The 55725-nt window shown below is 67.5% G+C and carries 57 protein-coding genes (2 of these 57 running past the window's edge); 44 read left to right on the top strand and 13 right to left on the bottom strand.

The features are described from left to right. Both AC5Y3P_RS11410 and AC5Y3P_RS11405 read left to right on the top strand, forming a co-directional pair. Positions 1-718, top strand: the 3' portion of a protein-coding gene (locus tag AC5Y3P_RS11410; protein WP_500046007.1) for an FAD-dependent oxidoreductase. Its footprint begins 689 nt before the window's first position; the window shows 718 of its 1407 coding nt (coding positions 690-1407); its start codon lies beyond the left edge, outside the window; the stop codon is at positions 716-718. 606 nt (positions 719-1324) lie between these two features. Continuing rightward, positions 1325-1696 (top strand): group I truncated hemoglobin, encoded by a 372-nt coding sequence (locus AC5Y3P_RS11405; protein ID WP_500046006.1) that lies wholly within the window; start codon positions 1325-1327, stop codon positions 1694-1696. Positions 1697-1719: 23 nt separating this feature from the next. Here AC5Y3P_RS11405 and AC5Y3P_RS11400 read toward each other — a convergent pair whose 3' ends face one another. Further along, positions 1720-2670: an alpha/beta hydrolase gene (locus AC5Y3P_RS11400; protein ID WP_500046005.1), complete on the bottom strand. Its 951-nt coding sequence runs from the start codon at positions 2668-2670 to the stop codon at positions 1720-1722. Between the two features lie 67 nt (positions 2671-2737). Beyond that, complete coding sequence (locus tag AC5Y3P_RS11395) at positions 2738-3058, bottom strand: hypothetical protein (protein WP_500046004.1); 321 nt, start codon at positions 3056-3058, stop codon at positions 2738-2740. A gap of 22 nt (positions 3059-3080) precedes the next feature. Between AC5Y3P_RS11395 and hisN the strand changes: the two genes are divergently transcribed. The 3 genes from hisN (at position 3081) to AC5Y3P_RS11380 (ending at position 6532) form a co-directional block, all read left to right on the top strand. Further along, positions 3081-3851: a histidinol-phosphatase gene (gene hisN / locus AC5Y3P_RS11390; RefSeq protein WP_500046003.1), complete on the top strand. Its 771-nt coding sequence runs from the start codon at positions 3081-3083 to the stop codon at positions 3849-3851. 84 nt (positions 3852-3935) lie between these two features. Further along, positions 3936-5300, top strand: a complete 1365-nt coding sequence (locus AC5Y3P_RS11385) for an acyl-CoA dehydrogenase family protein (RefSeq protein WP_500046002.1) — start codon at positions 3936-3938, stop codon at positions 5298-5300. A gap of 14 nt (positions 5301-5314) precedes the next feature. Further along, positions 5315-6532, top strand: coding sequence for an acyl-CoA dehydrogenase family protein (locus tag AC5Y3P_RS11380; protein ID WP_500046001.1), 1218 nt, complete (start codon positions 5315-5317; stop codon positions 6530-6532). A gap of 54 nt (positions 6533-6586) precedes the next feature. On the opposite strand, the gene AC5Y3P_RS11375 is transcribed toward AC5Y3P_RS11380, so the two are convergent. Further along, positions 6587-7147: a TetR/AcrR family transcriptional regulator gene (locus AC5Y3P_RS11375; RefSeq protein WP_500046000.1), complete on the bottom strand. Its 561-nt coding sequence runs from the start codon at positions 7145-7147 to the stop codon at positions 6587-6589. Positions 7148-7188: 41 nt separating this feature from the next. After that, a complete protein-coding gene (locus AC5Y3P_RS11370) occupies positions 7189-7824 on the bottom strand; it encodes an NAD(P)H-dependent oxidoreductase (protein WP_500045999.1) in 636 nt (211 codons plus the stop codon). Between the two features lie 151 nt (positions 7825-7975). Here AC5Y3P_RS11370 and AC5Y3P_RS11365 point away from each other — a divergent pair, with 151 nt between their 5' ends. The 34 genes from AC5Y3P_RS11365 to AC5Y3P_RS11200 all read left to right on the top strand — a co-directional run bounded on the left by AC5Y3P_RS11365 (position 7976) and on the right by AC5Y3P_RS11200 (position 42467). After that, the gene (locus tag AC5Y3P_RS11365) at positions 7976-9079 is read left to right on the top strand and encodes a homogentisate 1,2-dioxygenase (RefSeq protein WP_500045998.1); all 1104 of its coding nucleotides are present in this window, start codon (positions 7976-7978) and stop codon (positions 9077-9079) included. Beyond that, positions 9079-10287: an alpha/beta hydrolase family protein gene (locus AC5Y3P_RS11360; RefSeq protein WP_500045997.1), complete on the top strand. Its 1209-nt coding sequence runs from the start codon at positions 9079-9081 to the stop codon at positions 10285-10287. The genes AC5Y3P_RS11365 and AC5Y3P_RS11360 overlap by 1 nt, the downstream gene beginning before the upstream one ends. Further along, entirely contained in the window at positions 10277-11494 is a 1218-nt protein-coding gene (locus AC5Y3P_RS11355; RefSeq protein WP_500045996.1) for a CaiB/BaiF CoA transferase family protein, read from the top strand. Before AC5Y3P_RS11360 ends, AC5Y3P_RS11355 begins: the two co-directional genes overlap by 11 nt. Continuing rightward, entirely contained in the window at positions 11494-12396 is a 903-nt protein-coding gene (locus AC5Y3P_RS11350) for a hydroxymethylglutaryl-CoA lyase (RefSeq protein WP_500045995.1), read from the top strand. The genes AC5Y3P_RS11355 and AC5Y3P_RS11350 overlap by 1 nt, the downstream gene beginning before the upstream one ends. 21 nt (positions 12397-12417) lie before the next feature. Then, complete coding sequence (locus AC5Y3P_RS11345; protein ID WP_500046077.1) at positions 12418-13026, top strand: TetR/AcrR family transcriptional regulator; 609 nt, start codon at positions 12418-12420, stop codon at positions 13024-13026. A 12-nt stretch (positions 13027-13038) separates the two neighbouring features. Further along, on the top strand, positions 13039-14277 hold the full coding sequence (locus AC5Y3P_RS11340; RefSeq protein ID WP_500045994.1) for an acyl-CoA dehydrogenase family protein: 1239 nt from the start codon (positions 13039-13041) through the stop codon (positions 14275-14277). Beyond that, complete coding sequence (locus AC5Y3P_RS11335; protein ID WP_500045993.1) at positions 14274-15620, top strand: phosphotransferase family protein; 1347 nt, start codon at positions 14274-14276, stop codon at positions 15618-15620. The genes AC5Y3P_RS11340 and AC5Y3P_RS11335 overlap by 4 nt, the downstream gene beginning before the upstream one ends. An 8-nt stretch (positions 15621-15628) precedes the next feature. After that, complete coding sequence (locus AC5Y3P_RS11330; protein WP_500045992.1) at positions 15629-16015, top strand: nuclear transport factor 2 family protein; 387 nt, start codon at positions 15629-15631, stop codon at positions 16013-16015. Between the two features lie 187 nt (positions 16016-16202). Further along, the gene (locus AC5Y3P_RS11325) at positions 16203-16325 is read left to right on the top strand and encodes a hypothetical protein (RefSeq protein ID WP_500045991.1); all 123 of its coding nucleotides are present in this window, start codon (positions 16203-16205) and stop codon (positions 16323-16325) included. Positions 16326-16376: 51 nt separating this feature from the next. Beyond that, on the top strand, positions 16377-16772 hold the full coding sequence (locus AC5Y3P_RS11320; protein WP_500045990.1) for an Rv3143 family two-component system response regulator: 396 nt from the start codon (positions 16377-16379) through the stop codon (positions 16770-16772). Positions 16773-16943: 171 nt separating this feature from the next. Beyond that, positions 16944-17303, top strand: a complete 360-nt coding sequence (locus tag AC5Y3P_RS11315) for an NADH-quinone oxidoreductase subunit A (protein WP_500045989.1) — start codon at positions 16944-16946, stop codon at positions 17301-17303. Next, positions 17294-17848, top strand: a complete 555-nt coding sequence (locus tag AC5Y3P_RS11310) for a NuoB/complex I 20 kDa subunit family protein (RefSeq protein WP_500045988.1) — start codon at positions 17294-17296, stop codon at positions 17846-17848. Before AC5Y3P_RS11315 ends, AC5Y3P_RS11310 begins: the two co-directional genes overlap by 10 nt. Continuing rightward, on the top strand, positions 17845-18513 hold the full coding sequence (locus AC5Y3P_RS11305; RefSeq protein WP_500045987.1) for an NADH-quinone oxidoreductase subunit C: 669 nt from the start codon (positions 17845-17847) through the stop codon (positions 18511-18513). Before AC5Y3P_RS11310 ends, AC5Y3P_RS11305 begins: the two co-directional genes overlap by 4 nt. Next, positions 18514-19812: an NADH dehydrogenase (quinone) subunit D gene (nuoD, locus tag AC5Y3P_RS11300; RefSeq protein ID WP_500045986.1), complete on the top strand. Its 1299-nt coding sequence runs from the start codon at positions 18514-18516 to the stop codon at positions 19810-19812. It abuts the gene before it with no gap. Between the two features lie 28 nt (positions 19813-19840). Further along, complete coding sequence (nuoE, locus tag AC5Y3P_RS11295) at positions 19841-20824, top strand: NADH-quinone oxidoreductase subunit NuoE (protein WP_500045985.1); 984 nt, start codon at positions 19841-19843, stop codon at positions 20822-20824. Next, positions 20821-22137 carry an NADH-quinone oxidoreductase subunit NuoF gene (gene nuoF / locus AC5Y3P_RS11290; RefSeq protein WP_500045984.1) on the top strand — a complete coding sequence of 439 codons (1317 nt, stop codon included), beginning with the start codon at positions 20821-20823 and terminating at the stop codon, positions 22135-22137. Before nuoE ends, nuoF begins: the two co-directional genes overlap by 4 nt. After that, a complete protein-coding gene (locus AC5Y3P_RS11285; protein ID WP_500045983.1) occupies positions 22134-24491 on the top strand; it encodes an NADH-quinone oxidoreductase subunit G in 2358 nt (785 codons plus the stop codon). The genes nuoF and AC5Y3P_RS11285 overlap by 4 nt, the downstream gene beginning before the upstream one ends. Further along, positions 24488-25720: an NADH-quinone oxidoreductase subunit NuoH gene (gene nuoH / locus AC5Y3P_RS11280; RefSeq protein WP_500045982.1), complete on the top strand. Its 1233-nt coding sequence runs from the start codon at positions 24488-24490 to the stop codon at positions 25718-25720. Before AC5Y3P_RS11285 ends, nuoH begins: the two co-directional genes overlap by 4 nt. Next, a complete protein-coding gene (gene nuoI, locus AC5Y3P_RS11275) occupies positions 25713-26237 on the top strand; it encodes an NADH-quinone oxidoreductase subunit NuoI (protein ID WP_500045981.1) in 525 nt (174 codons plus the stop codon). Before nuoH ends, nuoI begins: the two co-directional genes overlap by 8 nt. Continuing rightward, complete coding sequence (locus AC5Y3P_RS11270; RefSeq protein ID WP_500045980.1) at positions 26234-26950, top strand: NADH-quinone oxidoreductase subunit J; 717 nt, start codon at positions 26234-26236, stop codon at positions 26948-26950. The genes nuoI and AC5Y3P_RS11270 overlap by 4 nt, the downstream gene beginning before the upstream one ends. After that, on the top strand, positions 26947-27246 hold the full coding sequence (gene nuoK / locus AC5Y3P_RS11265; protein WP_500045979.1) for an NADH-quinone oxidoreductase subunit NuoK: 300 nt from the start codon (positions 26947-26949) through the stop codon (positions 27244-27246). The genes AC5Y3P_RS11270 and nuoK overlap by 4 nt, the downstream gene beginning before the upstream one ends. A gap of 42 nt (positions 27247-27288) precedes the next feature. Then, complete coding sequence (locus AC5Y3P_RS11260; protein WP_500045978.1) at positions 27289-29625, top strand: nitric-oxide reductase large subunit; 2337 nt, start codon at positions 27289-27291, stop codon at positions 29623-29625. Then, complete coding sequence (locus AC5Y3P_RS11255) at positions 29622-30245, top strand: hypothetical protein (RefSeq protein ID WP_500045977.1); 624 nt, start codon at positions 29622-29624, stop codon at positions 30243-30245. The genes AC5Y3P_RS11260 and AC5Y3P_RS11255 overlap by 4 nt, the downstream gene beginning before the upstream one ends. Next, entirely contained in the window at positions 30242-31006 is a 765-nt protein-coding gene (locus AC5Y3P_RS11250) for a slipin family protein (protein WP_500045976.1), read from the top strand. The genes AC5Y3P_RS11255 and AC5Y3P_RS11250 overlap by 4 nt, the downstream gene beginning before the upstream one ends. A gap of 2 nt (positions 31007-31008) precedes the next feature. Then, positions 31009-32907 (top strand): NADH-quinone oxidoreductase subunit L, encoded by a 1899-nt coding sequence (gene nuoL, locus AC5Y3P_RS11245; protein ID WP_500046076.1) that lies wholly within the window; start codon positions 31009-31011, stop codon positions 32905-32907. A gap of 5 nt (positions 32908-32912) precedes the next feature. Continuing rightward, entirely contained in the window at positions 32913-34475 is a 1563-nt protein-coding gene (locus tag AC5Y3P_RS11240) for an NADH-quinone oxidoreductase subunit M (protein ID WP_500046075.1), read from the top strand. Beyond that, complete coding sequence (gene nuoN / locus AC5Y3P_RS11235; protein ID WP_500045975.1) at positions 34472-36061, top strand: NADH-quinone oxidoreductase subunit NuoN; 1590 nt, start codon at positions 34472-34474, stop codon at positions 36059-36061. The genes AC5Y3P_RS11240 and nuoN overlap by 4 nt, the downstream gene beginning before the upstream one ends. Positions 36062-36198: 137 nt before the next feature. After that, complete coding sequence (locus AC5Y3P_RS11230) at positions 36199-37137, top strand: TauD/TfdA dioxygenase family protein (RefSeq protein ID WP_500045974.1); 939 nt, start codon at positions 36199-36201, stop codon at positions 37135-37137. Further along, complete coding sequence (locus AC5Y3P_RS11225; RefSeq protein WP_500045973.1) at positions 37137-37997, top strand: ABC transporter permease; 861 nt, start codon at positions 37137-37139, stop codon at positions 37995-37997. Before AC5Y3P_RS11230 ends, AC5Y3P_RS11225 begins: the two co-directional genes overlap by 1 nt. Further along, the gene (locus AC5Y3P_RS11220; RefSeq protein WP_500045972.1) at positions 37984-38718 is read left to right on the top strand and encodes an ABC transporter ATP-binding protein; all 735 of its coding nucleotides are present in this window, start codon (positions 37984-37986) and stop codon (positions 38716-38718) included. The genes AC5Y3P_RS11225 and AC5Y3P_RS11220 overlap by 14 nt, the downstream gene beginning before the upstream one ends. 184 nt (positions 38719-38902) lie before the next feature. Further along, positions 38903-39838 carry a PhnD/SsuA/transferrin family substrate-binding protein gene (locus tag AC5Y3P_RS11215; protein ID WP_500045971.1) on the top strand — a complete coding sequence of 312 codons (936 nt, stop codon included), beginning with the start codon at positions 38903-38905 and terminating at the stop codon, positions 39836-39838. A 30-nt stretch (positions 39839-39868) separates the two neighbouring features. Beyond that, the gene (locus AC5Y3P_RS11210; RefSeq protein WP_500045970.1) at positions 39869-40789 is read left to right on the top strand and encodes a TauD/TfdA dioxygenase family protein; all 921 of its coding nucleotides are present in this window, start codon (positions 39869-39871) and stop codon (positions 40787-40789) included. 42 nt (positions 40790-40831) lie between these two features. After that, positions 40832-41602 (top strand): enoyl-CoA hydratase, encoded by a 771-nt coding sequence (locus AC5Y3P_RS11205; RefSeq protein WP_500045969.1) that lies wholly within the window; start codon positions 40832-40834, stop codon positions 41600-41602. 55 nt (positions 41603-41657) lie between these two features. After that, positions 41658-42467, top strand: a complete 810-nt coding sequence (locus tag AC5Y3P_RS11200) for a thioesterase family protein (protein ID WP_500045968.1) — start codon at positions 41658-41660, stop codon at positions 42465-42467. A gap of 11 nt (positions 42468-42478) precedes the next feature. Here the strand turns inward: AC5Y3P_RS11200 and AC5Y3P_RS11195 are convergent, their stop codons facing one another. The 3 genes from AC5Y3P_RS11195 to AC5Y3P_RS11185 are packed head-to-tail and all read right to left on the bottom strand — an operon-like array spanning position 42479 to position 45131. Further along, positions 42479-43636 (bottom strand): zinc-binding dehydrogenase, encoded by a 1158-nt coding sequence (locus AC5Y3P_RS11195; RefSeq protein ID WP_500045967.1) that lies wholly within the window; start codon positions 43634-43636, stop codon positions 42479-42481. Further along, positions 43633-44526 carry an SDR family NAD(P)-dependent oxidoreductase gene (locus tag AC5Y3P_RS11190; RefSeq protein WP_500045966.1) on the bottom strand — a complete coding sequence of 298 codons (894 nt, stop codon included), beginning with the start codon at positions 44524-44526 and terminating at the stop codon, positions 43633-43635. Before AC5Y3P_RS11190 ends, AC5Y3P_RS11195 begins: the two co-directional genes overlap by 4 nt. After that, entirely contained in the window at positions 44523-45131 is a 609-nt protein-coding gene (locus AC5Y3P_RS11185) for a TetR/AcrR family transcriptional regulator (RefSeq protein ID WP_500045965.1), read from the bottom strand. Before AC5Y3P_RS11185 ends, AC5Y3P_RS11190 begins: the two co-directional genes overlap by 4 nt. A 47-nt stretch (positions 45132-45178) precedes the next feature. Between AC5Y3P_RS11185 and AC5Y3P_RS11180 the strand changes: the two genes are divergently transcribed. From AC5Y3P_RS11180 to AC5Y3P_RS11170, 3 genes are all read left to right on the top strand, one after another. After that, positions 45179-46336, top strand: coding sequence for a phosphotransferase family protein (locus AC5Y3P_RS11180; RefSeq protein WP_500045964.1), 1158 nt, complete (start codon positions 45179-45181; stop codon positions 46334-46336). Further along, positions 46336-47460 (top strand): Rv3169 family protein, encoded by a 1125-nt coding sequence (locus tag AC5Y3P_RS11175; RefSeq protein ID WP_500045963.1) that lies wholly within the window; start codon positions 46336-46338, stop codon positions 47458-47460. The genes AC5Y3P_RS11180 and AC5Y3P_RS11175 overlap by 1 nt, the downstream gene beginning before the upstream one ends. A gap of 72 nt (positions 47461-47532) precedes the next feature. Next, positions 47533-48501: an NADPH:quinone oxidoreductase family protein gene (locus AC5Y3P_RS11170; protein WP_500045962.1), complete on the top strand. Its 969-nt coding sequence runs from the start codon at positions 47533-47535 to the stop codon at positions 48499-48501. 241 nt (positions 48502-48742) lie between these two features. Here AC5Y3P_RS11170 and AC5Y3P_RS11165 read toward each other — a convergent pair whose 3' ends face one another. Next, positions 48743-49726 (bottom strand): TIGR03617 family F420-dependent LLM class oxidoreductase, encoded by a 984-nt coding sequence (locus AC5Y3P_RS11165; RefSeq protein ID WP_500045961.1) that lies wholly within the window; start codon positions 49724-49726, stop codon positions 48743-48745. Between the two features lie 32 nt (positions 49727-49758). On the opposite strand from AC5Y3P_RS11165, the gene AC5Y3P_RS11160 reads away from it, so the two are divergent. Continuing rightward, the gene (locus AC5Y3P_RS11160; RefSeq protein WP_500045960.1) at positions 49759-51108 is read left to right on the top strand and encodes a flavin monoamine oxidase family protein; all 1350 of its coding nucleotides are present in this window, start codon (positions 49759-49761) and stop codon (positions 51106-51108) included. Here AC5Y3P_RS11160 and AC5Y3P_RS11155 read toward each other — a convergent pair. Next, positions 51105-52064, bottom strand: a complete 960-nt coding sequence (locus AC5Y3P_RS11155) for an alpha/beta fold hydrolase (protein ID WP_500045959.1) — start codon at positions 52062-52064, stop codon at positions 51105-51107. The genes AC5Y3P_RS11160 and AC5Y3P_RS11155 overlap by 4 nt on opposite strands. An 82-nt stretch (positions 52065-52146) precedes the next feature. Further along, entirely contained in the window at positions 52147-52671 is a 525-nt protein-coding gene (locus AC5Y3P_RS11150) for a hypothetical protein (RefSeq protein ID WP_500045958.1), read from the bottom strand. A gap of 194 nt (positions 52672-52865) precedes the next feature. On the opposite strand from AC5Y3P_RS11150, the gene AC5Y3P_RS11145 reads away from it, so the two are divergent. Next, positions 52866-53465, top strand: coding sequence for a TetR/AcrR family transcriptional regulator (locus AC5Y3P_RS11145; RefSeq protein WP_500045957.1), 600 nt, complete (start codon positions 52866-52868; stop codon positions 53463-53465). Here AC5Y3P_RS11145 and AC5Y3P_RS11140 read toward each other — a convergent pair. The 3 genes in view from AC5Y3P_RS11140 to AC5Y3P_RS11130 are tightly spaced (each overlapping or abutting the next) and all read right to left on the bottom strand, a layout consistent with a single transcriptional unit that may run on beyond the window. After that, a complete protein-coding gene (locus tag AC5Y3P_RS11140; protein ID WP_500045956.1) occupies positions 53462-54775 on the bottom strand; it encodes a cytochrome P450 in 1314 nt (437 codons plus the stop codon). The two genes, AC5Y3P_RS11145 and AC5Y3P_RS11140, sit on opposite strands and share 4 nt — an antisense overlap. Next, positions 54756-55220: a hypothetical protein gene (locus AC5Y3P_RS11135; RefSeq protein ID WP_500045955.1), complete on the bottom strand. Its 465-nt coding sequence runs from the start codon at positions 55218-55220 to the stop codon at positions 54756-54758. The genes AC5Y3P_RS11140 and AC5Y3P_RS11135 overlap by 20 nt, the downstream gene beginning before the upstream one ends. Next, on the bottom strand, positions 55217-55725 hold the end of the coding sequence (locus AC5Y3P_RS11130) for an aromatic ring-hydroxylating oxygenase subunit alpha (protein ID WP_500045954.1). It continues 871 nt past the right edge of the window; 509 of the gene's 1380 nt are visible here — the last part of the coding sequence; its start codon lies beyond the right edge, outside the window; its stop codon occupies positions 55217-55219. Before AC5Y3P_RS11130 ends, AC5Y3P_RS11135 begins: the two co-directional genes overlap by 4 nt.

Below are 55725 nucleotides of genomic sequence, written 5' to 3'. Positions count from 1 at the left end.
CCTGGAGGGTCTGGCCGACGTCGACATCATCTTGGATCCGGCCGATTTCGCCGACATCACCGACGAGGAGTTGGCCGCCGCCGACAAGACCGTCCGGCAGAACATCAAGGTGCTGCGCAGCTACCTGGACCGCGAGCCGCGACCGGGACACCGGCGCATCGTCTTCCGGTTCCGCACCTCACCGATCGAGATCAAGGGCAGCGACCGGGTCGAGTCGGTGGTGCTCGGGCGCAACGAGCTGGTCGCCGACGACACCGGGCGGGTCGTAGCCAAGGACACCGGTGTGCGCGAGGACCTGCCCGCACAGTTGGTGGTGCGCGCGGTGGGCTACCGCGGCTTGCCCACCCCCGGGCTGCCGTTCGATGAGCGCAGCGGCACCATTCCGAACACCGACGGCCGCGTCGACGGCGGCAACCGCGAGTATGTGGTCGGTTGGATCAAGCGCGGCCCGTCCGGGGTGATCGGCAGCAACAAGAAGGACTCGGCCGACACCGTGGACACGCTGCTGAGCGATCTGGCCGAGACCACGTTGCCGGACGTCGACGCCGATCACGGGGAGCAGCTGGCGCAGTGGCTGGCCGAACGCCAACCGCAGCTGGTGACCAGTGAGCATTGGCAGCTGCTGGACACCCACGAACGTTCAGCCGGCGAACCCGCGGGCCGACCCCGGGTGAAGCTGAGCAAGGTCGAGGACATGCTGCGGGTGACGCACGGTTAGCTGGGTTCTGCTGCTTTCGGGTGAGGCCGTTGAGCCGCTCCGAAGCCGTAGCGCGCCGTCGAAGCCGTCGCGGCTGCCGTCGCGGGCCGTCGCGCTGCCGTTCGCGGGCCGTCGCGGGCCGTCGCGCTGCCGTTCGCGGGCCGTCGGGCTGCCGAGTGAGGAATGACGTAGACCCGCGGCTGCCGAGTGAGGAACCACGTACACCGAAGCCGTCGAGTGAGGAATGCTGTAGCCCACGGCTGCCGAGTGAGGAACCACGCACAGGTCTACTCGCACTTCTTGTACGTGGCTCCTCACTGGACGCTCATGGTGTACCTGAGTCCTCACTCGGCAGAAGAAGTGTGCAAGATTCCTCACTCGAGCCGACAGCACGTACAAGATTCCTCACTCGAGCCGACAGCACGTACAGGATTCCTCACTCGAGCCGACAGCACGTACAGGAAACCGGCAGGACCTGCGGGATTCCTCACTCGACGGCCTTCGGCACCAGATTCCGCACCGGATGACCCGCACCGGACCGGTCGCCGCCGCGAGCGTGAGCACCTGGTAACGCGCCGGGAAAGCGCAGGTCGCTGAACCGTAATTCCCGCCCACGATGCTCTGCGCATGAGCATCTACGACGAAATCGGTGGCGCAGCAGCCGTTTCGGCGGCCGTTGACGAGTTCTACCGGCGCGTGCTGGCCGACCCGGCGTTGTCCGGATACTTCCAGGGAACTGACCTCGGCCGGCTGCACCGCCATCAGCGCTCGTTCATCGCCGCCGCGCTGGGCGGGCCGGCGCCCTACCTCGGTCGCAACATGGCAGCAGCGCACGCCCGACTCGACATCGACCCGAGCGATTTCGACCGCGTCGTCGAGCACCTGGTCGCCACCTTGATCCAGCTCGGCGTGCCTGATCCGACGGTCGCGGCGATCGGGTCCACGCTGGCTCCGCTCAAGGAGCAAATCGCCCCTGGACCGGCGGCCCGCGCCGGCTGAGCAGCGACGAAGCCTGCCCGGGACTACAGCATCTTCAGCCGCTGCTGGCGCAGGGCCATCGCCAGCTTGGACACCTGGGCTTGCGGCGCCAGACCTTCGAAAGCGTGCGGGCAGCCTGGGTAGACGTGCAGTTCGGTAGGCACTCCGGCGTCCAGCAGTCGTCGCGCGAAGTCGATGTCCTCGTCGCGGAAGATGTCGAGCACGCCGACGTCGATGTAGGTCGGTGGCAGGTTGGACAGATCCTGCGCGCGGGCCGGCGCGGCATACGGTGACACCTCGGTGCGATCGGCGCCGAGCAGGGCGTCCCAACCGGTGATGTTGTCGTCGTAGGTCCAGGTGGCGAACTGTGCGATGACCGGGTCCGGGGTCGCCGTACGGTCATCGAGCATCGGGTAGACCAGGATCTGCCGTGCGACGGCGGGTCCGCCGCGGTCCCGGGCCAGCAGTGCCACCCCGGCGGCGAGCCCACCGCCGGCCGACTCCCCCATCACCGCAATGCGATTCTGCTCCACGCCCAATGCCCCGGCCTGTCGGCTCAGCCACCGCAAGGCGGCATAGCAGTCTTCCACCGGTGTCGGGTCGGGATGTTCGGGCGCCACCCGGTAATCCACCACCAGCATCGGCACTCGGCTACCCGACACGTAGGCGCGCACCGCACGCTCGGTGCCCGGGCCCATCTCGGCCAGGCTCAGGATCATTCCGCCGCCGTGCAGGAAAAGAACCCCCGCACCCGTCCCGCCGCCGCGGGGCGTATACCAACGCGCCGGCAGCATGGTGCCGTCGGCAGCGGGCACCTGGTAGTCGAACACGTCGACATCGGTTACCGGTTCGGGCTCGGGCACCGCCGCGAACATCCGGGCGATGTTGACCCGACGGGCCTCGACGTCGCCGACCGTCGGCGGTTCGGTGACATCTGCAGCCCGCAGCATCGGCATCAGCCCGGCAAGAACCTGTTCGTCCATCGAAAGCGCCATGCGCCGAGGGTATTCGAGAACGACGCCGGTGCGGCCCAATGTCCGAAACCCGGCCCGAAACCGGGCGCTACCCCTGCTGAGCGATGGCCCATTTGTCGGGATTCTTAGCCGAATACAGCACCGGATAGAGCTGTCCCATGGTAGGCCAATCGTCGACGTCGACCACCATCTGCTGGTACACCACATGCTCGTTGACGGTGGGCCCGTTGATCACTCCGGTGATGGTGACCCACTGCTCGCCGGTGACGTCGGTCGGACGCGGGCTGACACCGGTGACCAGCAGCGTGCCCTCAGCGGCGTCGTTGCCGGCCGGCTTACGCATCAACCGCGGCCCGATGAGTACCGCCAACGCACCCAGGATCAGCGCCAGTGCCAGAAATTCCCACATTCCGCCATGGTAGGACTCCCCTATGAACGATGACTTGGCTTTGGCTCTGGAGTTGGCCGATCAGGCCGATGCGATCACCATGGACCGGTTCGGTGCATTGGACCTGCGCATCGACACCAAACCCGATCTGACGCCGGTCACCGACGCCGACCAGTCCGCCGAATCCGAACTGCGCGCAGCCCTGGAACGTCGCCGCCCCGACGACGCGATCTTCGGTGAGGAATTCGGCGGCGGCAAGACCACCGAAGGCCGGCAGTGGGTGATCGACCCGATCGACGGCACCAAGAACTTCGTGCGCGGCGTGCCGGTGTGGTGCACATTGTTGGCTCTGCTCGACGACGGCGAACCGGTGGTCGGCGTGGTCAGTGCGCCCGCGCTGGGCCGCCGGTGGTGGGCCGCTCGCGGTGCGGGTGCCTACACCGCGTTCAACGGCGCGGCGCGGCCCATCTCGGTGTCGGCGGTCGCCGACCTGGAGGCCGCCAGCCTGTCCTACTCGGATCTGACCACCGGCTGGGAGCAGCGCCGCGACCGGTTCGTCGCGCTCACCGACCGGGTCTGGCGGGTACGCGCCTACGGCGACTTCTGGTCCTACTGCCTGGTCGCCGAAGGTGCCGTCGACATCGCGGTGGAACCCGAGGTCAAGCTGTGGGACCTGGCGCCGCTGGACATCCTGGTGCGCGAAGCCGGCGGTCGTTTCAGCAGCGTAGACGGGGTTTCAGGCCCACACGGCGGCAGCGCGTTGGCCACCAATGGCCGGTTGCACGAGCAGGTGGTTGCGGCACTGCGGGTGTGAATTGCCTTACAAAGCGGCCGTACCTTACTCTGGAGTAAGATACGGTTAGGCGATCCCACCCACAACCTGTTGAGGTGCTGACAAATGACCAACACCCTGCCGAGCCGCCATGAGAGTGCCGTTGGTTTGCAACGACACAAGCGCACGGCCACCGACATCGGCCTGGCCCTGATCACCCCGATCGTCGGCCAGGACTTCCTGGACAAGTACAACCTGCGCGACCCGCTCAACCGCGGACTGCGCTACGGCGTCAAGACCGCGTTCTCCGCGGCCGGCGCCACCACCCGCCAGTTCAAACGCATCCAAGGCCTGGGCAAGCCGGCCACCCGGCTAAAGCCCAGTGGCGCAGACCATTTCGACCTGACGCCGACCGAGGATCAGCAGCTGATCGTCGAGACGGTCGAGGAGTTCGCCGCCGAGATCCTGCGTCCGGCCGCCCATGACGCCGACGACGCCGCGAGCTATCCGCCGGATCTGATCGCCAAGGCCGCCGAGTTGGGCATCACCGCGGTCAACATCCCCGAGGATTTCGACGGCATCGCCGAACATCGCAGCACCGTCACCAACGCACTGGTCGCCGAGGCGCTGGCTTACGGCGACATGGGCCTGGCGCTGCCGATCCTGGCCCCGGGCGGCGTCGCGTCGGCGCTGACGCACTGGGGCAGCGCCGATCAGCAGGCCACCTACCTGCCCGAATTCGCCGGTGAGAACGTGCCGCAGGCCTGTCTGGCGATCGCCGAACCGCAGCCGCTGTTCGACCCGACCGCGCTGAAGACCACCGCGACCCGCACTCCCAGCGGCTACCGGCTGGACGGCTTCAAATCTCTGGTGCCGGCCGCGGCCGCCGCCGAATTGTTCATCATCGCGGCCCAACTCAACGGCAAGCCGGCGCTGTTCATTGTGGAGGCGTCCACCATGGGCGTCACGGTCAAGGCCGACCCGAGCATGGGCGTCCGCGCCGCAGCACTCGGCCGGGTCGAGTTGACCAACGTGACCGTTCCGCTCAACGCCCGACTCGGTGAGGACGAGGCTTCTGACGCCGACTACTCCGAGGCCATCGCGCTGTCCCGATTGGGTTGGGCCGCACTGGCCGTCGGCACTTCGCATGCGGTGCTGGACTACGTCATCCCCTACGTCAAGGAGCGTGAGGCGTTCGGCGAGCCGATCGCCCACCGCCAGTCGGTGGCGTTCATGTGCGCCAACATCGCCATCGAGCTCGACGGCCTGCGGCTGATCACCTGGCGGGGCGCGGCCCGCGCCGAGCAGGGCCTGCCGTTCGTCCGCGAGGCCGCTCTGGCCCGAAAGTTCGCCGCCGACAAGGGCATGCAGATCGGTCTGGACGGTGTGCAGTTGCTCGGGGGCCACGGCTACACCAAGGAACACCCGGTCGAACGCTGGTACCGCGATCTGCGGGCACTCGGTGTCGCCGAAGGCGTCGTGGTTCTGTAAAGGAAGGTCTTGACATGGCAATCAATCTGGAAATGCCGAAGAAGCTGCAGGCCGTCATGGAGAAGGGTCATCAGGGCGCAGCCGAGATGATCCGGCCGATCAGCCGAAAGTACGACCTGCTCGAGCACGCCTACCCGGTCGAGCTGGAGACCCTGGCCGACCTGTTCGAGGGCATCTCGGAGGCCAAGACGATCAGCTTCGCCGGTGCCGACGCGTTTGCGGATTCGGCCGACGACGGCAAGAAGGCAAACATCAACGGCGGCAACATGTCTGCGTTGCTGAATGCCTTGGAGATCTCCTGGGGTGACATCGCGATGCTGTTGTCGGTGCCGCGTCAGGGCCTGGGCAACGCCGCCATCTCGTCGGTGGCCACCCCCGAGCAGCTCGAGCGCCTCGGCAAGGACGTCTGGGCCGCGATGGCGATCACCGAACCGGGCTTCGGCTCGGACTCGGCCGCGGTCACCACGACCGCGAAGCTGGACGGCGACGAGTACGTGATCAACGGCGAGAAGATCTTCGTCACCGCCGGTTCGCGGGCCAGCCACATCGTGGTGTGGGCCACGCTGGACAAGACCAAGGGCCGCGCCGCGATCAAGTCGTTCATCGTGCCGCGCGAGCACCCCGGAGTGATCGTCGAACGGCTCGAGCACAAGCTGGGCATCAAGGCCTCCGACACCGCGGTGATCCGCTTCGACAACGCCCGGATCCCCAAGGAGAACCTGCTCGGCGACCCAGAGATCCACGTGGAGAAGGGTTTTGCCGGGGTCATGGAGACCTTCGACAACACCCGGCCGATCGTCGCCGCGATGGCCGTCGGCGTGGCCCGGGCCGCGCTCGAGGAGCTGCGCAAGATCCTCACCGACGCCGGGATCGAGATCTCCTACGACAAGCCACCGCACGCCCAGAGCGCGCCGGCCGCCGAGTTCCTGCGGATGGAAGCCGACTGGGAGGCCGGCTATCTGCTGACCGTGCGTTCGGCGTGGCAGGCCGACAACCGGATCCCGAACTCCAAGGAAGCCTCGATGGGCAAGGCCAAGGCCGCCCGGGTGGCCAGCGACATCACCCTCAAGGCCGTCGAGATGGCCGGCACCACCGGCTATTCCGAAGAGACCCTGCTGGAGAAGTGGGCCCGCGACTCGAAGATCCTGGACATCTTCGAGGGCACCCAGCAGATTCAGCAACTGGTGGTCGCCCGCCGCCTGCTGGGTCTGTCGTCCACCGAACTCAAGTAGCCGTTGCGATTTCGGTGCGTTTGGGTGCGATCAGCGCCCCCAAACGCACCGAAATCACCGGACCATGAACTCCAGGAAGTTGGTTCGCTGAGCCACAGTGAGCGGATGGGTCTTGGTGCCCGCGATCTGCAGGAAGCCGATCCCAGCCGCAAACGTGGTGTGCGCGCGCAGATCCGCTTCCTCCGGCGGGAAGCCGAGATCGAGGAAAGCCTGCCGCACGATCCGCACCACCCGACGATCAGCGGAGTCGACACTGGTCGCGACGTTCTGGTCGGTACGGGCCCATTCCCGCATGGCCCGTTCGAGTTTCCAGTGCCGCGGATCGAGCAGCGCGTCGATCATCATCTCCAGTCGTTGCACCGGCGGATGGTCCCGGATCTGCTGGTACACCTTGTGCTCGTCGCCGCGGTGCTCGGCCCACGATTCCACCAGGGCCGACCGGTAGCCGGCCATGTCGGTGAAATGCCAGTAGAAGCTGCCCTTGGTGACGCCCAACCGCGCACAGAGCCGATCGATCTTGAGCGCAGTGAGGCCGTCCTCGGCGAGGATGCCGTAGCCGGCCTGCAGCCAATCGTCCACCGAGAGCCGATTGCTCGCGGACTCGCGAGGTGCCATCTACCTCTCCTACATCGCCTAGGTCACCGGCGAACGCCAGCCTACGGCGCGGCCGTTGCCCGCCCGGCACGTCGGGCCTTCTCGAGTGCTTCATCGCGCATCTGCGCCCGCTCCTGCGGGGTCCAACGCGTGGTCGGTTCGATCACCAGGGTCTGCGTCCGGTAGCCCAGCATGCCGAAGACGTACTCAAGGTAGGGCTGTTGAAAGTCCTGCAATTCGGGATGTCGCCCGTCGTAGGCGCTGCTGCGGGTCAGGATCAGCTGCAACGGCTTGCCCTCCCCCAAGGTGCCGACGTGTACGCCGTCGGCGTTGACGGTGAAGCTGGCCAGCGGTTGCACGATGATGTCGATCCAGGCCTTCAGCGCATGCGGCACGTGCCAGTTCCACATCGGCGAGGACACCACCACCCGGTCGAAGCCGCGCACCCGCTCGATCTCGGCCAGCACCTGATCCCACACCTGCTGCTGGGCATCGGTGACCGGTTCACCGAACAGGGGCGCGAACTTCGCGATCGCGGCGTCGCGGCCGAACCGCAGCACGTCGTCGTCCCACACCGAGAACCGCTCGACGGCGCCGAAATGTTCCGGCGCTGCCATCAGGAATTCCTCGGCGGCAGCCGAAGACAACGAGAGCTCACCTTTCGGGCTGCCCTCGACCCACAGCGTCCGAAGCGTCATGTCCGCAAATTACCATACCTTCAGGTATGGATTTCGGTGCGTTTACGGGCGCTCACCGCACCCCAGCGCACCGAAATCGCGAGGTGCTTGACGCGCTCGCATAGATGAAAGTAAAGTCAGTTTTACTTCCGCTGACAGTAGGAGCAGCTCCATGGAATCCTTCGTCCACCTGCGTAAAGGTGTCACCCCCAAGCGCGTGCACGCCGACCTCGACGGCCTCAAAGACGACGAACTCGGCCGTGGCGGCTTCGTCGGGCGCACCGCCAACATGTACCGCCGCAACGACCCGACCGCCTACCGCACGGTCGGTCCGCTGCGGCCCACCGACGTGCTGAGCACCGAACTCAAACCCAGCGACGCCACCGACGCGCACGGCAGCCCCCTGCTGATGTTCTCCAACGAGGACTGCCTGGTGCTGCTGTCCCGGCGCAGCGAGGAGATGCCGTTCTTCGTCCGCTACGTCGACGGCGACCTGCTGTCCTTCGTGCACCGCGGCAGCGGGGTGCTCGAGACCGAGTTCGGCCCGCTGAACTACCGCGAAGGCGACTGGGTCTACCTGCCCAAGGCCTGCACCTGGCGCCAGGTCCCGGCTGAGGAGACCACGCTGCTGATGATCCAGGCCACCGACGACTTCCGGGTGCCGCCGGCCGGCACCCTGGGCCGGCACTTCCCGTTCGACCCCGCCCAGGTCACCATCCCCGACCCCGCTCCGATCGACGACGGCCAAGGGCCGGTGGTCGACGGCGAATACGAGGTTCGGTTGATGCACACCGGCGGTCCCACTTCGCTGTTCTACCAACATCATCCGCTCGACGTCGAAGGCTGGCGCGGGGACAACTTCCCGTTCACGTTCAACATCGAGGACTACACCGTCATCACCTCCGAGAGTGTGCACCTGCCGCCGACCGTGCATCTGTTCATGCAGGCCACCGGTGTGTACGTGATGAACTTCCTGCCCAAGCCGGCCGAGACGGTGCCCGGCACCGAGCGCACCCCGTGGTATCACCGCAACGTCGACTTCGACGAGATCGCGTTCTTCCACGGCGGTTCGCTCTACGGCATCCCGATGCCGCCCGGCCTGGTATCGCACGCACCGCAGGGCGTGCACCACGGCGCACCGGAGAAGGCCCGGGAACGCGCCCGCCGCAAGTTCGATGAGTACGACCGGGTCGACTGGTCGGTGATCGCGATCGACACCCGCCGCCGACTCATCCCGTCAGAAGAAATCCTCGCCAACGATTTGGGACAGCACTGATGACCGCAGCACCACAAGCACCCGTCAAGCACGACTACGAACGGATCCCCTATCTGGTTGCCTACCAGAACAATTCGGGAGTCCGCGACGTCTACGGCGGGGTCGCCGAGCTGGTGGTGTTGGAGAGCTACCTGCTCAAGCCCAAGGACAAGCCATCCGACACCGTGCTGGTGTTCATGCACCCGATCGGCGGCGGCGCCTACCTGCCGATGACCAACGCGCTGGCTCGCGCCGGCCACCACGTCATCTACTGCAACAGCCGATTCCGCGGCACCGATTCGGCGCTGCTGATGGAGAAGGTCGTCGAGGACCTCGGCGAATGCATCAAGGACGCCAAGAACCGGCTGGGTTACTCGAAGGTGGTGCTGGCCGGCTGGAGCGGCGGCGGCTCGCTGTCGGTGTTCTACCAGCAGCAGGCCCAGAACCCGACGGTGACCGCGAGCCCGTCCGGCGACGGGCCGGATCTGACCAAGCTGGGCCTGATCCCGGCCGACGGCATCATGCTGCTGGCCGCGCACATCAGCCGGCACGGCACCATGACCGAGTGGCTGGACGCGTCGATTCTCGATGAGACCGACCCCACCAAACGGGACCCCGAGCTGGATCTGTACAACCCGGACAACCCGAATCAGCCGCCATACACCCAGGAGTTCCTGGACCGTTACCGCGACGCCCAGATCGCCCGCAACCGTCGGATCACCAAGTGGGTCAAGGACAAACTGGCCGAACTCAAAGCTGCCGGTCGCCCCGACGACGAGTTCGCGTTCGTGGTGCACGGCACCATGGCCGACCCGCGCTGGCTGGATCCGGCCGTCGACCCCAACGAACGCAAGCCCGGCACCTGTTACCTGGGTGACCCGCAGGTGGTGAACATGAGCCCGGTCGGGCTGGCCCGGTTCTGCACGCTGCGCAGCTGGCTGTCGCAGTGGAGTTACGACGACGCCAACGGCGACGCGGTCAAGGCCGGCCCCGACATCGCGATCCCGGCCTTGGTGATCGGCAACATGGCCGACGACGCCTGCACCCCCAGCCACACCCGCCGACTGTTCGAGGCGATCGGGCACGCGGATAAGGAGATGCACGAGATCGCGGGCGCCAACCACTATTACGCCGGACCGGACCAGCGCGACACGCTGCGCGAGGCGGTCGCCATCTGCACCGACTGGTTGGCTCGGCACGGCTTCTACGGGAGTCAAGGTGAGCGCTGAGGAGGCGGTCACCGGACCGCTGCACGGGATCCGGGTCATCGAGGTCGGGACGCTGATCTCCGGGCCGTTCGCCGGGCGCTTGCTCGGCGACATGGGTGCCGAGGTGATCAAGATCGAGCCGCCGGGCGCGCCGGACCCGCTGCGCACCTGGGGGCAGGCCGAACTCGACGGCAAGCACTTCTTCTGGACCGTGCATGCCCGCAACAAGAAGGCCGTCACGCTCAATCTGCGCGAAGCGCAGGGTCGCGAGTTGTTCCTCGACCTGGTCGAGCACTCCGACATCATCGTGGAGAACTTCCGTCCGGGCACGCTGGAGAAGTGGAACCTCGGCTACGACGTGCTGCGCGAACGCAATCGCGGCATCATCTTGGTCCGGGTCTCCGGGTACGGGCAGACCGGCCCGGAGGCGCACAAGGCCGGCTACGCCTCGGTCGCCGAAGCCGCCAGCGGTTTGCGACACATGAACGGGTTCCCGGGCGGGCCGCCGCCCCGGCTGGCGCTGTCACTCGGTGACAGCCTGGCCGGCATGTTCGCCGCCCAGGGCGCACTGGCCGCGCTGTACCGGCGCACCGTCACCGGCGAAGGTCAAATCGTCGACGCGGCCTTGACCGAATCCTGTTTGGCCATCCAGGAATCCACCATCCCCGACTACGACATCGGTGGAGTGGTGCGCGGACCGTCGGGCACCCGGCTGGAAGGCATTGCGCCGTCGAACATCTACCGCAGCGCCGACGGCAGCTGGGTCGTGATCGCCGCCAACCAGGACACCGTGTTCCGCCGGCTGTGCGCAGCCATGGACCAACCCGAGCTGGCCACCGACGACCGGTTCGTCGACCACGTCGCGCGCGGCCGCAACCAGGACGAGCTGGACAAGATCATCGGCGACTGGGCCGCGCAGCGCGCACCCGACGAAATCATCAGCACGCTCAGCGAAGCCGGGGTGATCTCCGGGCCGATCAACACCGTCGCCGAGGTGGTCAAGGACCCGCAGCTGCAGGCGCGCGGCATGATCGCCGACCACTTCGATGAGCGGATCGGCCGAAACGTCAAGGGCCCGGGTGTGGTTCCGGTGCTTTCCGAATCCCCCGGCACCATCCGCTTCGCCGGCTCGGCACGCCCGGGCCAACACAACACCGAGGTGTACCAGGAGTTGCTCGGACGCAGCGCCGAGGAACTGGAAACCCTGCACGCCGAGGGGGTGCTGTGATGGAACTGCCCAACCACGTCACGATCCGCGAGGTCTGTCTGCGCGACGGCCTGCAACTCGAGGACCCACTGCCGCTGGCGGCCAAGGTGGAGTTGCTGGAAGCCATCGTGGCGACCGGCGTGCGGGAGGTGGAGGCCACTGCGTTCGTGTCACCGTCGAAGGTGCCCGCGCTGGCCGACGCCGCCGAGCTGGCCGCCGAACTCGCACGCTTCGACACCGTCGAGTTCTCCGCGCTGGTCGCCAGTCCCAACGGCGCCAAGCGGGCGCTGGCCGCCGGGCTGACCTCGATCGAATACGTGGTGTCGGCTTCGGATTCGCACAGCCGGGCCAACGTGGGCCGCGACACCGCCGAGGCCACCGCCGCGATCGCCGACGTCACCCGCATCGCCCATGACAGTGGCGCCAGTGTCGAGGTGATCGTCGCGATCGCCTGGGACTGCCCGTTCGAAGGGCCGACCCCGCAGGCGCGCACCCTCGAGGTGGTGACCGCCGCCGCCGAACTCGGCGTGGACCGGATCGCGTTGGCCGACACCATCGGCACCGCCACCCCGCGGCGAGTGAGTTCGCTGATCGCCGCGACCCGGCCGCTGATCGGTGACATTCCACTGGGTGCGCACTTCCACAACACCCGCGGCGCCGGATTGGCCTGCGCGTACGCCGCGGTGCAGTCCGGTGTGACCCGGCTGGATGCCTCGGTCGGCGGACTGGGCGGGTGCCCGTTCGCGCCGGGCGCCACCGGCAACATCGCCACCGAGGACCTGGCGTATCTGTTGCGCGACAGTGACATCGGCGTCGACGTCGACATCGCCAAGACCATCGAGGCCGCCGCCGTCGCCCAACGGCTGGTCGGCCACGAACTGCCCAGCGCGCTGCTGCGCGCCGGGGACCGGATCCTCGGCTAGGCGGCCGGAGCCGTGCCGGAGGTGAACGCGCCGCTGTCGGCCAAGGGCCGGCAGACCCGCGATGCGCTCGAGCAGGCCGCGCGCAAGCTCTTCGCGGAGAGAGGGTTTCACGGCACCACGCTGGCCGACATCACCTCGGCGGCCGGCAAGTCCGCGGCGGTGTTCTACCGCTACTTCGACGACAAGGAAGACCTGCTGGCCAACCTGGCCGAATCGTTCCTGCACGACGTGCTCGCCGGACTGCCGGTGCCACTGCCGGACTCACCGCAGGACAGCGACTTCTTCACCACCATGGTCACCGGCTACTGGAACATCTTCAAGCAGAACCTCGGGATCATGATCGCCGTCGCGCAGCTCGGTGCCACCCAACCCCGGTTCGCCGAGGTGCAGAACGAGTTTCGTCGGTTCGGCATGGACATCGTGCGGGCCTCGGCACTACGCGCCCAGGAACAGGGGTTCAGCCAGGACCTGGACCCGGACCACGTCGCACTGGCAATCGCGATGCTGTTCGAAAGCTTCACCACCGTCTATCTTCGCGCTGACGCCGCGAAACTGGGCGTGCACACCACCGACGAAGACGCGGTACGAACTTTGGCCACCATCTGGAAGACGACGCTGTACGGACATTAGGAGCTGATCATCGTGGATTTCGCGCTACCCGAACATCTTCCGGGCCTGCTGGCCGAGATGGACGCATTCATCGAGGCCGAGATCAAGCCGCTGGAACGCGAGAACATGCAGTACTTCGACCGGCGCCGGGAGTTCGCCCGCACCGACCTGGACAACGGCGGCATCCCCCGGCGCGAGTGGGAGGATCTGCTCGACGAGATGCGTCGGCGCGCCGATGCCGCGGGTTGGCTGCGCTACGGCCTGCCCAGTGAGTTCGGCGGCCGCGACGGCTCCAACCTGGACATGGCGGTGATCCGGGAACATTTGGCGCACAAGGGTCTTGGTCTGCACAATGACCTGCAGGACGAGTCCTCGATCGTCGGCAACTTCCCGCAGGTGATCATGATGAGCCGGTTCGGTACCGAGGCCCAGAAGGCCGAATGGATCGAGGCGATGCTCACCGGGCAGCGGTCGATGGCGTTCGGGCTGACCGAGCCCGACCACGGCAGCGACGCCACCTGGATGGAGACCCGCGCGGTGCTCGACGGCGACCACTGGGTGATCAACGGCACCAAACGCTGGAACACCGGTGTGCACCGCGCCACCCACGACCTGATCTTCGCGCGCACCTCCGGTGAAGACGGTCAGGCCGTCGGCATCACCGCCTTCCTGGTGCCTACCGACACCCCGGGTTTCGAGGTCCCCTACTACTGGTGGACCTTCAACATGCCCAGCGACCACGGCGAGGTGACCCTCACCGATGTGCGGGTGCCCGCCGACGCGGTACTCGGCGAGGTGGACCACGGACTCGAGGTCGGCCAGACATTCCTGCACGAGAACCGGATTCGGCAGGCCGCCTCCAGTTTGGGTGCCGCGCAGTATTGCATCGACCGCGCCGCCGACTACGCCGGGCAGCGGATCGTGTTCGGCAAGCCGCTGTCGGCGAACCAGGCAGTGCAGTGGCCATTGGCCGAACTGCAGACCGAAGCCCAGATGGTGCGGCTGCTCGTCTATTACGCGGCCTGGCATCTGGACCGCGACCACCACATGGAGGTCTCGGACAAGGTGTCGATGGCCAACTACCGGGCCAACCGACTGGTCTGTGAGGCCGCCGACCGGGCCATGCAGATCCACGGCGGCATCGGCTACAGCCGGCACGAGCCGTTCGAGCACATCTACCGGCACCACCGCCGCTACCGGATCACCGAGGGCGCCGAGGAAATCCAGATCCGCCGAGTGGCCCAGCGGATGCTCAAGTTCGGGCGCAAATGAGCGACGACACAACCGAACTCAGCGCGGCCCTGACCACGGTGCTGCGCCCGGTCCTGGGTGCGGACGTGCAGGTCAGTGACCTGACTCGGCTGACCGGCGGAGCCAGTCGGACCACGTGGGCATTCACCGCCGGCACCGCCGACGGTGCGCGCCGGCTGATTCTGCGCACCGGACCGCCCGACGAGGTGCACGCCGGCATGGAGTTGGAGGCCCGGGTGCAGACGCTGGCCGCCGCCCAGGGTGCCCCGGTCCCGCAGATCCTGACCGCCTCGAATACCACTGAGCCGCTGGGTAATCCGTATCTGATCTGTGCCGAGATCTCCGGTGAGACCATCGTCCGGCGGATCTACCGCGGCCTCGACGACGGCGGCCGCGCCGATCTGCTGCGGCAATGCGCGGCGGCGCTGGCGCTGATCCACCGCGCCGATCCCGCGCAAGCCGGCCTGCAACCCGTCGATCCGGTGGCGCAGTGGCGTGCCGAACTCGACGCCATGGGCGATACCACGGCCACCTTCGAGTGGGCGTTCCGCTGGCTCGACCGGCACCCGCCGCCCACCCGGCCCGCCACCTTGGTGCACGGTGACTTCCGGATGGGCAACCTGATCATCGACGGCGCCCGCCTGGCCGCGGTGCTGGACTGGGAGTTGGTGCACGCCGGGGACCCGCGCGAAGACCTGGCCTGGTTTTGCATCCGGGCCTGGCGCTTCGGTGCGCCCAAGACCCAAGACGCCGGCGGGCTGGGCAGCATCGCGGACTTCCTGGACGCCTATGCGCAGGCCGGTGGCGAGCACGTCGATGCCGACGAGTTCCGGTGGTGGCTGGTGCTGGCCACGCTGCGCTGGGGCGTGATCTGTCGCTTCCAAGCCGAGCGGCACCTGTCCGGGCAGAGCCCGTCGGTGGAACTGGCCACGATCGGGCGGCGGGTCTGCGAAACCGAGTGGGACCTGCTCAACCTGCTGGATGCCCCGCCGGTACCGGACCCCGGCGGATCGCCGGCCGCTCCGGCTCCGACGTGGCACGGTCGTCCGACGGCGGCCGAACTGGTCGACGCCGTCGCCGACTTCCTGGACGCCGACGTGCGGGGCGCGACCGAGGGTCAGGTCAACTTCCATGCGCGGGTCGCCGCCAACGCCCTGCGCATGGTGGTGCGCGAGCTGCAGGACGACGGCGGCGTGCAGGTCACCGCGGCCCTCGCCGAGCTGGGCTTTTCCGATGAGGCCGGGCTGGCCGGGGCGATCCGCGCCGGCGCGCTCGATGACCGGGCCCAGGACGCGCTCCGGTGTCTGCGCACGGTGGTAAGCCATAGGTTGAGCGCAGCCCATCCGGGCTACCACGACGAATAGGACCGGGTATGTCCGTCACCGACGAACCGGCCATCCGCGACGTCGCCGACACGCTGTTTCGCGCCATCGAGCACGGCGACGTCGCGATGGTCGAAGAGATCTGGGACGACGACATCGCGGTGTGGCACTCCGGCGATGCCGCCGACAATGACTATCAGCGGGCCTACCGGGTGATCTGCTGGTTCATCAACCGAACCGCCAAGCGCCGCTATCAGATTCTGGATCGGCAGGTGTTCGAGTCCGGATTCGTCCAGCAACACGTTCTGCATGCCACCGGAACCAACGGCAACACGATCGCGATGCGGGTGTGCATCGTGGTCAAGCTCGCGGAAAACGGATTGATCAGCCGCATCGACGAGTACTTCGACCCCAAGGACATGGCGCCGCTGCTCTGAGCAGACCCATCCCGGCCCGGGCCCCGATCCGCTGAACGGTCAAACGCGCACCCTGGTCGGCACCGGCTGACCGCCGTCCACCACTGCTAACCAGGACGAATGAAACGTCACCGTCGAACGGACTGGACCGCTGAGCCGACGCGATCGTGCAGGTCACGGGGCACTCCGGCACGCCATCCTGGCGGTCTTGGATCAGCCGCCCTACCGGCAGGCCAGCAGGCGGATCGCGGCCCAGATGGCCGCGGCCACCGGGTTTGCCGGGCTGGCTGACGTCGTCAACGGCCTGGTGCCGCACGGTGCGCCACGCTGACCGAGGCCGAAAACGCCCTGACACTAACGAGTTTGCACGTAGCCTGAAGCCGTGGCAGCCGGTCCTCTGCGGGTTCTGGTCTACAGCGACAACCACCGCACCCGCGAACAAGTGATGTTGGCACTGGGCAAACGCGTGCATCCCGACCTGCCCGAGCTGAGCTATCTGGAGGTCGCCACCGCCCCCGTCGTGATCGCAGAACTCGACCGCGGCGGCATCGACCTGGTGATCCTGGACGGCGAGGCCACCCCGGCCGGCGGCCTGGGCATCGCCAAGCAACTCAAGGACGAAATCGTCGACTGCCCGCCGGTGCTGGTGCTCACCGGCCGCGCCGACGACGCCTGGCTGGCCCACTGGTCGCGCGCCGAGGCCGCGGTGCCGCAGCCGATCGACCCGATCCGGCTCGGCGAAACGGTGGTCGGCCTGCTCCGCACGCCGACCCGCTAGAACCCTCCCGGACCGCGTCCAGCAACGCGAAAATTACTGCGGCACTTCGCTCTTCACACCGAAGAGGATTCGGCCGAACACGTGCCCAAATAGTAGCCAAAATGCTCGAAGGTTCCGGTCAAGATCGCTAGTGTGTGTGTTAGCTCACATCGACAGCCCGAGCGAGGGAGCATGGATCTCTACCTACCGATCTTGATCCTCGGAACGATCGCCGCCGCGTTCGCGGTGGGGTCGGTCGGGATCGCGCTGCTGATCGGCCCGCGCCGCTACAACCGGGCCAAGCTGGACGCCTACGAATGCGGTATCGAGCCTGCTCAGCAGCCGCTCGGGACGGGCCGTTTCCCGATCAAGTTCTATCTGACCGCGATGTTGTTCATCGTCTTCGACATCGAGATCGTGTTCCTCTACCCGTGGGCCGTCACATTCGGCCAGCTCGGCCTGTTCGCGCTGATCGAGATGCTGCTGTTCATGGGCGCGGTCTTCATCGCCTACGCCTATGTGTGGCGAAGGGGTGGGTTGGATTGGGACTAGAAGAACAACTCCCCGGCGGCATCCTGCTGACCACCGTCGAGAAGGTGGCCGGGTACGTCCGCAAGGGTTCGCTGTGGCCGGCGACCTTCGGGTTGGCCTGCTGCGCCATCGAGATGATGTCCACCGCCAGTCCCCGCTTCGACATCGCCCGGTTCGGCATGGAGCGCTTCTCGGCCACCCCGCGGCAGGCCGACCTGATGATCGTGGCGGGCCGGGTCAGCCAGAAGATGGCGCCGGTGCTGCGCCAGGTCTACGACCAGATGGTCGAACCCAAGTGGGTGCTGTCGATGGGCGTGTGCGCGTCCTCGGGTGGAATGTTCAACAACTACGCGATAGTCCAGGGCGTCGATCACGTGGTGCCGGTCGACATCTACCTGCCCGGCTGCCCGCCGCGGCCCGAGATGCTGCTCAACGCCATCTTGATGCTGCACGCCAAGATCGCCGAGATGCCGCTCGGGGTACACCGCGACGAGGTGATCGCCGCGACCGAACAGGCCGCGCTGGCCGCCCCCACCACACTGGAACTCAAGGGGTTGTTGCGATGACCGAGCAGCACTCCCCGGAGGTAATCGGACTGCGCCGCGGCATGTTCGGCGTCGAAGGCAGCGGCGACACGTCCGGATACGGCCGGCTGATCACCGAGGTCACCCTGCCGGGCAGCTCCCCGCGCCCCTACGGCGGCTATTTCGATGACGTCGTCGACCGGCTCGCCGAAGTGCTCGGTGCGGTCTTCGACACCGCGGTGCAGCGCATCGTCGTGCACGGCGGTCAACTCACGTTGGACATCGAACGCAGCCAACTGCTCACCGTCGCGCGCACCCTGCGCGACGACGCCGCACTGCGTTTCGAGTTGTGCAGCGGGGTATCCGGGGTGCACTACCCCGAACAGCACGGCCGCGAGCTGCAGGCGTTCTATCCGTTGATGTCGGTGACGCACAACCGGCGGATCAACCTCGAAGTGGCCTGCCCAGATGATGATCCGCACATCCCCTCGCTGTACGGCGTTTACCCCACCACCGACTGGCACGAACGCGAAACCTACGACTTCTTCGGCATCGTGTTCGACGGCCATCCCGGTTTGACCCGCATCGAGATGCCCGACGACTGGGTCGGACACCCGCAGCGCAAGGACTACCCGCTCGGCGGCGTCCCGGTCGAATACCACGGTGCGCGCATCCCACCGCCCGATGAGCGGAGGGCGTACAACTAAATGACCGACACCGAAAACGTCGTCACGCTCGGCGGACAGGACTGGGACGACATCGTCGCGTTGGCGCGCGAGTCGGCGGCCAGTGAACGCATCGTGGTGAACATGGGCCCGCAGCACCCTTCCACGCACGGCGTGCTGCGGTTGATCCTGGAGATCGAGGGCGAAACCGTCGTCGAAGCCCGCTGCGGCATCGGCTATCTGCACACCGGTATCGAGAAGAACCTGGAGTACCGCAACTGGACCCAGGGCGTCACCTTCGTCACCCGGATGGACTATCTGTCGCCGTTCTTCAACGAGACCGCCTACTGCCTGGGCGTGGAGAAGCTGCTCGGCATCACCGACGACATCCCGCAACGCGCCACCGTGGTGCGGGTGATGCTGATGGAGCTCAACCGGATCTCCAGCCATCTGGTGGCCTTGGCCACCGGCGGAATGGAGCTCGGCGCGATGAGCGCAATGTTCTACGGTTTCCGCGCCCGCGAAGAGATCCTGACCGTGTTCGAGGCGATCACCGGTCTGCGGATGAACCACGCCTACATCCGTCCCGGCGGGCTGGCCATGGATCTTCCCGACGACGGAATCGAACGGGTGCGTGCGCTCTGCGCGGCGCTGCCGCAGCAGCTCGCCGATCTGGACAACCTGTTGCGGGAGAACGCGATCTGGAAGGCCCGCACCCGTGACATCGGCTACCTGGACCTGGCCGGCTGCATGGCCCTGGGCATCACCGGGCCGGTGCTGCGCTCCACCGGCCTGCCGCTGGATCTGCGCAAGGCCCAACCCTATTGCGACTACCAGGATTACGAGTTCGACGTGATCACCGGCACGAACTCCGACTGCTATGACCGCTACGTCATCCGGGTGGAGGAGATGTACCAGTCATTGCGGATCGTGCAGCAATGTCTGGACCGGCTCGAGCCGGGGCCGGTGATGATCGACGACAAGAAGCTGGCCTGGCCGGCTGACCTCGAGCTCGGGTCCGACGGTTTGGGCAACAGCCCCAAGCACATCGCCAAGATCATGGGCAAGTCGATGGAAGGGCTGATCCACCACTTCAAGATCGTCACCGAGGGCTTCCGGGTGCCGGCCGGGCAGTGCTACATCGCCGTCGAGTCGCCGCGCGGCGAACTCGGTGTGCACATGGTTTCCGACGGCGGTACCCGGCCCTACCGGGTGCATTACCGCGACCCGTCGTTCACGAATCTGCAAGCGGTGGCGGCGATGTGCGAAGGCGGCATGGTCGCCGACGTGATCTCCGCGGTCGCTTCGATCGACCCAGTGATGGGCGGGGTGGATCGGTGATCGTGCGGACACAGAACGGAGCCCGGGGATGACCGATACGCATCACATCATCGATCTGACGCTGGGTCCCCGCCCGGATGAACCGGGGCCGCCGATCGGCGGGCCGCTGACCTACGAGTCGGAGATCGAACATCGGCTGGCCGCGGATGCCGCGGTCATCATCGCCCGCTATCCGCACCCGCGTTCTGCGCTGCTGCCGCTGCTGCACCTGGTGCAGGCCCAGGACGGTTACGTCAGTGCCGCCGGAATCTCGTTCTGCGCCAGGCAACTCGACCTCACCGATGCCGAGGTCACCGCGGTGGCGACGTTCTACTCGATGTACCGGCGCACCCCGACCGGGCAGTATCTGGTCGGGGTCTGCACCAACACGCTGTGCGCCATCATGGGTGGGGACGCGATTCTGGAATCCCTGGAGAACCATCTCGGCATCGCGGCCGGTCAGACCACCGATGACGACCAGATCACGCTGGAACACATCGAATGCAACGCGGCCTGCGACTACGCGCCGGTGGTGATGGTGAACTGGGAGTTCTTCGACAACCAAACCCCCTCCTCGGCAACAGGTCTGGTGGACGCGCTGCGCTCCGGTGAACAGGTTGTGGCCACCCGCGGTGGGACGGTGTGCCCGTTCGCCGAGACGGCCCGCACCCTGGCCGGGCTTGGCGATCCGGATCGGCCCGCCGACGGCCCGGGCACCACGACCGCGACGTTGGCCGGCTTGCGGGTGGCCCAGGCGTTGGGTTTCGACTCGGCCTTCCCCGCAAGTGCGGGATCCGGTACGACCAACGTCGCGAGTGCGGAACCAGGTAACGCCGGCGTCGCGAGTGCGGAATCCGGCACAGATTCGGCGTCGAGTGAGGAATCACGTAGCAGCTCAGGCCCGAGTGAGGAATCACGCACACAAAGTGCGAGTGCACCTGTGCCTGACTCCTCACTCGGCACGGGTGGTGTACCAGATTCCTCACTCGAGCCGGACAAGTCTCGGCGCAACGGCGACGGAGCACAACAATGACGCCGTTGACCCCGGTGCTGAGCCGGTTCTGGGACGCCGAACAGCCGTGGACCCTGGAAACCTATCTGCGCCACGACGGTTACCGCGCGCTACCCAAGGCGCTGGCGATGGCGCCGGACGACGTCATCGCGCTGGTCAAGGATTCCGGCCTGCGCGGTCGCGGCGGCGCGGGATTCCCCACCGGCACCAAATGGTCGTTCATCCCGCAGGACGACACCGGCGCGGGAGCCAAACCGCACTACCTGGTGGTCAACGCCGACGAGTCCGAACCCGGTACCTGCAAGGACATTCCGCTGATGCTGACCACGCCGCACTTCCTGATCGAAGGGGCGATCATCGCGGCGTATGCAATCCGGGCCCGGCACGCGTTCATCTATCTGCGCGGTGAGGTCGTTCCGGTGTTGCGCCGACTGCAAGCCGCCGTCGCCGAAGCGTATGCGGCCGGCTACCTGGGCACCGACATCTGCGGATCCGGTTTCGATCTCGACCTCATCGTGCACGCCGGTGCGGGTGCCTACATCTGCGGTGAGGAGACCGCGCTGCTGGATTCGCTGGAGGGCCGACGCGGCCAACCCCGACTACGGCCGCCGTTCCCCGCGGTCGCCGGTCTGTACGCCTGCCCCACCGTGGTGAACAACGTGGAATCGATCGCTTCGGTGCCGCCGGTGGTGCTCGGCGGTGTGGACTGGTTCAAGTCGATGGGCTCGGAACGCTCCCCCGGCTTCACGCTGTATTCGCTGTCCGGGCACGTCACCACGCCGGGTCAGTACGAGGCGCCGCTGGGCATCACGTTGCGCGAGTTGCTGTCGTACGCCGGCGGTGTCCGCAAGGGCCACGAATTGAAATTCTGGACCCCGGGTGGTTCGTCGACGCCGCTGCTGACCGCCGAACACCTGGACGTACCACTGGATTACGAGGGTATGGCCGGGGTGGGCTCGATGTTGGGCACCAAGGCGCTGCAGATCTTCGACGAGACCACCTGCGTGGTGCGCGCGGTGCGGCGCTGGTCGCAGTTCTACGCGCACGAATCCTGCGGCAAGTGCACACCGTGTCGCGAAGGCACCTACTGGCTACGCCAGATCTACGACCGGCTGGAGACCGGAGCCGGCACCCGCGAGGACATCGACAAGCTGCTCGACATCGCCGACACCGTCTTCGGCAAGTCGTTCTGCGCGCTCGGTGACGGTGCGGCCACCCCGGTGATGAGTTCGATCAAGTGGTTCCGCGCCGAATACGAAGCGCACCTGGACGGCGGCTGCCCGTTCGACCCGTACGCCTCGATGCTGGGCGCACCGGAAGGAGTCGGCGTATGACCACCACCGAGCCGAACCGGGACGCACCGCCGGTCGAGTTGGTGACCCTGACCATCGACGACCAGCAGGTCTCAGTTCCGGCCGGCACCTTGCTGATTCGCGCCGCCGAACTGATCGGCGTGCAGATCCCCCGGTTCTGCGATCATCCGCTGCTCGACCCGGTCGGGGCCTGCCGGCAATGCCTGGTGGAGATCGAAGGCCAGCGCAAGCCGATGGCGTCGTGCACCGTCACGGTGACACCGGACATGGTGGTGCGCACCCAGCACACCAGCGAAGCCGCCGACAAGGCCCAACACGGTGTGATGGAACTGCTGCTGATCAACCACCCGTTGGACTGTCCGGTGTGCGACAAGGGCGGTGAATGCCCACTGCAGAACCAGGCAATGTCCAACGGCCGCCCCGAAACCCGGTTCGACGACGTCAAACGCACGTTCCCGAAACCGATCAACCTGTCAGCGCAGATCCTGTTGGACCGCGAACGCTGCGTGCTGTGCGCACGGTGCACCCGGTTCTCCAATCAGATCGCCGGCGATCCGTTCATCGAGCTGCTGGAACGCGGCGCGCTGCAGCAGGTCGGCATCGCTCCCGGCGAGGCGCTGGACTCGTACTTCTCCGGCAACACCGTGCAGATCTGCCCGGTCGGTGCGCTGACCAGCGCCGCCTACCGGTTCCGGGCCCGGCCGTTCGATCTGGTGTCCACGCCCAGCGTGTGCGAGCACTGCGCCTCAGGGTGTGCGCAACGCACCGACCACCGGCGCGGCAAGGTGATGCGCCGATTGGCCGGTGACGACCCGGAAGTCAACGAGGAATGGAACTGCGACAAGGGCCGCTTCGCGTTCAAATACGCCACGGTCGGTGACCGCATCCAGACCCCGATGCTGCGCGACGACGACGGCTCGCTGCGCCCGGCGTCCTGGTCGGAGGCCATCGCGGTGGCCGGTGCCGGCTTGGCGGCCGCGGCCGGCAACACCGGGGTGCTGGTCGGCGGCCGGCTGACCGCCGAAGACGCCCGCGCCTACAGCCGGTTCGCGCGAATCGCGCTGAACACCAACGATATCGATTTCCGGGCGCGTGCCCACTCGGCCGAGGAGGCCGACTTCTTGGCCAGCCGGATCGCCGGCACCCCGGTGACGGTGAGTTACGCCGACCTGGAAACCGCGCCGGCGGTCTTGCTGGCCGGCTTGGAACCGGAAGAGGAATCACCGATCGTGTTCCTGCGGATGCGCAAGGCAGTCCGCAAGAACAACCTGCCGGTGTGGGCCATCGCGCCGTTCGCCGGCCGCGGACTGGCCAAGTGCAACGCCCGACTGGTGCCGACCCCGCCCGGCCAGGAAGCCGCAGCCCTGGACCAACTGGCCGGCGAATTACCGGGCGGGGCCATCATTTTGGTCGGTGAACGGCTGGCCGCCAGCCCGGGTGCCTACTCGGCGGCCGCGCGGCTGGCGGATGCCACCGGCGCCCGGCTGGCCTGGATCCCGCGGCGCGCCGGGGAGCGCGCGGCGCTGGACGCCGGGTGCCTGCCCAACCTGTTCGCCGGCGGCCATCCGGTCGCCGATCCGGCCGCGCGCACCGCGATGACCGAGGTGTGGCACGTCGACGAGCTGCCGGACACACCGGGCCGAGACACCACGGCCATCCTGGCCGCGGCCGCCGCCGGCCAGTTGCGCGCACTGTTGATCGGCGGCGTCGAACTCGCCGACCTGCCCGATCCGGATGCGGCGCGCCAGGGGTTGCAGGCCGCGCCGTTCGTGGTCAGCCTGGAACTGCGGGAAAGCGCGGTCACCGCGCACGCCGACGTGGTGTTCCCGGTCGCGCCGGTGGCTGAGAAGGCCGGGACGTTCATCGACTGGGAGGGCCGCGCCCGCCCGTTCGGCCCCGCCCTGAGCGGCACCGCCACCTCCGATGCCCGGGTGCTGCAGACGCTGGCCGACGAGCTCGGCGTGGACCTCGATGTGGGTGGTACCGACACCAGTTGGACCGGGCCACGCCCAGCCGACCCGACCGTCGTCGCGGCCGCGGCGCCCACCACGGCACCCGGCACGGCGGTGCTGGCGACCTGGCGACTGCTGCTCGACGCCGGCCGACTACAAGACGGCGAACCGTACCTGGCCGGCACCGCCCGGCCGCCGATTGCGCGGTGCTCGGCGGCCACCGCAGCCGAGATCGGCGCCGACGACGGCGACATCGTGGTGGTCGCGACCGAGCGCGGTGAGATCAGCCTGCCGCTCACGGTCACCGAGATGCCCGACCGGGTGGTGTGGTTGCCGATGAACTCACCGGGCAGCGCCGTGCACGCTCAGCTCGGGGTGACCGCGGGCGCCGTCGTGCAGCTGCGCCGAGGAGAGCCGTCATGAGCTATCCGGATCCGACCATCTTCGGCCACGACCCGTGGTGGCTGATGCTGATCAAATCGGTGGGCATCTTCGGGTTCCTGGTGCTGACCGTGCTGGTGGCGATCCTGGTGGAACGGAAAGTGTTGGGGCGCATGCAGTTGCGCTTCGGACCCAACCGGGTCGGCCCGTTCGGGTTGCTGCAGTCGCTGGCCGACGGCGTCAAACTGGCGCTCAAGGAGGGATTGGTCCCGGCCGGTGTGGACAAGCCGATCTACCTGATGGCACCGGTGATCGCGGTGATCCCGGCCATCTTGGCGTTCGCGGTGATCCCGATGGGTCCGGTGGTGTCGATGTTCGGCCACCACACCCCGTTGCAACTGACCGACATGCCGGTCGCGGTGCTCTACGTATTGGCCGTCACGTCGATCGGCGTGTACGGGATCGTGTTGGCCGGCTGGTCCTCCGGGTCCACCTATCCGCTGCTGGGCGGATTGCGGTCTTCTGCACAGGTGATCTCCTACGAGATCGCGATGGCGCTGTCCTTCGTGACGGTGTTCCTCTACGCCGGCACCATGTCCACCTCCGGGATCGTCGCCGGCCAGCAACGCACCTGGTTCGCGGTGCTGCTGCTGCCGTCATTCGTGGTGTACGTGATCTCGATGGTCGGCGAAACCAACCGCGCCCCATTCGATCTGCCCGAGGCCGAAGGCGAACTCGTGGGTGGCTTCCACACCGAGTACTCGAGTTTGAAGTTCGCCATGTTCATGCTGGCCGAGTACGTGAACATGACCACGGTGTCCGCGTTGGCGGCCACCATGTTCCTCGGCGGCTGGCAGGCGCCGTGGCCGATCAGCCTGATCGACGGCGCGAATTCCGGCTGGTGGCCGCTGATCTGGTTCGTCGCCAAGGTCTGGGGTTTCCTGTTCTTCTACATGTGGCTGCGCGCCACCCTGCCCCGTTTGCGCTACGACCAGTTCATGGCGCTGGGCTGGCGGGTGCTGATCCCGGTGTCGCTGGCCTGGATCATGACGGTGTCGATCACCAAGACCTTGGGCATGCACGGCGCCGGGCCGTGGACCACGGTCGCGATCAACGCCGGATTCTTCGTCGCCGCCACATTGGTGGCGGCCTACGTCATCGCCCGCAACCGGGCCCGTCGTCGTCGGGCCCGCGCCGAGATCCCTGCCACCGGATCCGCCGGTGGCTTCCCGGTACCGCCGCTACCTGGCAAGGAGGAGGCACATGTCTAAGCTGCTCGACGCCATCGCCGGTTTCGGTATCACGTTCTCGTCGATGTTCAAACGACCGATTACCGAACAGTATCCGGAGGGAAAGCGCCCCGCGCAGCCGCGCTATCACGGCCGGCACCAACTCAATCGGCATCCGGACGGACTGGAGAAGTGCATCGGCTGCGAGCTGTGCGCGTGGGCCTGCCCGGCCGACGCCATCTACGTCGAGGGAGCCGACAACACCGACGGTGAGCGCTACTCCCCCGGCGAACGCTACGGCCGGGTGTACCAGATCAACTATCTGCGCTGCATCGGCTGCGGGTTGTGCATCGAGGCCTGCCCCACCCGGGCCCTGACCATGACCAACGACTACGAGATGGCCGGCGACAACCGCTCGAAGATGATCTACGACAAGGAGCAGCTGCTGGCCCCGCTGCAGCCGGGTATGACCGCTGCGCCGCACCCGATGGTCGACGGCGCCACCGACGACGACTACTACCTGGGCCACGTCAAGGCCGGCGGCGAGTTACGCCGATGACAGCCGAGCAGGTGGTGTTCTGGATCCTGGCTGGGATCGCGGTGCTCGGCGCCTTGGGCGTGGTCGCCGCACCCAAGGCGGTGTACTCAGCAATCTTCTTGGCCGCCACCATGATCAGTCTCGCGCTGATCTACGTCAGCCAGGGCGCGCTGTTCCTCGGCGTGGTGCAGGTGGTGGTCTACACCGGTGCGGTGATGATGCTGTTCCTGTTCGTGCTGATGCTGATCGGCGTGGATTCGGCGGACTCCCTGGTGGAAACCTTGCGCGGACAGCGGGTGGCCGCGGTGGTCGCCGGATTGGGTTTCGGCCTGCTGCTGATCGCCGGCATCGGCACGGCCGCCACCACCGGGGTCGTCGGCCTGGATGAGGCCAACGCCGGCGGCAACGTCGAAGGTCTGGCGATCCTGATCTTCACCCGCTACCTGTGGGCGTTCGAACTGACCAGCGCGCTGCTGATCACCGCCGCGCTCGGCGCCATGGTGCTGGCGCACCGAGAACGCTTCGAGCGACGCAAATCCCAGCGCGAACTGGCCACCGAACGGTTCCGCAACCTCGATGACCCGGACAGCCGGCCCAGCACGCTGCCGGCGTCGGGCGTGTATGCCCGGAGCAACGCCGTCGACGTGCCAGCCCGGTTGCCGGACGGTTCCGATGCTGCGATCTCGGTCAACCCGCTGCTGGTGCCCCGCAGTCAGCCCGAGGAGCGATCATGAGTCCAAATGCCTACCTGTACCTTTCGGCGCTGCTGTTCACCATCGGCGCGGCCGGCGTGCTGCTACGCCGCACCGCGATCGTGATGTTCATGTGCATCGAACTGATGCTCAATGCCTGCAACCTGGCGTTCGTCACGTTCTCCCGGGTGCACGGCAACCTGGACGGGCAGGTGGTGGCGTTCTTCACCATGGTGGTCGCGGCCTGCGAAGTGGTGGTCGGGCTGGCCATCATCATGACGATCTACCGAACACGACGCAGCGCGAACGTCGACGACGCACACTTGTTGCGGCACTGACAGGCAGGGCATCGGGGAACTTGACTAAGGAGGTCAAACGCCATGGCAACAAAGACATCTGATCCATCGGGGGCGGAACCCAACAGTCGGCTCGAAGAGTCGGTGGGCAAGGGATGGGTTCAGGGTGTCGCCCTGGTGATGATCTTCGGCTTCTTCGTGATGGGCATCCTGGCCTACCGCACCTACACCGCTTCGATGCCGATGCCCGACCGGGTGGTCGACTCGACCGGGCAGGAACTGTTCACCGGCGAGCAGATCACCCGCGGCCAAGAGCTGTTCCAGGCCCGCGGCCTGATGCAGTACGGATCCATCCACGGCCACGGCGCCTACCTGGGTCCCGATTACACCGCCGACTACCTGCGGCGGGCCACCGAAAGCGTGGCGGCCCAACTGGAAAGCGAAGGCGCCACCCAGATCCACGACACGGTGGTGGCCGAGTTCCGGACCAACCGCTTCGACGAGGCCACCAAGACCCTGGAGTTCACCGACCATCAGGTGCAGGCATTCGAGGAGTTGCAGCAGCACTACGCCACCTACTTCGGCCCGGACGCCAAGAAGAACGGTCTGCGCGCCAACTTCATCACCGATCCGGGCGAAATCCACGACCTCACCGCGTTCTTCTCCTGGAGCGCGTGGGCCGCGGCAGCCGAACGGCCCGGCCACAACTACACCTACACCAACAACTGGCCGGCCGAACCGCGCGTGGACAACGGCCCGACCGCCGACCTGATCGTGTGGTCTGCGTTGTCGCTGGTGGCCCTGCTCGGTGGCACCGGCATCATGTTCGCGGTCTACGGCCGGTGGAGCCAGAAGATCGGCTGGCACGCCAACGAGGCGCCGATGATCTCCTACAACCAGCCCGGCGAGGTGACGCTGACCAAGTCGCAACGCGCCACGGTCTGGTTCTTCATCATCGTCTCGCTGCTGTTCTTCGTCCAAGCCCTGCTCGGCGCGCTCACCGAGCATTACCGGGCCGACCTGTCCAGCTTCTTCGGCCTGGACCTGGCCCAGCTGCTGCCCTACAACCTGGCCCGCACCTGGCATCTGCAGCTGGCGCTGCTCTGGCCCGCGGCGGCGTTCCTGGCGGCCGGGATCTTCCTCACCCCGTTCATCACCCGCAGGGAGCCGCGCAAGCAGCACTGGCTGGTCTACGGGCTGCTGGGGGCGGTCACCGTGGTGGTGGTCGGCTCACTGCTCAGCGAAGCGCTGTCGGTGTTCGGCGTGATCGAAGAAGGCACGCTGTTCTCCCAGCAGTGGGAATACCTCGACCTGCCCCGGATCTGGCAGATCCTGCTGGTGATCGGACTGTTCATCTGGATCGCGATCATCTACCGCGGCCTGCGCTCGGCCCTGAAAACACAAGCCAAGACCAGCATGCCGTGGCTGTTCTTCTTCGCCGGCCTGGCCATCCCGGCGTTCTACGCGGTCGGTCTGTTGGCCGGCAGCGACACCCACTTCGCGGTCGCCGACTTCTGGCGGTTCTGGGTGGTGCACCTGTGGGTAGAGGACTTCCTGGAGTTGTTCACCACCGTGATGGTGGCCTATGTCTTCGTGCTGCTGGGCGTGGTGCGCAAACGCATCGCGATCGGCATCATCTTCTTGGACATCATCTTGTACTCGGCCGGTGGCGTGATCGGCACCATGCACCATCTGTACTTCTCCGGAACACCGGTGGAACACATGGCGTTGGGCGCGTTCTTCTCGGCCGCCGAGGTCATTCCGCTGACCCTGCTGACTGTCGAGGCGTGGACCTTCCTGCACCTGGGTTCCCGACAACAGTCCGCCGACACCAAGCCGTTCCCGCATCGGTGGGCGGTGATGTTCCTGGTGGCCGTCGGCTTCTGGAACTTCCTGGGCGCCGGGGTATTCGGCTTCCTGATCAACCTGCCGATCGTGTCCTACTACCAGATCGGCACCGCGCTGACCGCCAACCACGGTCACGCGGCGATGATGGGCGTGTACGGCATGCTGGCCGTCGGGCTGGGGATGTTCGCATTGCGTTATGCGATCCCGGCCGACAAGTGGCCGGAGAAGGCCGCCAAATGCAGCTTCTGGTGCCTGAACATCGGCCTGGCCTGGATGGTGTTCGCCACCTTGTTGCCGCTCGGCGTGATCCAGCTGTACCACTCGGTCAACTCCGGCTATTTCGAGGCGCGCTCACTGGGCTTCATCACCGAACCCGGCAACGTGCTGCTGGAGTGGATGCGGATGCCCGGCGATTTGATCTTCATCATCGGCGGCATCGTGCCGTTCATCTGGATCGCCTGGGTGGCGGTGCGGAACTTCTTCGGCGGCCCGAGCACTGACGAGTTCCCGGAAGACGTGCTCTACACCGAGATTCCGGTGGATGCGGCCGCCGAACGGGAAGGCACACCATGACCGAGGTGGACATCACGGTCTGGTTGGTGGCCGGCTACGCGCTGGCGCTGGTGGCCGTGGCGTGGGGTTTCGACCTGATGGCGCGCCGCGCCTCCACCCGCGCCGCGGCCTGGCACGCCGGCGGCTTCACCTATCACCGCGATCACGACGCCTGGTTGTGTCCGGAGGACCAATGGTTGTGGCCCACCTCGTTCGACGCCAACAACCGGGTGATGCGGTACCGGGCCCGTCCCACCGTGTGCAACGGCTGCCCGGTGAAGTCGGACTGCACCACGTCTTCGCACGGCCGCGAGATCAGCCGCCAGGTCGATGAGTGGCCGCACTCGGAGGCCGGCCGGTTCCACCGCGGAATCGCCTGTGCCATCGTAGGTTTGGCAGCGTGCATGGTGATCGGCGAAGCGCTGCTGAAACACCGACCGGTTGAGTTGCTGGTGCTCGGTACCGCGCTGGTCCTCGTCGTCGCGCTGTCCGCACCGCTGTTCCGGCACTTGATCACCACCCGTGTCGACGCTCCGGCACACCTGCCCGAGCGCACCGCCCAGGAGGATGCCGTGGCCGCTGCCATCGACCGCTACTCGACCCGCTGGGGATCCCAGCAGCGGGAGCGTGGGGCCCGGTGATCTGGTGGGGTGTGGCCGCGCTGGTCCTCGTCGTACTCGCGGTGCTGGCCTGGCTGTCGGTCGTGGTGTTACGCGAATACGAACGCGGCGTGGTGTTTCGGGCCGGCCGGCTGCGCCCGCTGTACGGGCCGGGCCTGACCGTCCTGATTCCGCTGCTGGACCGAATGGAACGGGTCGACCTGCGGGTGGTCACCCTGACCATCCCGCCGCAGGAAGTGATCACCAAGGACAACGTCCCTGCCCGGGTCAACGCCGTGGTGATGTTCCGGGTGGTCGACCCGGCCAACGCGATCACCGCGGTGGAGAACTACTCGGTGGCCACCTCGCAGATCGCCCAGACCACGCTGCGCTCACTGCTGGGCCGCGCCGATTTGGACACCCTGCTGGCCCACCGTGAGGACCTCAACTCCGACCTGCGGACCATCATCGAGAAGCAGACCGAGGAATGGGGTGTGCAGGTGCAGGTGGTCGAGATCAAGGACGTCGAGATCCCCGAATCCATGCAGCGCGCCATGGCCCGCGAAGCCGAGGCCGAGCGGGAACGCCGGGCCAAGGTGATCAACGCCCGCGGTGAGCTGCAGGCGTCGGCCGAACTGCGGCAGGCCTCCGAGGAACTGTCCAAGAGCCCGGCGTCGCTGCAGTTGCGCTACTTGCAGACGCTGCTGGAGCTGGGCGCCGACCAGAACTCGACGGTGGTGTTCCCGCTGCCGGTGGACATCGTCACACCGTTCCTGAACCGGGACAACGGGAGTCGCCGGTGACCATGTCGGCGCTGGCCCCGTTGTTCCTGCTGCCGTTGTTCGGTGCGGCCGTGCTGCTGATCGGCGGCAAGCGCACCAACTCCTGGGGACATCTGCTCGGCTGCGCCACGGTGCTGCTGGCATTCGGTTGGGCGGCCAAGCTGTTCGTGGATCTGTTGGCCCGCTCCCCCGAGCAGCGGGTGATCCACGAACGCCTGTTCTCCTGGGTTCCGGTGGCCGCGCTGCGGGTGGACTTCGGGCTGCAACTCGATGCGCTGTCGGTGTGCTTCGTGCTGCTGATCACCGGCGTCGGTGCACTGATCCACGTGTACTCGGTCGGTTACATGGCCCACGACCCGGGCCGGCGCCGATTCTTCGGCTATCTGAACCTGTTCGTGGCGGCCATGCTGCTGCTGGTGCTGGCCGACAACTACCTGGGCCTCTACGTCGGTTGGGAGGGCGTCGGTTTGGCGTCCTACCTGCTGATCGGGTTCTGGTCGCACAAACCCACCGCGGCCACGGCCGCCAAGAAGGCGTTCGTGGTCAACCGGGTCGGCGACGTCGGGCTGTCGATCGCGCTGATGGTGATGTTCGCCAAACTGGGCACCATCTCGTTTGCCGGCGTGTTCGGCACCGCGGCACTGGCCGGTGAGGGCACGCTGACCGCGATCGGTCTGTTGCTGCTGCTGGCGGCCTGCGCCAAGAGCGCCCAAGTGCCCCTGCAGTCCTGGCTCGGTGACGCCATGGAGGGCCCGACGCCGGTGTCGGCGCTGATCCACGCCGCCACCATGGTGACCGCGGGTGTCTACCTGATCGTGCGGTCGGGCCCAGTGTTCGACCTGGCGCCGGCCGCGCAAACCGGTGTGGTGATCGTCGGCGCCGTCACGCTGCTGTTCGGTGCGATCATCGGCTGCGCCAAGGACGACATCAAGAAGGCGCTGGCGGCCTCCACCATGAGCCAGATCGGTTACATGGTACTGGCCGCCGGATTGGGCGCGGCCGGTTACGCATTCGCGATCATGCACCTGCTCACGCACGGCTTCTTCAAGGCCGGTCTGTTTTTGGGCGCCGGGTCGGTGATGCACGCCATGGACGACGAGACCGACATGCGCCGCTACGGCGGGCTGCGCACCCTGATGCCGATCACCTTCGTCACCTTCGGCCTGGGCTATCTGGCCATCATCGGGGTGCCGCCGTTCGCCGGCTTCTTCTCCAAGGACCCGATCATCGAAACCGCTTTCGCGGCAGGCGGTCTGCGCGGCTGGCTACTCGGCGGTGCGGCGCTGCTCGGTGCCGGCCTGACCGCGTTCTACATGACCCGGGTGATGCTGTTGACCTTCTTCGGTGAGCGCCGCTGGAAGCCCGCACCGGAGACCGGCGCGCCGCCGCACCCGCATGAATCCCCGTCCAGCATGACGGTGCCGATGATCGTGCTGGCGATCGGTTCGCTGGGGGCCGGCGCGCTGCTGGCCGTCGGTGGCCGACTCCAACATTGGCTCGAACCGGTGGTGGGTGCCCACCACGTACAGCACGCGGTGCCGGTCTGGGTGATGACGACGATCACGCTGGTGGTGGTGGCGATCGGGGTGGCGATCGCCTGGCGCAGCTACGCCGCCCAACCCGTCGCCCAGACTGCGCCGCAGGATGTTTCGGCGCTGACCACCGCGGCCCGGCGCGACCTGTACGGCGACGCGTTCAACGAGGCGGTGTTCATGCGGCCCGGTCAGCTGCTCACCCGGGAACTGGTACGGGCCGACGACGTCGGTGTGGAAGGTGTCGGCGGCGGTCTGGCCGCGCTGATCACCCGCGGGTCCCGCGCGCTGCGGCTGACCCAGACCGGGTTCGCCCGCTCCTATGCGCTGTCGATGCTGGCCGGGGCGGCCCTGCTGGTCGGCGCGATCCTGCTGGCGCGGGGGTGGTGAGCGTGCTGACCGACCTGCCGGTGTTGACCGTGTTGTGGGCGGTGCCGCTGCTCGGTGCCGCCGTCATCCTGGTGTTGCCTTCGGCGGCACGACGTTTCGCCAAGTCCGCGGGCCTGGCGGTGGCCGCGGTGGTTCTGGTGCTGGCGATCTGCCTGGCGGTCGGTTTCGACCCGGCCGGGCCGCAGTTCCAGTTCGTCGAGGAGCACCCGTGGATCCCGTCGTTCGGCACCGGCTACCTGCTGGGCGTGGACGGTATCGGTCTGGCGCTGGTGCTGCTCACCGCGGTGCTGGTGCCGCTGTTGCTGGTGGCCGGCTGGAACGACGCCGACCCGAAGCTGCTCGGTGGCCGCGGTCCACACGCCTATGTGGCGTTGATCCTGGCCGTCGAAGGCATGGTGCTGATCTCGCTGGTCGCCTTGGATGTGCTGCTGTTCTACGTGTTCTTCGAGGCCATGCTGATCCCGATGTACTTCCTGATCGGCGGTTTCGGCGCGGACCGGCAGCGACGGTCGGCGGCCGCGGTGAAGTTCTTGCTGTACAACCTGTTCGGCGGTCTGATCATGTTGGCCGCGGTGATCGGGCTGTACGTGGTGACCGCCAACAGCACCGCGTTCGCGGCAGGCACCTTCGACTTCCGCGCCATCGTGGCCGCGGTGTCCTCGGGTGAGCTGGTGGTCAACCCGGCCATCATGCATTTGATCTTCCTCGGCTTCCTGCTGGCGTTCGCGATCAAGGCCCCGCTGTGGCCGTTCCACCGCTGGCTGCCCGACGCCGCGGTGGAGGCCACCCCGGTCACCGCGGTACTGATGATGGCCGTGATGGACAAGGTCGGAACGTTCGGCATGCTGCGCTACTGCCTGCCGATGTTCCCGGATTCCTCGGCGCTGTTCCGGCCGCTGGTGGTGGCGTTGGCGGTGATCGGCATCGTCTACGGCGCGGTGGCCGCGATCGGGCAGCGCGACGTGATGCGGCTGATCGCCTACACCTCGATCTCGCACTTCGGGTTCATCATCCTGGGCATCTTCGTGATGACCAGCCAGGGCCAGTCCGGTTCCACCCTGTACATGATCAACCACGGCTTGTCGACGGCGGCGTTGTTCCTGATCGCCGGGTTCCTGGTGTCGCGCAAGGGTTCCCGGTTGATCGAGGATTACGGCGGGGTGCAGCAGGTGGCCCCGGTGCTGGCCGGGACATTCCTGGTGGCTGGCCTGGCGACGCTGTCGCTGCCCGGGCTGGCACCGTTCATCAGTGAGTTCCTGGTGCTGATCGGCACGTTCCCGCGGTATCCGGTGTTCGCGGTGCTGGCGGCCAGCGCGCTGGTGCTCTCGGCGATCTACGTGCTGTGGGCGTATCAGCGGATGATGACCGGGCCGGTGCGCGACCGGCACATCTCGGACCTGGTGCCGCGCGAACTGGTGGTGGTGGTGCCGTTGATCGCCCTGCTGATCGGACTGGGCGTCTACCCCAAACCGGCTCTGGACGTGATCAACCCGGGGATCGAATACACGCTGGGCGGCATCGGTGAAACCGATCCGGCGCCCAGGCTGGCGGAAGGACCGCAGGAATGACGAGGTTTGTCGCTGCGGTGCCGGCCCCGTCGGTCGAATACGTCCAGCTCTCCCCGATGCTGATCGTGTTCGGGGCCGCGCTGCTCGGCGTACTGATCGAGGCATTCGCGCCGCGCCGCGCCCGGTACCGGTCACAGCTGGCAGTGACGGTGGTCGGGCTGTTGGCCGCGCTGGTCGCGGTGGTGCTGTTGGGCCGCGAATTACACGGCGGCACCGGGCAAACCGCGGTGTCCGGTTCGGTCGCGATCGACCCGCCGACGTTGTTCCTGCAGGGCACCATCCTGCTGATCGCGGTGCTGAGCGCACTGCTCATCGCCGAACGTCGCCCCGCTGAGCCCCAACCATCCAGGGGCACAGTCACTTTGGATGCGTTCACGCCGCAGGCCTCGGCGGTGGCCGGCAGCGTGGCCGAGCAGGCCGCGGTGCGCGCCGGAGCGGTGCAGACCGAGGTGTTCCCGCTGACGCTGTTCGCCGTCGGGGGCATGCTGCTGTTCCCGGCCGCCAACGACCTGCTGACCCTGTTTGTCGCGCTCGAGGTGCTCTCGCTGCCGCTGTACCTGATGTGCGGACTGGCCCGACGCCGGCGGTTGCTCTCCCACGAGGCCGCGCTGAAGTACTTCCTGCTGGGCGCGTTCTCCTCGGCGTTCCTGCTGTACGGGGTCGCGCTGCTGTACGGGGTGTCCGGCAACTTCGATCTGGCCGCCGTCGCCGACGCAGTGCGCGGTGACGGCGACACCACGCTGGCGTTGATCGGTACCGCGCTGGTCGCGTCCGGTCTGCTGTTCAAGATCGGGGCGGTGCCGTTCCACTCCTGGATCCCCGACGTCTATCAGGGTGCGCCCACCCCGATCACCGGGTTCATGGCCGCGGCCACCAAGATCGCGGCGTTCGGTGCGCTGCTGCGGCTGTGCTACGTGGCGGTGCCCGAGTTGCGTGACGAGTGGCGGCCGGTGCTGTGGGCGGTCGCGATCCTGACCATGGTGGTGGCCACCGTCATCGCCGTCACCCAAAGCGATGTCAAACGGCTGCTGGCCTATTCAGCGATCACGCACGCCGGTTTCATCCTGCTCGGTGTGATCGCACTCAACGAGGCCGGGCTGTCGGCCACGCTGTTCTATCTGTTCGCCTACGGGTTCTCCACCCTCGGTGCGTTCGCGGTGCTCAGCGTGGTGCGTGACCGCCACGGCGAGGAGGCCACCGCGATGTCCGCGTGGGCCGGCCTGGGCCGACGCCACCCCCTGGTCGGTTTGGTGTTCTCGCTGTTTCTGCTCGCGTTCGCCGGCATCCCGTTGACCAGTGGCTTCGTCGCGAAGTTCGCGGTGTTCAAGGCCGCCGCCGAGGGCGGCGCGATCCCGCTGGTGGTGATCGGTGTGCTGGCCAGCGCCGTCGCCGCCTACTTCTACGTCCGGGTGATCGTGCTGATGTTCTTCACCGACCCGCCCGCGGAGGCACCCGAGGTGGTCACCCCCAGCGTGCTGAGCGTCGCGACCATCGGTCTGACCGCCGTGGTCACGCTGGTACTCGGTGCGGTGCCGCAGCCGCTGTTGGACCTCGCCGACGCCTGCGCGCAGTTCCTCACCCGGTGATTTCGGTGCGTTTGGGTGCGGTGAGCACCCCCAAACGCACCGAAATCACTCACACCGATTTCAACGGGTGATCCTCGCTGGGCGCTGCGGTTAAGTTCCGATCACCGCAATCCGCAACGCTTTCGAGGGAATGACGCATGACAGTGACAGCCCACACCGCTCTGAAGGTCAGTCCGCTCTCAGGTTGGACCGGCGCCTTGATCACCGGAGTCGACCTGTCCGAACCGCTTTCACCGGAGGACCGGGCCGGCATCGAGGACGCCCTGCACCAGTGGAAGGTGGTGTTCTTCCGGGACCAGGATTTGGATCACGCCGCGCAGATCGCGTTCGGTGCGCAGTTCGGCGACGTCACCCCGGGCCATCCCTATGAAGGCGACTCGGCGCCACCGGGATTCCCGCAGATCCACACGGTCTCCCCGGCCGCCTACGACCACCGGTACGGCACCAAGTACCGCAAGAAGCAGAGCCCGAACGGACCGGGTTGGCACGCCGACGTCACGCCGCTGATCAACCCGCCGTCGCATTCCATCCTGCGCGCGGAAACCGTGCCCGCCTACGGTGGCGACACCCAGTTCGTCAACACCGCCGCGGTGTATCAGGGTCTGTCGCAGCCGGTTCGGGAACTGATCGACGGCCTGCGCGCCGAGCACCGGTTCGGCTCCGACGCCAACGCCGAGCGCAGCAGCGAGAAGATCGGCGACCTGGTCCGCAACAACCCGCTGGCCACCATCCACCCGGTGGTGCGGGTGCATCCGGTCACCGGCGAGAAGGTGGTCTACGTCAACCCGTCGTTCACCCGTCAGATCGTCGACCTGGCTCCGCGGGAGAGCCGGCACCTGCTGGACCTGCTGTTCGAGGAGATCGGCCGACCGGAGTACTCGGTGCGGTTCAAGTGGGAACCGGGCAGTGTGGCGTTCTGGGACAACCGGGCCGCGTTGCACCTGGCGCCGCGCGACTTCGAGCACGTCGAAGGCGACCGGGTGTTGCATCGGATCACGCTGGTCGGTGACATCCCGGTCGGCCCGGACGGGCAAGCCTCCGAATCGCTTTCGGGTGACTTCTTCGGGGCCGCCTGATGGCCACCGTGCTGGAGCGGGCGCAGACCGGGGTGTCCGGTCCGCGCCCGCGCGCACTGGTCGACCCCCGCGGCGACGGCGGCGGACGCAACCGTCGCAGTGTCCCGCGTTGGCTGCAGCGGCTGACCGGCCCGGTGTTGTTGGTCGCGTTGTGGCAGCTGTGCTCGAGCGTCGGCATTTTCGACCCGCGCACCGTCCCGGCGCCCAGTTCGGTGCTGCGCGCCGCGATCGACCTGGTGGCCGCCGGATTGCTGCAGGATCATCTGATCACCAGCCTGCTGCGGGTCGGCTACGGCCTGTTCTTCGGCATCACGCTGGGGCTGGGCTTGGCGTTGATCGCCGGCCTGTCCCGGATCGGTGAGAACTTCGTCGACGCCAATATGGAGGTGCTGCGCGCGATTCCGAACTTCGCGCTGGTGCCGCTGCTGATCGTCTGGTTCGGCATCTCCGAGGTACCGAAGGTGACGCTGATCGCGTTGTCGGTGGCGGTGGCCATCTACATCAACACCTTCAGTGCGATCCGCAGCGTGGACGCCGGGCTGGTGGAGGCCGCCCGGTCGTTCGGGGCCGGTCGCCGCGAAATGATCACCCGGGTGATCCTGCCCGGTTCGCTGCCCGGCTTCCTGATCGGTCTGCGGCTGGCGCTCACCGCGTCCTGGTTGGCGTTGATCTTCGCCGAGACCATCAACGCGAAGAAGGGCCTGGGCCGGATGATGACCGATGCCCGCGAGTACTTCCAGATCGATGTGGTGTTCGTGTTGATCGCGGTGTACGCGGTGCTGGGCTTGCTGTCCATCCTGATCGTGCGGTTCCTGGAGGGACGACTGCTGACCTGGAGACGAGCCTATGACGGTGACTGAGACGGTGGCCGATCCGGCGATCACCGGCGCCGTGGTGATCGCCAAGGATGTCCGAAAGAGCTTCGGCGACAACGTGGTCCTGGACGGGATGACGTTGCAGATCGAGCCCGGCGAGTTCGTTGCGCTGCTGGGCCGCAGCGGGTCCGGCAAGAGCACGTTCCTGCGAGCCCTGGGCGCGCTGGACGGCGCCTTCGACGGCTACCTGCGGGTGCCGGAACGACGCGCGATCGTGTTCCAGGATCCGCGGCTGCTGCCGTGGCAGCGGGTACTGACCAACGTCACAGTCGGGTTGCCGGCCACCGCTGCGGTGCGCGATCAGGCGCGCCGCGCGCTGGCCGAGGTGAACCTGGCCGACAAGGCCAAGGTGTGGCCGCGTACCCTCTCCGGCGGTGAAGCCCAGCGAGTTGCCTTGGCCCGCGCCCTGGTTCGCGACCCCGAGCTACTGCTGCTGGACGAGCCGTTCGGCGCGTTGGACGCGTTGACCCGGATCAAGATGCACGGCCTGCTGCAGGACCTGTGTCGTCGGCACACTCCGGCGGTACTGCTGGTGACCCACGACGTCGACGAAGCCATCCTGCTGGCCGACCGGGTGATCGTGCTGACCGACGGAGCGATCTCGCTGGATGTTCCGGTGGACGTCGAAAAGCCCCGCAACCGCGACGCTCCCAGGTTCTTGGAGCTGCGCCGCCGGTTGCTGGCCGAACTCGGCGTCGCTGACTGACCCGCACCACCCGCCCACCCGCGAACCAGCCCTTCCGCAGAGGAACCGACATGTCATTGCTGCGCACGTTGCGCCGAACCTGCCCGTACTGCTCACGATTCCGCTGCTGGCCGCCGGCTGCGGCATCTCCGACGACGACGGCGGCCAAGCCATCGATTCGGTTCAGATCGCTGGCACCGTCGACGTGCCGGAAGGCACCAAACTGGTGGTGGCCGAACAGAACCTCACCCAGTCGCTGCCCTGGACCCTCTCCGACGCCGGCCATGACGCGCCGTATGAGGTCGAGTTCGCCAACTTCAGCGGCGGACCCGCGGTGATCGAAGCGCTGCGCTCGGGAGCCGCCGACGTCGGCGCGGTCGGTGAGGCCCCGGTCCCGATCGCCGTAGACAACGGCATCACCGACCTGGTGGTCATCGGTCTGCAAGCCAACCCGGGCACCAGCGGCGGCTACTTCCTGGTGGCCAAACCGGACAGCGGGGTGGAACGCATCGAGGACCTGCGCGGCAAGCGGGTGGCCTACCCGCCGGGCACCGGCCGGCACATGATCACCGCGGCGCTGCTCAAACGGCACGGACTCGACCCCAAGACCGACATCCAGCCGGTGGAACTGGCCGGCGCCGAGGTGGTTCCGACGTTCGCGGCCGGCGCCGTCGACGCGGCAATCGTGCTGGGCAACCAGTACTACCAGCTCGGTGAACCACCAATCCTGGGCGACGGCAAGGGAATCAACACCGGAATCCAGTCCTTGATCGTGCGCCGCGACAGCCTCGACGACCCGGTCAAGGTCGCCGCGATCGGCGACTTCGTCGGCCGCTCGGTGGCCGCCAACAACTGGAAGGACACCAACTCCGACGCCTGGATCGACGCGTACTACGTCAAACAGCAAGGCATCGACGCCGCAGCCGGCCGCAGGCTCTACGACGAGGACGGTCTGGCGCCCTACTACCCCATCGACGATGCCGCGACCGGCCTGTTCCAATCGGTGGCCGACGGCCTGTTCGACACCGGCACCATCAAGACCAAGGTAAAGATCGCGCCCCATCTCGACCCGCGCTACAACGACATCGTCAGCGCCCAGAACCAGCTCGACGGCGTCACGCCCAAGCCCATCGAATCCTGACCGCAGATCCCGACGAGGAGGAAACAGCCCATGACCCAGACCCTGGCCCCGGCCATCGAGGTACGCCCACAGGCCGGCTGGGCCGGCGCCGAGATCCACGGCGTCGACCTCACCGCTCCGCTGACGGAGCAGCAGACCGCCGACATCCGCGCCGCGCTGCTGAAGTGGAAGGTGGTGTTCTTCCGCGACCAATTCATCAGCCATGACGACCATTTGCGGTTCGCCTCGGCGTTCGGTGCACCCACCCCGGCGCACCCGCTGTTCGACTCGATCCCGGATCCGGACTATCCGACCATCTACCCGATCTTCCGGGACCGGTTCAAGGCCCGCTACGGCAGCAGCCGCGGTTTCGACCGGCCGAACTGGCACGCCGACGTGACCGCGGCGGTCAACCCGCCGGCGGCGTCGATCCTGCGCGCCGAGGAGCTGCCACCCTACGGCGGCGACACCCAGTGGTCCAACACCGTCGCGGCATACCAGGGGTTGTCCGCGCCATTGCAGCGGCTGGCCGACAAACTGCGTGCCGTGCACCGGTTCTCACCGCCGGATGGCACCACCGCCACCGATGACTACCAGTCCCGGGTGCAACGCCGGCCGCTGCTGACCGAGCATCCGGTGGTGCGGGTGCACCCGGAAACCGGGGAACGCGCGCTCTACGTCAACCCCGGGTTCACCTCGCACATCGTCGGCGTCTCGCCGCACGAGAGTCGACGGCTGCTCGGGTTGTTCTTCGACGAGCTGGTGCGACCGGAGTACACCGTGCGGTTCAAGTGGGAGCCGGGCAGCATCGCGTTCTGGGACAACCGTTCCACGGTGCACCTCGCGCCGTCGGATCTGACCACCGAACACGACCGCCGGCTGTACCGGGTGACGCTGGTCGGCGACGTCCCGGTCGGTCCGGACGGCCGGGCGTCGGTCGCCCTGGACGGCGAACCGTTCGACGCGATCTGAGTCCGGTATTCGACCCGCGCCCCGGTGCGTTAGCTTGCTGGGATGAGCGTCGTCATCACCAGCCAAGCCGCACCGGGCGTGCGGGTCATCACGATGAACCGACCGCAGGCCCGAAATGCGTTGAGCCGTGAGCTGATCGAAGCCCTGTTCGCAGCGTATGCGGCCGCCGATGAAGACCCGCAGGTACGGGCGATCGTGCTGACCGGAACCGACCCGGCGTTCTGCGCCGGCGTCGACCTCAAGGAGGCCCAGCAGTACGGCAGCGAGTACTTCGAGCGGTTCAAGTCGCATGACTGCATCGCCAAACCCGCGCTGCTGAGCACCCCGATCCTGGCCGCGGTCAACGGCCCGACCTTCACCGGCGGCCTGGAGATGGCGTTGGCCTGCGATTTCATGGTGGCCTCCGAGCGGGCGGTGTTCGCCGACACGCATGCCCGGGTCGGGATCCTGCCCGGCGGCGGGATGACCGCGCGGTTGCCGCAGCTGGTCGGCGCGGCGATGGCGCGCCGGCTGTCGATGACCGGTGAGGTGGTGGACGCGGCCCGCGCCGAACGGATCGGCCTGGTCACCGAGGTGGTGCCGCACGACCGGCTGCTGGACCGGGCCGTCGAGCTGGCCGGCCAGATCGCCGAGGTGCCCGCGCCCACCATGGCCGGGCTCAAACAGATCTACCAGCAGGGCTGGGCCGGCCTGACCGAATCCGCGCTGGCCGCTGAGCAGCGGATTTCCGGTGCTCAGGAGCTGGATGTGGCTGCTTTGGAGGAGCGGCGCACCGCGGTGGTGGCCCGCAACAAGAGCCAGCTCGGCGACTGACCTGCGGCCTTCGCTACTGTAAGTATTCCGGTAGGTGCTTCAGCGAGGAGTCCAGATGTCCCTGACCCCCTATTTCGTGCGGTCCGGCGCGCAGCTGGTGCCCAATGAGATCGCGCAGGGCGGCTGGGGCCCCACCCTCGGCGGCCAGGTGATCGGCGGTCTGCTGGCCCGCGCCATCGAAACCGAGGTCGCCGATGCGGACCTGTCGCCGGTGCGGCTGACCGTCGACATCCTGCGGCGGGTCGCCACGGAACCGGTCTCGGTCACCGCGCAGGTGGTGCGCACCGGTGGCCGCATGCAGGCCATCGACGCGACGTTGAGCCAGCGCGGCGAGCTGGTGGCCCGGGCGTCGTCGCTGTTCCTGCGACCCAGCCAACAGCCCGGGCAGCGGCCGTGGAACGTGCCGATCGACATGCCGCCGCCGCCCGAGGACGTGCCCGAGTTCGACGACGCCATCCCGATGTACGTCAAGAGCTACGGCCGGGAATCTCAGGCTGATGACCCGCGGCACGAGTGGCAGCACGACGGGCAGCGGTTCGCCTGGGTGCGCGAAGTTCGTGATCTGGTCGAGGGCGAGAAGATCAGCCCGTTCGTGCAGGCCGCGCTGGCCGTGGACGTCACCCCGTCGCTGACCGGGTTCTCCCCGTCCGGCCTCGGCTTCATCAACGCCGACTACACGCTGACGCTGTGCCGACTGCCGGTCGGGCCCTACATCGGGATGGCGTCGTTGACCCATTACAGCTCTGACGGTTTGGCCACCGGGACCGCGAGCCTGTTCGACGTGCACGGCCCGATCGGCACCGGGGTGTCGGTGTCGATCGCCAACCCGAACTTCGGTGCCCGCTCATTCGTCAAGGACCAGTAGCACGCTGCGGCTCAGGGGCTTTCGACGTCGCTGAGCGGATCGATCAGGATCTTGGCGTGCCGGTCGGGGTCGGCCAGCGCACTGAACGCGTTGTCCACCCCGGCCAGCCCCACGGTGCCGGTCACCATGGCCGACACGTCCAGCTTGCCTTCCGCCAACATGTGCAGGGTGTCGCGGAATTCCAGTGGCGTGTAACCGAATACGAAGCGCAGGTCGATCTCCTTGCCGATCGCCAGGGCGGGCCGGATCCGGTCGGTCTGCATGCAGACCCCGGCAACCACCACCCGCGCGTTGACCGGCGCGGCGGCAACCAGCGCATCGATCATGCCGGGCACGCCGACGCATTCGAAGATCACCGGCCGCTTCGGACCGGCCGCCCCGAACTTGTCGGCCACCCGGTACACGTGCTGCCAGCCGGGAATCTTGCGCAGCTTCTCCATCGAGCCGACACCCATCTCGTAGAGCGCCATGGTGGAGGTGAGCACGCCCTTGCGCCCCATCGCCTCATACGGGGAATCCGCGGCCGGGTCGACGACGACGTCGGCGCCGCATTGGGCGGCCAGCGCACGTCGTGCCGGCGAGAAGTCGCTGGCGATGATGGTTTCCACCCGCTTCGCCTTGAGCTGGCAGATGGTCGCCAGTCCGACCGGTCCGCAGCCCACCACCAACGCCACGTCCGCACGGCCGACCTGGCTGCGCCGCACCGCATGCAGTGCCACCGCCATCGGTTCGGTCAGCGCGGCGGTATCCAGGTCCAGGCCGTTGGGCACCACGAAGCTCAGTGCGGCCTCGGTCAATACCAGCTCGGCGTAGCCGCCCGCGGCATGCGGTGACAGCCCGGTCAGGTTGACCCCGCCGTGTGAACGCAGCAGCGGAACCGACACCACCGCAGTGCCCGGCTTGAACGCCTTGCCCACCCCGGCGCCGGATTCGGCGACCACACCGCTGAATTCATGACCCAGCACCACCGGGGTGTCGCTGCGCATGAAGCCGTCGTAGCCGACGTCGTCCATCACCTCGGTCAGTTCGTCGGCGTGCTGGCGGGCGTGGATGTCGGATCCGCAGATCCCGCAGCGGTGTACGTGCAGTAGCAGTTGACCGCGCGCCGGTTGCGGGGTCGGCAGGTCGACGACCGACAACTCGCCGCCCAGGCAGCTGACCGCCCTCATATCCGGCCGCCGCCCTGGAACGGCGCGAAGCTGCCGTCGAGCACCTGGTGGTGCCCAACGGTGCGTCCGGTGCAGGTTTGCGGGTCCACCAGCGCCAGCCGCAGCACCGCCTCGGCGAACTCGTCCTCGGAGCCGACGTCGTCGAAATCGGTTCGGTAGTAGGACAATCCGGGGGTGAGCATGGCCTGTGACGGGGACAGCGCGTTGACCGCGATGTTGCGTTGCTGCAGTTCGTAGGCCGCGCATTCGGTGAGGTGTTCCAGGGCCGCCTTGGAACCGCCGTACCCGGGCAGGATGCCGCCGGACAGCTCGCGGTACGGGCCCGGCCCCGGGATCCTGCTGGCCACCGAGCTGATGTTGACCACCGAGCCGAACCCGGCGGCCAGCATGTCGGGTACCACCAGTTGGGTCAGCTCGTAGGCGGCGAACACCGCGATCTCGAAGTGCCGCCGAAAGGCGTGCACCGGGGTCCCGACGAACGCCGGCCAATCCGCTTGGCTGGGCGCGGGTTTGCGCGACGGCTTCGCTGCGGGTTTGGGTTCGGCGGTCGCGCCGGTCGTCGCGGGTGGGCGCCCGGGCGCGGTGAACGCAGCGTTATTGACCAACACCGTGATCGGACCCAGCGCCGCGCGGGCTTCGTCGACCAGGCGCGGCAGGTCGTCGGGGTTGGTCAGGTCGGCGCGGATCGGCACCGCGCGGCCACCGGCGGCTTCGATCTCGCCGACGGTCTGCCCGATCGTGCCGGGCAGCTTGTCGTTCCACACCTGCTCGGTGCGCGCCACCACCGCCACCCCGGCACCTTCGGCCGCCAGGGCGTGCGCGATCGCCCGGCCCAGCCCCCGGCTGGCGCCGGTGACGATGGCAGTGCGTCCGTCGAGTCGTCCGCTCATCTATCTACCTTCACTCCGTGTACGACGATGGCCGTGGTCTGGTCCACCCAATCGTCGTCCAAGACGGCGTCGGGGTTGAACAGCATGCCCAGCAGTGTCGAGCCGCCGATCACCTCGACCAATCGGGCCGGTTCCACGTCAGGGTGCGCCTCGCCGTGCGCCACCGCATCGGCGATCCGCCGTTGCACCGAGTCGAACGCGACGCCGAACCGGTTCATCATCCGGTGGCTCATCTGCGGGTCGGACACCATGTCGGCGATCAGGCCGGGCAGCGCGGCGCGCACCACCGGGCTGGTGAACACGTCGCGGGTGACCGCGATCAGCGCCCGCACGTCCACCGCGATGTCGCCGGTCGGGGTGACCAACGTCGACGGCGCCGTCGGGAAGACCGCCTCGTGCACCAGCTCGGCCTTGCTCGACCAGCGCCGGTACAGCGCGGTCTTGGTGGTGCCGGCGCGGGTGGCGATGGCCGCCATGGTCAGGTTGGCGTAGCCGCCCTCGACCAGTAGTTCGGCGGTGGCGGCCAGGATGGCGGCATCGATGCGCGGATCGCGGGGCCGGCCGACGCCCGAAACCTTGTCAACGGCAGACGGGTCTGCTTTCATAACGCTACTAAGCGTATCGTAATAGTCTGGGAAGGGAACGCCGTTCGATGACGAACGAACACCCGCAGCGTCGCGCCGTCGAGGACGTCGACCGCCTGCAACGGTCCAGCCGCGATGTCTGCACCGTCCCGACCGTGCTGTCGCAGTGGCTGTCCACCCAACTGCCCGGCGGCGTCACCCCGCAGGTCACCGTGGAGAGCGGCATCGACACCAATGGAATGTCTTCGGAGACACTGATCTTGACCGGACGCTGGCACTCCGACGGCGAGGACGTCGAGCAACGCTGGGTGGTCCGGGTCGCGCCCACCGCGCAGGACGTTCCGGTGTTCTCCGACTACCGGATGGACCACCAGTTCGAGGTGATGCGCATCGCGGGTGCACTCACCGACGTGCCGGTGCCCACGGTGCGCTGGCTGGAACCCACCGGCGAGGTGCTGGGCGCGCCGTTCTTCGTGATGGACCACGTCAGCGGCGAGGTGCCGCCCGATGTCATGCCCTACACCTTCGGCGACAACTGGTTCTTCGACGCCACCGCAGACCAGCAGCGTCAACTGCAGGACGCCACGGTCGAGGTGATCGCGAAACTGCACGCCATCCCGGACGCCGAGCAGACCTTCGACTTCCTGGCCCAGGCCGATCCGCCCGGGGACACCGCGTTGCGCCGGCGCTTCAACTGGCTGCAGCAGTGGTATGAGTTCAGCGTCAACGACATCGGCCGTTCGGCGCTGGTGGACCGGGCGTTGGCGTGGTTGACCGACAACTTCCCCACCGACGCCGCGGCCGGCGACTCGGTGCTGATCTGGGGTGACTCTCGGGTCGGCAACGTGCTCTACCGCGACTTCCGACCGGTCGCGGTGCTGGACTGGGAAATGGCCTGTGTGGGTCCGCGTGAACTCGATGTTTCGTGGATAATCTTCGCGCACAACGTGTTCCAGGAGCTGTGCTCGATGGCCGGCCTGCCCGGCATGCCCGACGTGCTACGCGAGGACGACGTCGTCGCGACCTATCAGCGCCTTACCGGCGCCACCGTCGGCGACCTGCGCTGGTTCTACGTGTATTGCGGTGTGGTGTGGTGCTGCGTGTTCATGCGCACCGGGGCCCGCCGGGTGCGGTTCGGCGAGATGGAGATGCCCGAGGACATCGAGTCGCTGTTCTACCACAAGCCACTGCTGGAACGGCTGCTGGACCCGAAGGCGGCCGCCTGATGTTGGGACCGATGGACGAATACCCGGTTCATCAACTGCCGCAACCGATTGCCTGGCCGGGATCCAGCGACCGCAACTTCTATGACCGGTCCTACTTCAACGCACACGACCGCAGCGGCAACATCTTCGTCGTCTCCGGGATCGGCTACTACCCCAACCTCGGGGTCAAGGACGCCTTCCTGCTGGTGGCCCGGCGCGGCGACGACGGCCACACCCAAACCGCGCTGCACTTCTCGGACGCCATCGACGGCAACCGACTCAACCAGAACGTCGGCAACTACCGCGTCGAGGTGGACGAACCGTTGCACCGGTTGCGCCTGGTCGTCGAGGAGACCGAAGGTATCGCGGCGAACCTGACCTGGACCGGTCTGTGCACCGCGGTACAGGAGCAGCGACATGTGCTGCGCACCGGCAACCGGATCACCCTCGATGCCCAGCGGTTCGCGCAATTGGGTTCCTGGAGCGGGCATCTGGAGATCGACGGCGAACAGATCACCGTCGACCCGTCGGTGTGGATCGGCAGCCGGGACCGGTCCTGGGGCATTCGGCCCAGCGGCGAGGCCGAACCCGCCGGGCGGCCGGCCGATCCACCGTTCGAGGGCATGTGGTGGTTGTACGTGCCGATGGCCTTCGAGCACTTCTCGATCGTGCTGATCATCCAGGAAGAGCCGGACGGCTTCCGCTCGCTCAACGACTGCACCCGGATCTGGAAAGACGGCCGGGTGGAGCAACTGGGCTGGCCGCGGGTGCAGATCGCCTACACCTCGGGCACCCGGATCCCCACCGGCGCCACCATCGAGGCCACCGCGGCCGACGGTGCACCGGTGGTGTTCGAGGTGGAATCCAAGCTGGCCTGCCCGATCCACGTGGGCGGCGGCTACGGCGGGGACAGTGACTGGATCCACGGCACCTGGAAGGGCGAGAACTTCACCGAGCGGCTCAGCTACGACATGGCCGACCCGGCGATCGTTGGCCGGGCCGGGTTCGGCGTGATCGACCACGTCGGGCGCGCGGTGTGCCGCGACGGCTCCGGCGAGCATGAGGGCTGGGGACTGTTCGAGCACGGCGCGCTGGGCCGGCACGACCCGTCCGGGTTCGCCGACTGGCTCACCGTCGCCCCCTGATTCTCGCGATTTCGGTGCGTTTGGGGGCGCCCAGCGCCTGTTGTCGCACCGAAATCGCCTAAGGTCTGCAGTATGCGTGCGGTTCAGATCGTGAGGCTCGACGGGCCCGAAGCTGTGGTGATCAACGAGGTCGATGAGCCGAGCGGGGACGGCGTCCTGATCGACGTGCACGCCGCGGGCGTCGCGTTCCCGGACGCGTTGCTGTCGCGTGGGCTCTACCAGTACAAACCCGAACCACCGTTCACACCGGGCGGTGAGGTGGCCGGTGTGGTGCGCAGCGCGCCGGCGGGCGCACACGTCGCTCCCGGAGACCGGGTGCTGGGGCTGACCATGATCACCGACGGGATGGCCGAGGTGGCGCTGCTGCCGCCCGAGCGGGTGTTCGCACTGCCGGACAATGTGTCGTTCGAGGCCGGCGCCGGTGTGCTGTTCAACGACCTGACCGTGCACTTCGCGTTGCGTACCCGCGGTCGGCTGCTGCCCGGTGAGACCGTGCTGGTGCATGGCGCGGCCGGCGGGATCGGCACCGCGGCACTGCGGCTGGCACCGGCGCTGGGCGCCGAACGCACCATCGCCGTCGTCTCCACCGAGGAGAAGGCCGAGGTGGCCAAGGCCGCCGGGGCCAGCGACGTCGTGCTGGCCGACGGCTTCAAGGACGCGGTGGCCGAGCTGACCGGCGGGCGGGGCGTCGACATCGTGCTGGACCCGGTCGGCGGTGACCGGTTCACCGATTCGCTGCGGTCCCTGGCGCCCGCGGGCCGACTGTTGGTGATCGGGTTCACCGGCGGCGAGATCCCGACTGTTCGGGTGAACCGGTTGCTGCTCAACAACATCGACGTGGTCGGCGTCGGCTGGGGCGCCTGGGCGTTGTCGCACCCGGGGTATCTGGCCGAGCAGTGGGACGAGCTGTCCGCATTGCTGGAGTCCGGTCGGGTACCCGCCCCGCAGCCGCAGGTGTTGCCGTTCGAGCAGGCCGCCGAGGCGATCGCGTCGTTGGAAAACCGCAGCGCCCGCGGCAAGGTCGTGCTGTCGGTACGCTGACCCGACAGTCGGCCCTGTTCCCGCTCAACCGTTTTGCTTTAGCTAAGCGCCAATCGCGTTCCCGCTCAACCGTTTTGCTCTTGCTAAGCGCCAATCCCGTTCCCGCTCAACCGTTTTGTTCCCGCTAATTGAGTTTAATAAGCGGGAGCAAAATGGTTGAGCGGGAAGAATCGGGAGGAGGCGGAACGGGCGGGAGGGGCCGGAGGCGGCTGGGACGGGCAGTCAGGCCGGGAACGGCGAATCAGTTGAGCGCGTCGATGATTTCGGCCAGGCTGTCGACCGGCAACGCACCGCCGGAGTAGATGCACACGGTGTCGGCGCGTACCCCGTCCAGCCCGGCCACCCGGTCGGCGATCTGCGCGGCGATCTCGGACGGTGAGCCCACCGCCGCGATGGTGGACAGCACGTCGTCGTCGATCAGCGTGCCCATCTCCTGCCAGCGGCCCTGCTTGGACAACGCGTGCAACTCGGTCTGCAGCTCGCCCCAGCCGTGCGCGTCCAGCACCGGGCGGTAGGCCGGGGTGGAGCCGTAGAACGCCAACAGTTGCCGGGTGCCGGCGTGGTCCTCACCCGGCGACACGATGATCTCCGGCAGCACCGCGAAGTCACTGCGCCCGGCGGCGGCCAGGCCGGCCCGCACGATCGGCATGGTGTGCTCATGCAGGAACTTCTTGGTGCCGAACGGCATGACCAGCAGTCCGTCGGCGTGCTCGGCGGCGGCCCGGGTCAGCCGCGGGCCCAGCGCACCGAGGTAGATCGGCGGCGGCCCATAGGGGTTGGCGCCGGGGCTGAAGGTCGGTGTCATCAGCGTGTGCCGGTAGAACTCGCCGCGGAAGTTCAACCGCTCCCCGGTGTCCCAGGCGGTGAAGATGGCCCGCAGCGCCGAGATCAGTTCGGTCATCCGAGCCACCGGGGAATCGAAGGCAGCGCCGAAGCGCTTCTCGATCTGGGTGCGGATCTGGGTGCCCAGCCCCAGCGCGAACCGGCCGCCGCTGAGCAACTGATGGTCGATGGCTTGATGTGCGAGGTGAATCGGGTTGCGCGGAAACGCGATTGCCACATTGGTCAGCAGGTCCAACCCGCCGACCGTGCTGGCCAGGGTCAACGGCGCGAACACGTCGTGCGGGCCCTCGAAGGTGAACACGCCGGCGGCGCCGGCCTCGCGCAGCGCGTGGGCTCGCTCGATCGCGTCGACGGGGCTGGACAGCGCAGTGAGAATCCTCATGTTCAGCCACCTTATGCGCTTGACTGGACGCCATGGACGAACGCACCGAAGTGGTGGTGGTCGGCGCGGGTTTCGCCGGTTTGGCCTGCGCCCGGGAGCTGACCCGGCGCGGGCGCAGCGTGCGGGTTCTGGAGGGTCGCGACCGGGTCGGCGGCCGTGCCCACACCACGACATTGGCCGGAGTCCCGGTCGACCTCGGCGCCACGTTCGTCGGCCCCACCCAGGACGCGGTGTTGGGGTTGGCCGCCGAACTGGGCTGCCCGACGGTGCCGACGTACCACTTCGGCAAGAACCTGATCCGCTGGCGCGGGAGGGTCCGGTCCTATTCCGGCACCGTCCCGGCGCTTTCCCCGGCCGCGCTGCTGAACGTGGCCTGGGTGCGGGCCCGGTTCGCCCGACTGTCCCGCCGGGTGCCGCTGGAGCAGCCCTGGACCGCGCCGCAGGCCGCCGCACTCGATGCGCTCTCGCTGCAGCAGTGGTTGCACGCGGTGCGCGCCTCCCCCAGCACGCTGGCGCTGATGGCGATCGTGTCCCGGGTGACCTGGGGTGCCGAACCAGCTGACGTCTCATTGCTGGCCGCGCTGCGATACGTGCGGGCCGCCGGCGGTCTGGATCGGATGCTCGACGTGGTCGACGGTGCCCAGCAGGACCGGTTCCCCGACGGCACCGCGCAGATCGCGGTCCGGATGGCCGAGCAGCTCGGTGCGCGGGTCAGGTTGGGCGCGCGGGTGGATCGGATCACCATGCACGACGACGGCGTCCGGGTCGGGTTCGGCGACCACGACGTGTGCGCGGGCGCCGTCGTCGTGGCGATCCCGCCGCAGCACCGCGCCGCGATCAGCTTCAGCCCCGAGCTGCCGGCCGAATACCGCCGGCTGAGCCAACTTTGGCCGCAGGGCAAGCTGTCCAAGGCCTACGCTGCCTACCCCACCCCGTTCTGGCGGGCGGCCGGCAATTCCGGGGAAGCGCTGTCCGACATCGGGCCGGTGTTCATCACCTTCGACGTCAGCCCGGGCGGCGACGGACCCGGCATTCTGCTCGGGTTCGTCGACGCCCGCGACTTCGACCAGTTGCCGGCCGAACAACGGCGCAGCCAGGCGTTGGCGGGATTCGCCGCGATCTTCGGGCCGGCCGCGCTGACACCGATCGACTACCTCGACCACTGTTGGGGCCGTGAGGAATTCGCGCCAGGCGGACCGACCGCCGCGGTACCGCCGCGCTCCTGGACCAGCGTCGGGAAATGGTTACGCGCCCCGGTCGGCGAAAAGATCTTCTGGGCCGGCACCGAGACCGCGGACCGGTGGACCGGATTCCTGGACGGCGCCGTGCGATCCGGGTTGCGGGCGGCCGCCGAGGCCGATGCCGCGCTGGCCAAGACTTAGGAGCTCAACCGCCTTGTGGCCGAGGCCGATTCGGTCAGCGAACGCAACCGGCGGTTGACTTCGTCGGCCTGCTCCAGGATGGCGCAGTGCCCGCCGGGCACCTCGACGTAGTCGACCAGGTTGGGCACCCGGTCGGCGATGTGCTTCGACCCGCCGGGCAGCAGTCGGTCGTCGCTGCTGCCGATCACCAGCGTCGGCACGGTCAAGTTGTCCACCCGAAGCTGTTTGCGCTCAATGGAATCCATCAGCATGCGGGCGCAACCGGCGCGACCGGCGCGCGGTGTGCTGGCGAACAGGCGGTAGACGAACTTCACTACCTCCGGGTCGGCGCCAGGACCGACCACCAGCCGGGACATCACCCGTCGAGCCGGCACCCCGACGCCCGGCACGGCGGGCAGACCACCGAAGTTGCGGACCACCTGGGTCGCGACCAGCGCCCGCGGGGCGGCGACCTGCGGGATCAGCGACAAGAACTTGATCTGCCGGATGATGTCGCCGCTGGTGGTGTTGATCAGCGCGACCGAGTCGGCGCGCTCGGACACCTTGCGCTGGTAACGCTCGGCCCAAGCCTGCAAGGCGATGCCGCCCATCGAGTGCCCGGCCAGCACGGCGCGCTCACCCGGGGCCAAGGTGGCATCCAGCACCGCGTCGACGTCGGACGCCAGGTGGTCGAGGCTGTAGTGGCCCCGCTTGGGGACTCCGCTGCGGCCGTGGCCGCGGTGATCGAACGCGATCACGCGGTGATCCCGGGACAGGTCGGCAATCTGTTCGCGCCACACCGGAATGGCGCAGGTGATGCCATGCGCCAGCACGACCGGATAGCCGTCGTCGGGACCGAACACCTCGGTGTGCAGCCGGGTGCCATCGGCACCCCGGACGGTTACCGGCCGCCCGGCCGGCAGCGCAGTCCTGGTGGCGTTCCGCACGGCAACCTCCTCACAGATCCGCGGCGACATTGTCGCGGATCTGTAGGGTAACCCGCCATAACCCGTTTTATGGCGGGTACCACATTCGTGAGAGTTTGCGCTGGTCAGAAGCTCAGGTCAGGCTCAACCCGTGCTTCTCGAAGTGCCGGCCGAGTGCCTCCATGTACTCGTCGCCGTTGAACGGCCCGCGCGCACCGATCGCCTTCTCCAGGAACGGCCCGTACTCCTCGTCGTTGACGTAGGTGGACCAGTGCGTGATCTTGGCGTCCTCGTCGGTGTCGACGAAGCTGATCGAGTAGAAGCCCATGGTCTCGCCCTCGGCCGTGGTGCCTTCCCAGCGGGTGCGCATCACGAAGCCGTTGTCGGCCGGCCAGCACCGGAAGTCGGCAGGCTTCCAGTCCGGGAAGGCCACCGAGTAGGCCTTGGCCTCGACGGTGGCCGCGACGTCGAAGGACCGGGCCACGTCCTTGAGCACCAATTCTTGGTCGGCCACGAAGTACGGCGAGGTGTACACCGCGTCATCGGTGAACTCCCACTCGTCGTAGGCCTCGCCTTCGGCCACCTTCTGCAGCACGTACTTGTCCCGATAGCTCTCGGCCATCCGGCGGTGCTTGGCAATCCGATCGACCAGATCCATTGGCATTCCTTTCGGGGTCACGCCCGGAGGCGTAGGTGTGAACGGCCCGCATTTGACATACGAACCTGTATTCTAGATACACAGCTGAATCTAACGGAGGTTTGGGCGGCAGCCATCCAGACGGAGGGTCGGCCGTAGCAAACCGGGGTGTGGGGGCCCGCCCCTTGCCCCGACCGGACTGAAAGAATGTCGACGTGGCAGAGCGATGGACCCGGCAGCGCAGGGTGGAGCACACCCGCAGCCTGCTGCTGGACGCCGCCGAAGAAGTGGTGGCGCGGATGGGTTTCGGCGCGGCCGCGCTCGAGGTCATCGCCGACGCGGCCGGTTATACCCGCGGCGCCATCTACTCCAACTTCGGCACCAAGGAAGAACTCTTCCTGGCCGTGATGGAACGACAACTGCAGCGGTTCCTGGACGGATTCACCGACATCGTCGAATCCTTCCAAACCCTCGATGATTTCGACATCGACGCGCTCGCGCGCCGGTGGCGTGACCTGGCCCTGGGCAACCCCGACCGCGCCGCACTCGGCTACGAGTTCACGCTGTTTTTGCTGCGTAACCCCGACGCGCGCGAGCGGGTGGCCGCCCAGCGCCGGGAAACCGTTGCGTCGCTGGCCAACTACATCGAGGCACACCTGGCCAAGATCGGCGGCAGGCTGACGATGCCCGCCGAAACCCTGGCCAAGGTGCTGATCGCGGCCAACGAGGGCGTCACGCTGGCGAGCAACATCGACGGTGACGACCTGTACCGGCCGTTCATGGAGATGGTCATGTCCCACGTGGAGCCGGCCTAGCCTCGATCGGTCAGCTCATAGCGGATGTGCAGTTTGGTCAGACCGCGCAGGATGAAGGTCGGCAGATAGCGATAGCGGCGGGCATCGGCCGGTCCGTGGCGCTGCTCGTCGATCCAAATGTGGCTGGTGCGGTCCAGCAGCCGTTCCAAACTGATCACGCCTTCGGCACGGGCCAGCGGCGCCCCCGGGCAGGCGTGCATACCGCGACCGAATGCGACATGCGCTCGGGCATTGGCGCGTTCGATGTCGAAGGTGTCCGGATCCGGGAACTTGCGCGGGTCCCGGTTGAGCGCCGCGTTGACCAACATCACGATGGTGCCGGCCGGCACCGCGACCCCGCCGACCTCGACGTCCTCGGTGGCCATCCGGAAGTCGCCGCGCACCGGACTCTCGTAGCGCAGCGCCTCTTCGACGAAGTTCGGGATCAGTTCGCGACGCGCACGCAGCCTGGCCTGTAGCTCTTGGTCCTCGCCGAGCATCATCACCGCGGCACTGAGCAGCCGGACACTGGTTTCCTGGCCTGCGGCAAAGAGATTGGCTGCCACCCGGACCGCGTCGATCACCTCGGGCATGCTGCCGTCGGGGAAGGTCGCCGACGCCACTCCGGTCAGCACATCCTCGCGCGGGTTGTCCCGGCGTTCGCTGATGTAGGCGCTGAACTTGTCGTAGAGGTACTGCAGTGGGGTGTCGTGCAACTCGTCGCCGTCACTGCTGCCGATCGTGCCGGTGACGTTGTCCAGCAGGGCCTGCTGGAATTCCGGGTGATCGGCTTCCGGCACACCGAGCAGGTCGGCGATCACCAGCATGGCGAATGGGCTGGCGAAATCGGCGATGTACTCGCAGCCCTCGCCGGTCAGTGCGAGGTCGTACTGGCGGTCGGCCAACCGCCACATGAAGTCTTCGTTTTCCTTGAGTCGCTTCGGGGTGATCATCCGCGACAGCAGCGAGCGGTGCGCGGTGTGCTTCGGCGGGTCGAACGTCGGCAGCTGATCACTCATCGGCAGCGCATCGCGATGCTCGGCAATCAGTGCCTTGACGTCGGCGCCCGCCGGGATCGGCACCGGGAAACCCGGGAACGGACCGGTCACCGACAAGCACGCCGAGAACCGCTCCTTGTCGTTGTAGATCGCCAGTGCCTCGTCGTAGCCGGTGACCATCACCACGTCGTGGTGCTTCTCCCGACGCAACGGGCACTCGTCGCGCAGCGCGGCCAGATAGTCGTACGGGTCGGCCAGGATCCGGCCGCTGGTGAAGAAGTCCACCGAGTCCAGGTCGCCACCCCACGGGCACTCACTGGGAGATGTCGACACCGTCGTACCCCTCCAGCAGTTCCGGTGCCGGCAGCTCCATCTGCAGGTAGACGTCGATGCGGCGGATCTTGTGCTCCGCGCCGAACTCGAAGGACGACATCGAGTTCACGACGCTGCTGAAATCGCCCATCGCGCTGCGCTCTTCGAGCTCCAGGAAGACCAGGTCACCGACCTCGGTGACCCGCTTGACCGTGCAGTCCCACTCGGCTGCCGGCGCCCAGTTGGTCAGGAACCCGAGGTAGCCGTCCCAGTCCATGACCTCCTTGAAGTTTCCGACCCGGATGAACTCGTCGACGGCGAGCAGATCGCGCAGCGCGTCCCAGGTGTGCACCCCGGCGCCGGGCTGTTTGGCCGCATCGACGCAATCCTTGGTGGTCTGGGCGTATTCCAAGACCCGTCGGGCATTTCCGGTGTGCGCTGCGATCGCCTCGCGCAAGGTGCTCACTGGGCCGCTCCGGACAGGTAGCGGTCGACCACCGAGTGGTAGTGCGCGATCACGATTTCCTCCTTGACCAGGGACATGAACTCGAGTGGGCGGTTGCGCAGCCCTTGCTGCTGGCGCGGCATCTGCTCGTAATCCTGCTGCAGCGCCAGGAAGTACTTGAAGCTGCCTGGTTCTTCGACCCGGATCGGCTCGGCCTTGAACACGTCGCGGTGTTCCTCGGGCAGCCACATCACGCTGATGATGTGCCAGTAGCACTTGTTCGGATCACCGCTCTCGTGCGGCTGGGCCAGGATCACGGTGGCCTCGCCGGCGCGCACCGTCATGAAGAAGTTCGGGAACAGCACCCAGCCGTGGTTGTCGCTCATCTGCGCATCGGTCAGCGCGCTGACGTCGAAGCCCATTCCGGTCAGGGTCTGCCGGGTAGCGGTCTGCAACAGGGTACGCGGCGTCACACCATCGGGTAGCTGCAATTGCCCTGCGGCGTCGCGGTATTCGGCAACCAGTT

It is taken from the genome of Mycobacterium sp. NGS45 (assembly GCF_059812645.1).
The sequence above is the reverse complement of the archived record's forward strand: the minus strand, read 5'-3'. Positions and strand labels throughout refer to the sequence as shown.

What these genes read in the sequence shown, in the direction of transcription:
- AC5Y3P_RS11405 (WP_500046006.1), top strand. Translation starts at nt 1,325, where the DNA reads ATGAGCATCTACGACGAAATCGGTGGCGCAGCAGCCGTTTCGGCGGCC.
- AC5Y3P_RS11400 (WP_500046005.1), bottom strand. Translation starts at nt 2,670, where the DNA reads ATGGCGCTTTCGATGGACGAACAGGTTCTTGCCGGGCTGATGCCGATG.
- AC5Y3P_RS11395 (WP_500046004.1), bottom strand. Translation starts at nt 3,058, where the DNA reads ATGTGGGAATTTCTGGCACTGGCGCTGATCCTGGGTGCGTTGGCGGTA.
- hisN (WP_500046003.1), top strand. Translation starts at nt 3,081, where the DNA reads ATGAACGATGACTTGGCTTTGGCTCTGGAGTTGGCCGATCAGGCCGAT.
- AC5Y3P_RS11385 (WP_500046002.1), top strand. Translation starts at nt 3,936, where the DNA reads ATGACCAACACCCTGCCGAGCCGCCATGAGAGTGCCGTTGGTTTGCAA.
- AC5Y3P_RS11380 (WP_500046001.1), top strand. Translation starts at nt 5,315, where the DNA reads ATGGCAATCAATCTGGAAATGCCGAAGAAGCTGCAGGCCGTCATGGAG.
- AC5Y3P_RS11375 (WP_500046000.1), bottom strand. Translation starts at nt 7,147, where the DNA reads ATGGCACCTCGCGAGTCCGCGAGCAATCGGCTCTCGGTGGACGATTGG.
- AC5Y3P_RS11370 (WP_500045999.1), bottom strand. Translation starts at nt 7,824, where the DNA reads ATGACGCTTCGGACGCTGTGGGTCGAGGGCAGCCCGAAAGGTGAGCTC.
- AC5Y3P_RS11365 (WP_500045998.1), top strand. Translation starts at nt 7,976, where the DNA reads ATGGAATCCTTCGTCCACCTGCGTAAAGGTGTCACCCCCAAGCGCGTG.
- AC5Y3P_RS11360 (WP_500045997.1), top strand. Translation starts at nt 9,079, where the DNA reads ATGACCGCAGCACCACAAGCACCCGTCAAGCACGACTACGAACGGATC.
- AC5Y3P_RS11350 (WP_500045995.1), top strand. Translation starts at nt 11,494, where the DNA reads ATGGAACTGCCCAACCACGTCACGATCCGCGAGGTCTGTCTGCGCGAC.
- AC5Y3P_RS11335 (WP_500045993.1), top strand. Translation starts at nt 14,274, where the DNA reads ATGAGCGACGACACAACCGAACTCAGCGCGGCCCTGACCACGGTGCTG.
- AC5Y3P_RS11330 (WP_500045992.1), top strand. Translation starts at nt 15,629, where the DNA reads ATGTCCGTCACCGACGAACCGGCCATCCGCGACGTCGCCGACACGCTG.
- AC5Y3P_RS11315 (WP_500045989.1), top strand. Translation starts at nt 16,944, where the DNA reads ATGGATCTCTACCTACCGATCTTGATCCTCGGAACGATCGCCGCCGCG.
- AC5Y3P_RS11305 (WP_500045987.1), top strand. Translation starts at nt 17,845, where the DNA reads ATGACCGAGCAGCACTCCCCGGAGGTAATCGGACTGCGCCGCGGCATG.
- nuoD (WP_500045986.1), top strand. Translation starts at nt 18,514, where the DNA reads ATGACCGACACCGAAAACGTCGTCACGCTCGGCGGACAGGACTGGGAC.
- nuoE (WP_500045985.1), top strand. Translation starts at nt 19,841, where the DNA reads ATGACCGATACGCATCACATCATCGATCTGACGCTGGGTCCCCGCCCG.
- nuoF (WP_500045984.1), top strand. Translation starts at nt 20,821, where the DNA reads ATGACGCCGTTGACCCCGGTGCTGAGCCGGTTCTGGGACGCCGAACAG.
- AC5Y3P_RS11285 (WP_500045983.1), top strand. Translation starts at nt 22,134, where the DNA reads ATGACCACCACCGAGCCGAACCGGGACGCACCGCCGGTCGAGTTGGTG.
- nuoH (WP_500045982.1), top strand. Translation starts at nt 24,488, where the DNA reads ATGAGCTATCCGGATCCGACCATCTTCGGCCACGACCCGTGGTGGCTG.
- nuoI (WP_500045981.1), top strand. Translation starts at nt 25,713, where the DNA reads ATGTCTAAGCTGCTCGACGCCATCGCCGGTTTCGGTATCACGTTCTCG.
- AC5Y3P_RS11270 (WP_500045980.1), top strand. Translation starts at nt 26,234, where the DNA reads ATGACAGCCGAGCAGGTGGTGTTCTGGATCCTGGCTGGGATCGCGGTG.
- nuoK (WP_500045979.1), top strand. Translation starts at nt 26,947, where the DNA reads ATGAGTCCAAATGCCTACCTGTACCTTTCGGCGCTGCTGTTCACCATC.
- AC5Y3P_RS11260 (WP_500045978.1), top strand. Translation starts at nt 27,289, where the DNA reads ATGGCAACAAAGACATCTGATCCATCGGGGGCGGAACCCAACAGTCGG.
- AC5Y3P_RS11255 (WP_500045977.1), top strand. Translation starts at nt 29,622, where the DNA reads ATGACCGAGGTGGACATCACGGTCTGGTTGGTGGCCGGCTACGCGCTG.
- nuoL (WP_500046076.1), top strand. Translation starts at nt 31,009, where the DNA reads ATGTCGGCGCTGGCCCCGTTGTTCCTGCTGCCGTTGTTCGGTGCGGCC.
- nuoN (WP_500045975.1), top strand. Translation starts at nt 34,472, where the DNA reads ATGACGAGGTTTGTCGCTGCGGTGCCGGCCCCGTCGGTCGAATACGTC.
- AC5Y3P_RS11230 (WP_500045974.1), top strand. Translation starts at nt 36,199, where the DNA reads ATGACAGTGACAGCCCACACCGCTCTGAAGGTCAGTCCGCTCTCAGGT.
- AC5Y3P_RS11225 (WP_500045973.1), top strand. Translation starts at nt 37,137, where the DNA reads ATGGCCACCGTGCTGGAGCGGGCGCAGACCGGGGTGTCCGGTCCGCGC.
- AC5Y3P_RS11220 (WP_500045972.1), top strand. Translation starts at nt 37,984, where the DNA reads ATGACGGTGACTGAGACGGTGGCCGATCCGGCGATCACCGGCGCCGTG.
- AC5Y3P_RS11210 (WP_500045970.1), top strand. Translation starts at nt 39,869, where the DNA reads ATGACCCAGACCCTGGCCCCGGCCATCGAGGTACGCCCACAGGCCGGC.
- AC5Y3P_RS11205 (WP_500045969.1), top strand. Translation starts at nt 40,832, where the DNA reads ATGAGCGTCGTCATCACCAGCCAAGCCGCACCGGGCGTGCGGGTCATC.
- AC5Y3P_RS11200 (WP_500045968.1), top strand. Translation starts at nt 41,658, where the DNA reads ATGTCCCTGACCCCCTATTTCGTGCGGTCCGGCGCGCAGCTGGTGCCC.
- AC5Y3P_RS11195 (WP_500045967.1), bottom strand. Translation starts at nt 43,636, where the DNA reads ATGAGGGCGGTCAGCTGCCTGGGCGGCGAGTTGTCGGTCGTCGACCTG.
- AC5Y3P_RS11190 (WP_500045966.1), bottom strand. Translation starts at nt 44,526, where the DNA reads ATGAGCGGACGACTCGACGGACGCACTGCCATCGTCACCGGCGCCAGC.
- AC5Y3P_RS11185 (WP_500045965.1), bottom strand. Translation starts at nt 45,131, where the DNA reads ATGAAAGCAGACCCGTCTGCCGTTGACAAGGTTTCGGGCGTCGGCCGG.
- AC5Y3P_RS11180 (WP_500045964.1), top strand. Translation starts at nt 45,179, where the DNA reads ATGACGAACGAACACCCGCAGCGTCGCGCCGTCGAGGACGTCGACCGC.
- AC5Y3P_RS11175 (WP_500045963.1), top strand. Translation starts at nt 46,336, where the DNA reads ATGTTGGGACCGATGGACGAATACCCGGTTCATCAACTGCCGCAACCG.
- AC5Y3P_RS11170 (WP_500045962.1), top strand. Translation starts at nt 47,533, where the DNA reads ATGCGTGCGGTTCAGATCGTGAGGCTCGACGGGCCCGAAGCTGTGGTG.
- AC5Y3P_RS11165 (WP_500045961.1), bottom strand. Translation starts at nt 49,726, where the DNA reads ATGAGGATTCTCACTGCGCTGTCCAGCCCCGTCGACGCGATCGAGCGA.
- AC5Y3P_RS11160 (WP_500045960.1), top strand. Translation starts at nt 49,759, where the DNA reads ATGGACGAACGCACCGAAGTGGTGGTGGTCGGCGCGGGTTTCGCCGGT.
- AC5Y3P_RS11155 (WP_500045959.1), bottom strand. Translation starts at nt 52,064, where the DNA reads ATGTCGCCGCGGATCTGTGAGGAGGTTGCCGTGCGGAACGCCACCAGG.
- AC5Y3P_RS11150 (WP_500045958.1), bottom strand. Translation starts at nt 52,671, where the DNA reads ATGGATCTGGTCGATCGGATTGCCAAGCACCGCCGGATGGCCGAGAGC.